Below are 57,671 nucleotides of genomic sequence, written 5' to 3'. Positions count from 1 at the left end.
CGTAGGCATCGCCGTCCTTGCCCATCGACTGTGGGCGATAACATGCCGTTCGTCAAGACGTAATGTTCCGGCATCACGAGGCATGGACGTTCCGGAATTATCCGACACTTGACCTTCGGCAACCTGGACACGTCTTCCATCGACCACCTGTCGGCAGCCTGCGCCGACCCGCCGGGCCGAACTCGCGCGAGCATGCACGACAGGAGCCATGGTGGCGCTAACATAGAAGCTCACCCATTGTTGCCCCGCCGTATCACGACGAGCCGTTTCCCGGTCGGATCGCGACTCGAGAGTGCTCCGCCCGGCACGGCCCTACGAAGCCGGCCCCAACATCTTCCTCAACAGACCGTAGAGCTGGCGCTGCTCCTGGTCGGTGAGGAGCCCCAGCCGCTCGGACGGGAACCCGAACGCCCCTCGGACGGCGCGGCGCACGTCGGCTCCCGCCGGAGTGATCAACACACGCTTGATCCGCCGGTCGTCCGGATCGGCCACCCGGGCCACCAGACCACGGGTCTCCAGTCGAGAGACGAGCTGGGTGACGTTCGAGGCGTCGCACCGCAGCTCCAGAGCGAGCTCTCCCATCGGACGGCTGTCTGGTGAAAGGTGTTCGAGCAGACACGCCTGTGCGGCGCTGAGCCCCACGACCTGCGCCGCACGGTCATAGGCCGCGTCGTAGGCGAAGACGAGGTCCCACACCTGCCGGGCAAGGGCGTCCGCCACCTCGGTCATGCGCTCAGATTAGTTGACTCGCTCAGGTAACGCTGCTTTAGTGGGTCAAGGAACTTTAGTGACTCAACCAAAGGAACGGTCCGACGTGAAGAGTCCGAGCTCAGTGGGGGCCGGCACGCCCCGGGTGCTGATCACCGGAGTCCGTGGCAAGACCGGATCACCGCTGGCCAGGCTGCTTGTCGAACGCAATGACGTCGACGTGCTCGGCGGCAGCAGCAACCCGGACTCGGTTGCCATGGACAGCGTTCAACCGACCGCCTTCTCCTGGGACGCCCCCTCCGGGTGGAAAGCGGCGACCGAGGGCGTGGACGCCGTGTACATCGTCCGGCCCGATCGCGCGGACGCGCCGGACCTCATCGGCGCACTGCTCGACGAGACGCCCGTCCGCACCCGGATCGTCCTGCTGTCCGAGCAGGACGCCGACTACATGGGCGTCGACGGATGGGCACCGCGCGCCGAGCGGGCGGTGCGCGACAGCGGGCACGCCTGGACGATCCTGCGGCCCAGCTGGTTCATGCAGGTCTTCACCGACCCGCGCTTCTACCGCGATCAGGTCGCCGACGGCAAGCTGCCGTTCTCCAGCGGCGGTGCCAGCCTGGCCTGGATCGACGCCTGGGACATCGCCGCCGTGGCCGAGCGTGCGCTGCTGGACGAGGGGCATGCCGGCCAGGTGTACGAACTCACCGGCCCAGAGTCGCTCGCACTGCCGCGCACCGCGGAGCTGCTCTCCGCCGCAGCAGGACGTACCGTTGCCCTCCACGAGATCACGATTGACGAGGCCGTGGCCGGGACCACCGGATTCGAGCGGGAACTCTTCGCCCTGACCTTCGAGCGCGTACGGGCGGGCAGCTTCGCGGAGGTCACCGACTCGGTCGAGCGGGTGACCGGACGGCCCGCACGGAGCCTGCGGGCATTCCTGGCAGATGCCGGGCCGCCCTTCGTCCGAGCGGCCTGACCATGGCCGGTGCGACGAGCAGCAGACCTGCGGAAACCTCGGGCCCGTTTCCTCAACTCGTCGGCAACCGCCGCCGGGTCGCTGGCCGGTGGGCAGGAAGCGCGACGGAGTCCAGGTCGGTGACGACCGCGTCGAGCAGCCGGCTGATCCGTGGTTGCCCATCCGCGGTACTGCGCAGCTCGTCGATGATCATCGCCAGGTAGGTGTCGTAGGTGGGGCGGTTCGCCAGGACCCGCACCGTGCCGTCGTCGTCGCGTACGATCCCGACCGGGTCGGGCCGGGTCGCGAGCCGGCGGAGCAGGTCGTGCGCCTCCTGGACAGCACGTACGGCGGTGGTGACGTCGTTGGAGGCGGGGGACAGCGCGCGCGTGGCGATGTCCGCCAGTTGGCGGAGACCGAACCCCACGTCCTGGCCCGGTGTGCGCTCGACGTCGATGGTGACCGAGTTGGCGACGCGTTCGACGGGCAGTGGGCGCGGTTCACCGCTGGGCAGCCGGTGGCAGTGCAGCAACTGTGCCCCGGCGACCACGAAGTCTCCCGGTGCCGGTACGACGGTGATCGCGCAGTCATGTTCCCGCCCCAGCCGGGCGAGCAGGGCGAGGTCGACGCTGGTGACCAGGCCCGCCGCCGCGGCCGGCACGACCTGCACCACCTCGCCCAGCACCTCGGCCGGCTCCCCGTGATCTGGCACATGCTGATCGATCGTCCGGCGAGTCTGCGCACCGATGGCGACGATGATGTGCGAAACCCGCATCACCGTGGTGATGTGGTGCAGGTAGTAGATGAACATCGCGGTGCTGGCCAGGACGAGCGACATCGACACGGCGAGGGAGAGTTCGGGCAGCCGCTCGCTGTCCCGGGACGGCAGCGCGGCGAGCACCACCATCGCGAAGAGGAATGTCGCCACGAACGTCCCGAGCGTGGACTGGATGACCCGGTCCTGCAGGAACGTCCGCAGCACGCGCGGGGAGTACTGGCTACTGGCCAGTTGCAGCGCGACGACCGTGATGGAGAAGACCAGCGCCGTGAACGAGATCATCGCCGTGATGATCGACGAGAGCAGGGACCGGGCACCGGCGGGACCGCTGGGCAGGATGCTCTCGACCGGCAGCCGCAGCCGCAGTTCCAGCACGGACAGGCCGATGGCCAGCACGACCGCACTCGCCGCGAAGAGTGCCGGGATGAGCCAGAAACTCTGCCGTATCTCGGCGAGCCGGGCGGCGGCCGTACGGGGCCGGCTCACGTCGCGGTGGCCTTCCGCTCCCGCTCGGCGCTGAGGAAGAAGGCGCCGAACGCACCGGCCAGGGTGCCGAACACGACCACCGAGTAGATCGCGAGCACCAGTTCGACGACCTGGGCGAGCGGATCGTCCGCGCCGAGTGGTTCACCCGTGATGGTGGTCAGGGCGACGTCGTGCAGTGCTGGTCCGTACGACCGGTAGGAGCCGGTGACGACGAGCAGTTGGCCGACGCTGAGGACGACCGTCGTCGTGATGATCGCCAGCCACGCGATCCGGTCGGTCAGCAACCGGCCGGCGGAGCGCGAGCCGCGCACGGCCGCGGTGATGACACCACCGGCCCGGGCGGCGCGCAGGGCGGAGGCGGCCCGGGCGAAGCGGAGAAACGGTACGGCGAGGAAGATGATCTGCCACCAGTTGCGTCGCCAGAACCGGCGGGCGTGATGGCGGGCCAGCCAGGCGCGCAGGACGAATTCGGCCACGAACACCGCCCACAGCACCCAGCCCAGCACGGTCAGGGCGGTGGACAGCGTGGGATGTCCGGCGAGGGCCTGCCCGAGAACGACCAGGACGAAGAGCACGCCAAGGGCGCCCATCGGCTTGTCGAGCCGCCGGGCGACGCCGTGCAGTACCGCGTCGTCCGGCGTCTGCTCACCGTCGGTCGGCCGGCTCATCGCCGCGCCGGGTGCTTCACCGGCACCTCGTCCACCCGCGCTCGCTCGTGGTGCCGTCCCGAAGCGATCGGCGGCTCACGATGATGTCCTCCCGGCGGTCGTGCGGCAGAGCCGTGGTCGGCCGCCCTGGCTGACCCGCTACCCGAAACCGCCGACCGCAAACGTCGAGCCGCCGACCGTCACAGTCGTGGGCAGAGACCGTCATCGGTTCGTCGTGTTGTCCGCCGTGGCCGCCGGGTAGGGCATTCGTAGCGGACCCGTCCCCTGAAGGAGTCAGCCATGACCCACCCTTGGTTCTTCCCCCACGACATGCCCCCGCTGTTCTACGCCGAGCCCACCACCGCGGACACCCGGCTGGCGTGCCGGTTGCTCACGAGCATGCAGCAGGATTCGCGACTGCGTCACGAGCGCATCTGCATCGAGGTGCAGAACCGGGTGGTGGTGCTCGAGGGAACGGTGAGCACGGCCGAGCTCAGCGCCGAGGCGCACGCCCTCGCCTGGCGTACCCCGGGAGTGCACGACGTCAGCAACCGTCTCCGCCACCTGGAAGGGTGACCTGATCGACACGGCCTTTTGCGGATCCCGGCTACGGGTACGTCAAAACGATGGTGCTGAACAACCCTGCCGACCTGGTACGCCTGCTCGTGATCGCGGCGATCATCTACCCGGCACTTGTGGTGATCCTGCGGGTCTCCGGCAAGCGGACGTTGTCCAAGCTGAACGCCTTCGACTTCGTGATCACGGTCGCGCTGGGCTCGACGCTGGCCACGATCCTGCTGTCACGGGACGTGTCGCTGGTGGAGGGAACCCTCGCGCTGATCCTGCTGGTGGCGTTGCAGTACGCGGTCGCGCTGCTCGCCGTCCGCTGGCCACCGTCGCAGAAGGTGCTCAAGGCCCGTCCCACAATGCTGCTGCGGGACGGACGGCTACGAACCGAGACGTTGCGGTCCACCCGGGTGGCGGAGAGTGAGATCCGGCAGGCCGCCCGCAGCCAGGGCGCGGGCGACCTGCACGACCTTGCCGCCGTGGTGCTGGAGACGGACGGCAGCCTGAGCATCATCACTCGCGAGCAACTCGGCGACGGCAGCACCCTCATCGATGTGCGGGACGAGGGACGGTAGCCGGCCGGCCGACGAGCACCGCTTCCGCCGCGTCGCCCACCGTCAGCCCTCGATCGGCGGGCGGTCGATGTTGAGGTGGAATGCGCGTTCCTCAGCCTCCTGACGGGCCGAGACGAAGTCGCGCTGCCAGTCCGGAGCATCGTCCGGGATTCGCGCGACCACGTGTTCACCGTGCACCCGCCCGTCCGCGTCGGTCAGGGTGACCCCGACGACGGTGTGCCCACGCCCGGGTATGGCGTAGTGACGCACCGCCCAGCGGGCGGACGCCTGCGCGGCGTGGCGTCGGCGTCGGGCACCGCCGGTCAGGACCGCGGAAACCAGCAGGACGGCGGTCAGCACGACGACGGAGATGGCCAGGAACGCGACGATCCGCACCCGCCCGAGGCTACCCGCCGTTTGCCGATGGCGCGGCGTACGAGCAGGCCACCGGAGAACCGGACGGACGCACCCGACCACCGCTGCCGAGACGTCTCGGCTCCAACCCGGGTCGTTCCGGGCCGGAGCCGAGTTGCGCCTGGCGGTCGTGCGGATCAGACGATGTTGATGTCGCTGCACCACATGTAGGTCTGGTCCATGTGTGACGCCTTCCAGATCACGAAGAGGACGTGCTGGCCGCTACGCCCGGACGGGATCGAGACGTTGAACGAGATGTTCTGCGTCGGCGAATAGCGCCCGGTCTGCAGGATCTGGTCGATGTTTCCCCAACCGACGCGCTGCGAGTTCGGATTGAAGCCCTGCCGGGTGACGTAGACCCGGAAGAAGTCAGCGCCGTGGCTGGCCTGGTCGTAGAACCGCAGTGTGAAGTTGCGGCTGACGTTCGTCGCCTTCCAGGCCCCCGGCTGGTTCACCGTGTCGTTCCGGGAGAGGGCGTTGCTGCAGAGCTGCCCGTCGGGCGTACGGGCCTGGTACTGCCCGCCCAGGCCGTCCCGCAGCTGGCTCATCCAGTTCCACATGGTGTCGGGGTTGGCCTGGAACGCCCGGTAGCACATCGGGTCCTGCGTCTGCATCGCCGGATCCATGTGCCGGTGGCCCCAGTTCTGCCAACACTGGTAGGCGCGGGTCGCCGGGTTGATCACGGTGCCGTGGGCCTGGGCGGCACCCGTCCAGGGCAGCATGGCGGCCACCACGGCGAGGGCCAGGACCAGCACCCGGACGGCGGGCCGGGATCGCCGGCCGGATCGGTGGGGATGGTGTGAACTCACGGTGCATCCTCCAATTCTGAGGCGCTCGCCGGGACGGGTTGGGAGCGCTTCCACCGAGTATCACACCAATCGGACAAGATATCAATGATCGTCTATTGATATCGGTTGTGCGGATTTCGTCGCTCGCACCTTGATCGACCCATGACCCCCTGCGCCTCGAATATCCAGGAGAAAGTGCATTCGATGATCGACAAATGGGTACGCCTGCGCACCGTGGCGACGGAGTAGCCGGCCGGCCTGCCGACACCATTCCACTGGGCGACGGTGGCGGTCGTCGCCGTTCGATTCATGGCTGGTAGCGGTAACCCATGCCGGGTTCGGTGATGAGGTGACGAGGCCGGGCGGGGTCAGCTTCGAGTCTTCGGCGTAGCTGGGCCAGGTACTGGCGCAGGTAGCCGGTTTCGGTCTCGTACCCCGGTCCCCACACGTCATGCAGCAGCTGGCGTTGGCTGATCAGCTTGCCCGGGTTGCGGAGCAGTGTTTCGAGCACCGCCCACTGCGTTGGGGTCAGTTTGATCTCGATGCCGTCATCGCGGACGACAGTGTGAGTGGCGAGGTCGACGGTGTGCCGGCCGAGTTGGGCGATGCGGCTGGCCGGGTCCGCGCCGGTGGTGTGCCGACGGGTGACGGCGCGGATGCGAGCCAGGAGTTCGTCGACGCCGAAGGGCTTGGTGACGTAGTCGTCGGCACCCGCGTCGAGGGCGGTGACCATGTCGTCGCTGCCGGCGCGGCCGGACAGCACGATGATGGGGACGGCGGTCCAGCCACGGAGCCCACGGATGACGTCGACGCCGTCGAGGTCGGGTAGGCCGAGATCGAGCACGACGAGATCGGGTGGGTGGCTTCCGGCGGCCTTCAGCGCGGCGGTTCCGGTGCCGGCGACATCGACGTCGTAGCCGCGGGCCCGCAGGTTGATGCGCAGGGCGCGTAGGATCTGGGGTTCGTCGTCGACGACGAGGATCCGGGTCATTCCGGCGCACCCTCCATCGCTGCGGTCGCGGCGGGTAGTCGCAACACCATGGTGAGTCCTCCGCCGGGGGTGGTCTCGGGATTGATGCTGCCGCCCATCGCCTCGGCGAGCCCGCGGGAGAGGGCCAGGCCGAGACCGACGCCCGTGGTGGTGTCCCGGTCGCCGAGGCGCTGGAACGGCAGGAACACGTGGTCCCACTGGTCTTCGGGGATGCCGGGGCCGGTGTCGATGACCCGGAGTTCGACCCGGCCGGAGTGGGCGCTGGCGGTAATGGTGGGTGGCTGTCCGGGTGGGCTGTGCCGCAGGGCGTTCGCGACGAGGTTGACCAACACCCGCTCCAGCAGACCCGGGTCGGCGGTGACCGCGGGCAGATCGGTCGGAATGTCGGTGCCGACATCGGCGGCGGGTGGGCCGAGCTCGTCCAGGGCGCGGGGCACGACGTCCTCCAGACCGATCGATGCGACGGTGATGCCGAGTGCCCCGGCCTGTAGGCGGCTCATGTCGAGCAGGTTGGCCACCAGCCGGTCGAGCCGGTCGAGGGACTCGTCTGCGGTCACCAGCAGTTCGTCCCGGTCTTCGGGGTCGAACTCCACGTCCGGGCTGCGCAGGCTGGACACGGCGGCCTTCGCCGAGGCCAGCGGGGTACGCAGGTCGTGGCTGACGGCGGCGAGCAGTGCGGTGCGCATCCGGTCGGCCTCGGCCAGCGGCCGGGCGGCGGCAGCCTCCTCGGCGAGGCGCTCCTGCCGGAGCGCGACGGCAGCCTGCGCGGCGAACGCCTCGACGACGCGCCGGTCGGCGGCCGCCAACCGCCGGCCGCAGAGCACGACGGTCAGCCGGTCATCGACGGGTACGGCCGTCTCGCCGGCGCTCGGAGTGCCGGCCGGCGCCTCACCGACGCTGGCCACGACCCGCCAGGCGTGCACCTCCCGGTCCCGATCGGGGCGGCCGGTCGCCTCGCCGGTCTGTTCCAACACGCTTACCGCGCGCAGCGCGAAGGTCTCCCGAAGCCGTTCCAGCAGCGCCGGCAGGGGCCGCTGCCCGCGCAGGACGCTGCCGGCGACGGTGGCCAGGGTCTGCGCGTCGGCGGAGGCCCGGGCCGCCTCGCGGGTACGCCGAGCCGCCACGTCGACCACCCAGCTCACCGCCACGGCGACGCCGACGAAGACACCCAGGGCGAGGAGGTTGTCCGCCTCGGCGATGGTCAGCGTGTAGAAGGGCGGGGTGAAGAACCAGTTCAGCAGGAGAGATCCGACCAGGGCCGCGAGCAGGGCTGGCCAGAGCCCGCCGACGAGCGCGACGCCGACGACCGCGGCGAGGAAGATCAGGATGTCGTTGGTAAGGGTGAGGTCGGGCAACGCCTTGAGCAACGCGGTCAGGGCAGGCACGCCCACGACGGTGAGCGCGAACCCGTACAACCGGCGCCGCCGGGACAGCGCGGCGGGCACCGCCGGACCGCGCCGACCGCGAGCGGCCTCGGCATGGGTGACCAGGTGTACGTCGATGGGACCGGACAGCGCCGTGGTGGTGACCCCGACGCCCCGGGAGAACAGTTGAGCGAGGCGGCCCCGGCGGCTGGCACCGAGCACCAGTTGGGTGGCGTTGACGCCCCGGGCGAAGTCCAGCAGCGCGGCGGGAATGTCGGTGCCGAGCACCTCGTGGTACGTGCCGCCGAGGCGCTCCGTCAGCACCCGTTGCCGGGCCAGTTGCGCGGGGTCGGCACCGGCGAGCCCATCGCTTCGGGCGACGTGCACGGCGAGCAGGTCGGCGCCCTTGCTGCGGGCGGCGACGCGGGCCGCGCGACGAATCAGCGTCTCTCCCTCCGGCCCGCCGGTCAGGGCGACGACAACCCGTTCGCGGGCCTCCCAGGTGGCGGATATGCCCTGCTGGGCGCGGTACGCATCGAGTTGCTCGTCGACCCTGTCGGCGAGCCAGAGCAGCGCGAGTTCGCGCAGGGCGGTGAGATTGCCGACGCGGAAGTAGTTGCCGAGCGCGGCGTCGATCTTGTCGGGCCGGTAGATGTTGCCGTGTGCCATCCGACGGCGCAGCGCCTCGGGAGTCATGTCGACGAGTTCGACCTGCTCGGCGGCGCGGACAACGGCGTCGGGGACCGTTTCCCGTTGAATGGCCCCGGTGATCTGGGCGACGACGTCGTTGAGCGACTCCAGGTGTTGGATGTTGACCGTGGTGAGCACGGTGATTCCCGCGTCCAGCAGCTCCTGGATGTCCTGCCATCGCTTGTCGTTGCGAGATCCGGGCACGTTTGTGTGCGCCAGCTCGTCGACGACGGCCACCTCGGGCCGCCGGGCGAGCACCGCGTCCAGGTCCATCTCCGTGAACTCGGTGCCCCGGTAGGTGATGGTGCGCCGGGCCACCTGGTCGAGGTGGCCGATCATCGCGGCGGTGTGCGTACGACCGTGGGTCTCGACGAGCCCGATCACCACGTCGGTGCCGCGCTCGGCGCGTCGGTGCGCCTCCTCCAGCATCGCGTACGTCTTCCCGACGCCGGGTGCGGCGCCGAGATAGATGCGCAGTTCCCCTCGCGCCACCGCACCCCTCCCTTCTCGACGGAAAGGGCCCCCTGTCCTCGCCATGTGTACCGCAAGAGGCCCTTTGCGAATGTCTCAGCCGACGGGAAACTCCCGGTCGAGCGCCAGGTTGAGTTCCAGCACGTTGACTCCGGGTGCGCCGATGAAGCCGAGCGACCGGCCGCTGGTGTGCTCCTCGACCAGACGGCGGACCACCATCGGGTCCGCATCACGCTCCCGTGCGACCCGGTTCACCTGTAGCTCGGCGTACGCCGGGGAGATGTGCGGGTCGAGTCCACTGCCGCTGGCGGTGACGGCGTCGGCGGGTACCGCGGGGTCGGCCGGTGCGTCTCCCCGGATCGGAGTGACCAGGCCACCGGCGGCGACGTAGTCCTCGCCGGGCCGGGCCAGTTCCACCGGCACGCCCTCGTAGCTGGTGAGGAACGGTGTGGCCGGTACGACCTGGTTGACACTCACCACCCGGGTCACCGCCCCGGTCAGCCCGTCGGCGCGGAACACCGCGAGCACCGCGCCGACTCCGTCGGTGGTGCAGTACGGTCGACGGCCGTCCACACCGTCGAGTTCGCCGACGGCCTTGCTGCGCGCGCAGACCTGGGTGAGCAGGCTCGGCGTGGAGTCCTCCGGGTCAGCGGCGAGGATGTCGACGACACTTTCCGGGCCCAGGTTGCTGGCGGCGGTGGCGGTCGGATCGTAGCCGTCCCCGGCGGCGGAGGGGCGGGACTGGAAGTAGCGCGGGACGGGGTTGCCGTCCCCGTCGGTGAAGGACTGGCCGATCAGCGAGCTGCCGACGGTCCGTCCGTCGACGGCCAGCAGTGATCCGTCCGTCCGGCCCGCTAGGCCGGGGGCCTGTCCCATGGCGACCAGCGCGAGCGGGTACGCGAGGCCGAGCAGCACGGTGAAGACGAGCAGCGCGCGCAGTGCGGCGAGGTGTTGGGCGAGCCAGGTGGGTAGGCGCATCACGAGATCCCTGGGATGAGCTGGACGAGCAGGTCGATGATCTTGATGCCGGCGAACGGCGCCACGATGCCGCCGAGGCCGTAGACCAGCAGGTTGCGGCTGAGCAGCTTCGAGGCGGACGCTGGCCGGTACCGGACGCCGCGCAGGGCGAGCGGGATCAGCGCGACAATGATGATCGCGTTGAAGATGACCGCGGACAGGATCGCCGACTCCGGGCTGGCCAGCCGCATGATGTTGAGGGCGTCCAGACTGGGGTAGATGCCGGCGAACATGGCCGGGATGATCGCGAAGTACTTCGCGATGTCGTTGGAGATGCTGAACGTGGTCAGCGCTCCTCGGGTGATCAGCAACTGTTTGCCGATCTCCACGATCTCGATCAGCTTGGTCGGGTCGGAGTCGAGGTCGACCATGTTGCCGGCCTCCTTTGCGGCCGACGTACCGGTGTTCATCGCCACGCCGACGTCGGCCTGGGCGAGCGCCGGGGCGTCGTTGGTGCCGTCGCCGGTCATCGCGACCAGGCGGCCGCCCTCCTGCTCCTTGCGGATCAGGGCGAGCTTGTCCTCCGGGGTGGCCTCGGCGAGGAAGTCGTCCACTCCCGCCTCGTCGGCGATGGCCTTGGCAGTACGCGGGTTGTCGCCGGTGATCATCACCGTCCGGATGCCCATCGTGCGCATCTCGTCGAACCGCTCCCGCATGCCGGCCTTCACCACGTCCTTGAGGTGAATGACGCCCAGCGCGCGGGCCGGCTCGCCGTCGACGTGCTCGGCGACGACCAGCGGGGTGCCGCCGAGGCCGCTGATCTCGTCGACGATCTGGCCGACCTGCTCGGTGGGGTGGCCGCCGTTCTCGCGTACCCACTTCATCACGGCGGCGGCGGCACCCTTGCGGATGCGACGCGTCTCGCCACCGACACTCTCGGCCCCGAGGTCTACGCCGCTCATCCGGGTCTGCGCGGTGAACGGCACGAACGTGGCGTGTGGGATCAGGCCCGGCTCCCGCTCGCGCAGCCCGAACTCGTTCTTGGCCAGCACGACGACGGAGCGGCCCTCGGGGGTCTCGTCGGCGAGGCTGGACAGTTGCGCGGCGTCGGCGACGCTCGCGACGTCCACGCCCTCGACCCGGAGGAACTCGGCGGCCTGCCGGTTGCCCAGGGTGATGGTGCCGGTCTTGTCCAGCAGCAGGGTGTTGACGTCGCCTGCGGCTTCGACGGCCCGCCCGCTCATGGCGAGGACGTTGCGCTGCACGAGGCGGTCCATGCCGGCGATGCCGATCGCCGACAGCAGCGCCCCGATGGTGGTCGGGATGAGGCAGACCAGCAGTGACACCAGCACGATCCCGCTGACGCCGGCGTCGGTGATCGCCTGGGTGTCTGGGGCCGCGCCCTGGTAGTTCTTCGAGAAGATCGCGAGCGGCTGGAGAGTGACCACGGCCAGCAAGAAGATGATCGTCAGCGCGGCCAGCAGGATGTTCAGCGCGATCTCGTTCGGCGTCTTCTGCCGGTTGGCGCCCTCGACCAGGTTGATCATCCGGTCGATGAAGCTCTCCCCCGGCTTCTGCGTGATCGTCACGACGATCCGGTCGGAGAGGACCTTGGTACCGCCGGTGACCGCACTACGGTCACCACCGGACTCCCGGATCACCGGAGCCGACTCCCCGGTGATCGCCGACTCGTCGACGCTGGCGATGCCCTCCACCACGTCCCCGTCGCCGGGGATGATCTCCCCGGCCTCGACGACGACCACGTCACCCTGCTTCAACTGTGGAGCGGGCACCGACTCGGTGCGAAAGGTGCCGGGTGCGGCGCCTGCGGTCCAGCCCACGGCGCGGGTGGCGACGGTGTCCGCCTTCGCCTGGCGCAGGGCGGCGGCCTGTGCCTTGCCCCGGCCCTCGGCCACGGCTTCGGCCAGGTTGGCGAAGATGACGGTCAGCCACAGCCAGGCGGTGATCGCGACCGCGAACACCGACGGGTCCGCCACCGCGAGTGCGGTGGTGAAGATCGCCCCGATCTCGACGATCAGCATGACCGGGTTGCGCCAGAGGGTGCGCGGGTCGAGCTTGCGCAGCGCGTCCGGCAACGCCTTGAGCATCTGCTTCGGGTCGAGCAGGCCGCCGCCCCGGTCGCCCTGAGTGGCCGGGGTGCCGGCGGTCGCCGCGTCGGCGGTGCCGTGCGGCGCCGGCGTGGAGGTGGTCATGTCCTTCTCTCTCATGATGGTCACAGCCCTTCGGCCAGCGGGCCGAGCGCGAGGGCGGGCAGGAAGGTCAGCGCGACCAGGATCACCGTGACGCCGACGACCATCCCGACGAACAGCGGCCGGTGCGTGGGCAGGGTGCCCTCGGAAGTGGGGGTGGGTTGCTGGCGCGCGAGAGAGCCGGCCAGAGCGAGCACGAAGATGATCGGCAGGAACCGGCCGAGCAGCATGCACAGGCCCAGCGCGGTGTTCCACCAGGGCGTGCTCACGGTGATGCCGGCGAACGCGGAGCCGTTGTTGTTGCTCGCCGAGGTGAACGCGTAGAGCACCTCGGACAGGCCGTGCGGCCCGACGTTGAGCGCCGTCGAGTTGTTGCCGGTGGCGAACGCCGCCGCGGAGCCGATCAGCACCAGAGCCGGGGTGATCAGGAAGTACAGCGAGGCGAGCTTGATCTCCCGTGAACCGATCTTCTTCCCGACGTACTCGGGCGTCCGGCCGACCATCAGACCGGCGACGAACACGGTGATCACCGCCAGGATCAGCAGGCCGTAGAGGCCGGCACCGACACCACCGGGGGCCACCTCACCGAGCATCATGTTGACCAGCGGCATCATGCCACCCAGCGCGGTGTAGGAGTCGTGGAACGAGTTCACCGCACCGGTGGAGGTGAGCGTGGTGGCGGCAGCAAAGGTGGCCGAGTTCGACACGTCGAACCGGACCTCCTTGCCTTCCAGCGCCGCGCCCACCGCCTGCGGCACCGTGCCGTCGCCGGTCAGCTCGAACACGTTCGTCAGGGCGATGCTCGCGACCGCCAGGACCGCCATCGCCGCGACGATCGCGTAGCCCTGCCGTACCTGGCCGACCATCCGGCCGAAGACCCGGGGCAGGCTGAACGGGATCACCAGGAGCAGGAAGATCTCCAGCCAGTTCGTCCAGGTGGTCGGGTTCTCGAACGGGTGCGCGCTGTTCACGTTGTAGAAGCCGCCACCGTTGGTGCCCAGCTCCTTGATGACCTCCTGGCTGGCCACCGGGCCGCCGGTGATGGTCTGAGTGCCGCCGGTCAGGGTGGTCACCTCTGTGCCACCCGACAGGTTCTGCACCGCGCCGCCGATCATCAGCATGATCGCGCCGAGCACCGAGATCGGCAGCAGGACCCGCAGTGTGATCCGGGTCAGGTCCACCCAGAAGTTGCCCAGTTCCCCGGTGCGGCTGCGGGCGAAGCCCCGGACCAGAGCCACCGCCACCGCGATGCCGACGGCGGCGGAGACGAAGTTCTGCACCGCCAGCCCGGACATCTGCACCAGGTGACCCATGGTCGATTCACCCGAGTACCACTGCCAGTTCGTGTTCGTCACGAACGACACCGCGGTGTTCCACGCGCCGTGGCTGGCCACCGGGTCGAAGCCGAGTGAAAGCCACAGGTGATTCTGCAGTCGCATGAACCCGTACAGGAACAGGATCGAGATGGTGGAGAAGGCGAGCACGGCACGGGCGTACACGCCCCAGCTCTGCTCGGCGGCCGGGTTGACCCCGACGATCCGGTAGACGATCTGCTCGACACGAGAGTGCCGGGTGCCGGACACCACCCGAAACAGGTAATCGCCGAACGGCCGGTGGACGACGGCCAGCGCCACCACCAGCGTGAGGATGAACAGCACTCCGGCTGTCGTCGCGGTCATCAGAAGCGCTCCGGGAACAGCAGGGCAACCACCAGAAACACGGCCAGGCCGATCGCCAGTACCAGGCCGACGGCGTTGACGGCGCTCACAGCTTCTCCACGCCCCTCACCATCAGAGCCAGCGCCGCGAACAGCACCACCGTCAGCACCACGTACACCACGTCAGACACGTCTGACTCCTCATTCCGGAACAGGTCCCGCGCGACCCCATCCGGCCGCGCCCCGCAATCACAACGCCGCTCGCCCCCAACGACAGGGGCCATAACGCGACCATCACGAGGAATCGCCGATTCTTAACGCGCTTTTCACGTCGCCGCCCGATCGGGTGATCCCGGACACTGCGGACACCGCTGGCCACCTTCGAGGCCGCGCCGACCCCCAGCTGCCACGGATGTCGATCCGCGATTCGGAACGGTCGACGGTCGGCCGGATCGATCGCCGCGATCGCCCACACCGTCGGGCCGTGCGCAGGAGCGACAGATCAGGTAACACCGCCGCAACACCCTTGACACCCGAAGGTGACCCCGGCCACACTGTCGAAGCTAATTCGATTTAGCAGATCACCGAGCTGACGTGGAGACATGCACAGGTTGTCCTGTGGGGCGAGCCGCGCCCAACAGGACCTCGGCTGGAGGTGAGGCGGGAACGTCCCTCGGTGGTCGATGGACCGGAGGAACCGTAGATCCCAATGAGGCCGCGCGAGACCATAGAGGAGTAGTCCCAGATGAGGAGACCGATCGGACGCCGGCTCAGCCGGGCGATCTCGTTACTCACGATCATCACGCTCGGTGTTGGTGCCAGCGCCATCATCTCCGCACCAGCCGCCGCCGGGAAGCACAAGGTGGTGGAGGGTGCGACCGTCAAGCCGGATCGCGGCTCACCGACCGGGTACACCGTCACGTTCGTATACCACAACCCCACCGCGACGCAGGTCCGCCTTGCCGGAGATCTCACGCTGCTCGACGTCGGCACCGGCAACACCCGGTACCAGCCGGAGGAGTGGCAGCCGGGGCGGTACCACTCCGGAGGCACCGAGTTCCTCAGGGACATGACCAGGGATCCGAAGGGCTACTGGTCGGTATCGCTGCCACTGCACGCTGGCGGGATCAGCTACTGGTACCGGGTCTGGGACCCGGCCCAGGGCTGGGAGAACAAGCGCATCTGGGATCCCGCCTCGACGAACCCTCGCCCGCCGGGCGAGTCCTCGTTCCGGGTGCGCAACAACGACGTCCTCGATGCGGTGTACGTGCCGTACGCCAGGAAGCAGAACGACCCGGTGCTGAAGGGGCGTGCGGAGTACGAACTCCCGATCGCGGACCGCAAGAAGCGGGGCACCGTCAACTACATCCCCTACACCACGATCCTGGGCGACAGCGGCCACTACCTCGGTGTCTACCTGCCGGCCAACTACAACCCCAAACGGGCGGAGCCGTACAAGGTGGCGTACCTCGCCCACGGCATCTTCGGTGACGAGACCGACTTCATGGTCCCGGCGAACGTCCCCAACATCCTGGACAACATGACGGCCAAGGGCGAGATCGAGCCAACGGTCGTGGTCACCATGGGGAACCACTTCACCGGGACCAGCCTCGGCTTCGGTTCCTACAACCAGACGAACGCCGCCAACAACCTGGTCCAGACGATCCTTCCGCTCATCGAGGAGAGGTACAACGTCTCGACCGAGCGGGAAGGCCGGGCCTACGCCGGGTTCTCCTACGGCGGCATGACCGGCGCCCACGTCATCAGGGGCTACCCGACCACGTTCGCCTACTACGGGCACTTCTCCGGTAACCCGTCCCTGTCCGCCCAGGACTACGACAACGTCGCGGCCGCAGTCGGCGACGACGACCTCTTCGTGTTCCTCGGCAACGGTGTCTTCGAAGGCAACCTCAACGCCCAGAACGCCATCGCGGACAACTTCCGGGCTCGGGGATACGCCGCCAGGACGACCCAGGTCCCCGGCGCGCACGACGGCATGACGGCGAGCCAACTGTTCACGATCTTCGCTCGCGACCACCTGTGGTCGGAGGTCGACACCGTGGGCACGGCACGGACCGTGATCAAGGCAAAGGCCACGCCAGCGTCGATCGTCCGTGGCGGCACCTTCAAGCTGCACGTAGACGTGCGGGCCGAGGCCGGCCACAAGAAGGCACCGAAGGTGACAGGTGAGATCACCGTAACCTTCGGTGGCGCCACCCAGGTGGTGCCGTTGGCCGGCGGCAAGGCCGTGGTGAAGCTGCCAACCGCCGAATTGGCGGCCGGGGTGTACCCGGTCCACGTCGCCTACTCCGGTGACCGGAACTACGCGCCCGCTGCCGGGTTCCACCAGCGGCTTCGGGTCCGGTAACCAACAGGCACATGGTGGGCCGACGACGTGCCGTCGTCGGCCCACCATGGCGATCCGGTCCCGTGCCGGCTACCTCGACGACCTGCTGGTGCCGCGCCAACCCGTGCCGGACGACACGGTCACACTCAGGGGCGTAGCCACCACGGGCTGGTGTACGCGACGCCGAAGTCGTTGCACGGGTGACCGGCCGGGCCGGGCGTGCCGTTGGGCAGCGACGGATCGGAGATCCGGAGCACCACCCAGTCGCCGTCGGCGACGTTCAGCGGCACCGTGAAGTCGGTGACCCGACCGTTCACCGTGTCGACGACGTCGACGACGGTCGGTGCCGACGCGCCAGGGCGCAGCACCTGGATCCGCAGCGGCTTACCGTCCCAGGCCGGCCCACGGTCGAGGTCCAGCAGGAACCGCACGTCGCCGGAGGCCACGTTCAGCACACCACCCATGCGTACGCCGTTGGCCGTGGCGTCCACCCGCAGGCCGGAGACGCGGGTGGCGAAGGACCGGCGGGCCGCCATCGCCTCGAACACCGCGGCGCGGGTGTTCTCGGTGACCCACAGGCCGCTGCGACCCTTTCCCTCGTGGAAGCCCCAGGTGGTGCCGTGTTCGTCGGTGACGCCGGTGAGGCCCGGCCGCCAGCCCGCGTTGAGGCAGGCCACCAGCGGCGAGGTCATCCCGGACGACCAGCCCTCGAACAGGTAGTCGTCGGTGCGGTTGAACATCTCCAACCCCACCAGCTGATCCCGGGCCGAGGCGTTGAACGAGAAGTTGTCGAACCGGCCCACCTCCCGCCCGGGGTGGTTGAAGCTGGCCAGACCGCCCGGCCGGCCGATCAGCCAGCGGTACAGGCTGCCGGTGCTGCCGGCCCGCCACAGGTCGGCGAAGTCGGAGGTGTTCCACACGTTGATGTGCCCCTGCAGCGGGTGTGACCACTCGAATCCGCGGATCGCGGTGAACTTGCCCGGGTCGTTCGCGGCGTTGGCGAGATCACCGGTGGTCCGCCACTCCGACGAGCTGATCCCCTCGATGGCGAAGAGCGTGGCGTGGTCGGTCAGCGCGGCGACATCCAGACCGGCCTCGCGCATCGAGGCGAACGCGGCCTCGGGACTACCGTCGCCGTCCGAGACGACGGTGTGGTTGTGCATGTCGGCGTGCACCAGCATCGTGCCCTGGGTGATCAGCGAGGTCCGCGCGGCACCGGCCGCCGCCGTCGGGGCGCTGGCCATCGTCGTGTTGGCCGCTCGGGCGGAGGTCGGCAGCGCGGCCAGCATCAGCGCGCCGCCGGTGCCGGCCAGCAGCGCTCGGCGGCCGAACGCCGGGGCGACGTTGACCTGGCCGTACGGCACCTCGTCGTCGGACCCGTTGTGGTGGTGGTGGTGACAGTGGTCGGGGTGATGTCCGCTCATAGGCAAACATGAACATGTTTCTACTCGACCATGCCACAAAGCTGGGTCATCGGTCAGGCGAACACCTGCGGTACAGATGTTTCCCGCCGGTCTGAACGGCAACGGCCGGGTTGGCCATCGGCAGGCGACCCAGCACTGCGTCGATGTCGCGCAGTGCGGTGACGCTGCCCAGACGTTCCCGTTCCTCGCCGAGCGGTGCGTGCTCGCCGCAGAACCACACCGCGCCGGGCGGAGCCTGATCCGGTTCGTGGTGGCAGACGTGGCAGCGCGGAGGCACCATGCGAGCAGTCTGGCGGCCGGTCGCCAGCGGAGCCCGGCACCGGGTGGTGCCGGGCTCCGTCTTGTCGAGCGGTGGGGTCCGATCAGGTCGCGGTGCAGCTCAGGGTCGGAGCGGTGTTGTTGCCGTTCCAGCTGCCGAGGAACCCGAAGGTGGCGCTGGCGCCGGCGCCGAGTGAGCCGTTGAAGGAGACGTTCGTCGCCGTCACCGCCGAGCCACTGGCGCTGATGGTCGCGTTCCACACCTGGCTGATCGCCTGGCCGTTGGCGAAGGTCCAGGTCACCCGCCAACCATTTATCGCGGACGAGCCCGCGGTGACCCGCACCTCACCCTGGAAGCCACCCTGCCACTGGCCGACGACGCTGTAGGCCGCCGTACATCCGCCAGCGCTCGGCGGCGGGGTCGTCGGGTTCGGCGGCGGCGTGGTCGGGTTGGGGGGCGGGGTGGTGGGCGGCGGAGTGGTGGGCGGCGGCCAGCCCGGGCCGCCGGGCGGCCAGCCGACCAGGCCGCCGCGGTACTGCCCGGCGGTGGCGGTCATCAGTCGGGTGGCTCCCGCGATGCTGCCACCGGTGGTGGCCATGCCGCCAATCGTCGTGCCGGAGAGGCTGCCGCCCAGGTAGACCTCATAGGTCTGCCCGTGCTGGATCCGGCTGGAGGAGAAGACCACCTCGCGGAAGTTCTTGGGGGCGCGATAGGAGGCGAGCACCTGGCCGCCGGAGACCAGGTGGAGCAGGGTGCCGGCCGGCTGGCTGCTGGACAGTTGGGGAGCAACCCAACCCTGGCCGGAGGTCGGCGGCAGGCTCAGCACCGCCATCGATGTCGACCCCGCCCCGAGCATCGTGCCGCCGGTGAAGTAGACGGGGCCGTTCGAGTCGATCGCGCCCTCACCGGGGCTGCCGGTGCTCGGCCCGCTGACCACGACCGTGCCCGCCGCGAAGGTCACCGAGCCGTTGGAGTCGATGCCGTCGATGCTGGAGTTGACCAGGGTGGTGCCGCCGGTGAACCGGACGAACGCGTTCGGCGCCACGTCGAAGTCGCCGTACCCGTCCTCGACCGCGTTTATCGCGTCGTCGCGCGCGGTCACGTTCACGGTGCCGCCACTGATGGTCACCTGCCTACTCTCGATCGCCTCGTAGGAGTTGGTGACGGTGACGGTGCCGCCGGAGATGGCGACGGTGTTCTCGCCCTTGATGGCGTCGTCGCCGGCGTTCACCCGCACGGTGCCGTTCGTGATGGCGAGTCGGCCACGGTCCGCCTCGGTGTCGTCGGACTTGATGCCGTCGCCGCCGGCGGTCACGTCGAGGCTTCCCCCGGTGATGTCGAGGAAGTCCTTGCCCCGGACACCATCGTCGACCGCGTTCACCGTGATCGTGCCCGACTCGATGACGAGGCCGTCCTTGCTGGTGATGCCGTCGTACGCGTTGCCCCGTACGGCCAGCGCGCCGGTTCCGTTGATCCGCAGGTCCGCCTTGCTGAACAGGGCGGCGTTCGGCTCGTCGGTGCTCGGGTCCGGATAGACGTAGCGGGTCGCGTCGGAGAGCCGGCTGGTGGTGCCGGCGGCGAGTGTGATCACGACCTCGTCGGCGTCGGCCACCTGCAGCGGTGCGTTGCTGGAGTTGGTGATGGTGGCGCCGTTGAGAATCAGATTCACGGCACCCGAGGCGGCGGTGTCGACGCTCAGATAGCCGTCGTTGAGGGTGCCGCTGATCTCGTAGGTGCCCGGCGCGGTGATCGTCACGGCCCGCCCGGCGATGGTGACGTCAGTGCTGGGACTGGTGGCGCTGGCGCCGGTTAGGGTGATGGGTACGGTCGCCTGCGCGGTGGCCGGTGTCCCCAGCGGGCCGGCGATCAAGGCGATCGCGAGCCCGACGGGCACAGTGGCTCTCAGCGGGATGCGTTTCATGGCTCTGTCCTGACTCGGATGGATGGGACGGGATCCACGCTTCGACAATTATAGATGAACGTCGATGAATTTCCGGTGAATCGCCCACCATGTGGCCACCACATCCGATGTCGGCCGCGAACGCCGACGGACCGATGGCCACGAGAACGGCCATCGGTTCGGTGACGTCGTGCAGGCCAGGTGCCGGGTCGGCCGGCACAGGTGCCGGCCGACGACCGTCCCGGTCAGCGGCTCTTCTTCGCCGCTCGCTTGCGCGGTGGCGTCAACAGGTCGGCGATCGCGGCGATCGCGGACGGCACCAGGCGGTAGTACGCCCAGACGCCACGCTTGTCCCGCTCGAGCAGACCGGCCTCGGTGAGGATCCGAAGGTGATGACTCACCGTCGGCTGGGAGAGTCCGAGCGGCGCGGTGAGGTCACTCACGGACGCCTCCCCGGTCGGCGACGACTGGATCAGACTGAGCAGTCGCAGCCGGGCCGGGTCGGCGAATGCCTTCAGCACTCCCGCTAGCCGCTCGGCATCGGCAGGTTTGATCGGCTCGCCGGTGAGGGGCGAGATGGCGGGCGTCGTAGTCTTCGCAGTTCCCACGTCTTGCATCGTTGCAGCAACGACACCGATAGGTGGTGAAACGAGGGCTGTATCACCGTCAGTGGTTGGGCAGCACGCGCACGACGACCTTGGCGCGGGCGTGCTCGGTCTCGACGTACCGGATCGCGTCCGGCACCTCGTCCAGCCGGTAGGTCCGGTCGACGACCGGAGTCAACCTGCCGGACTCGGCCAGTTCCCGCAGCGTCGCGAGGTGCCCCCGACCAGCGGCCGCGAACGGCGCGACGATGCGCTGCCGGACGAGACGCCCTACCAGCGGCCCCCGGATCAGCAGGCTCATCGGCCCGAGGAGGCTGCCGCCGGTGAACACGCCTCCTCCGGACAGCACGAGCGATCCGTCCGGAGTGAGGATCCGCCGGAGACCGGTCAACGAGCGGTTGCCCACCAGGTCGAGCAGCACGTCGTAACGGCGTCCGGCACGGACCGCGTCGGTACGGGTGAAGTCCTCCCGGGTGTAGTCGACGACATGATCCGCGCCGAGCGAGCGGACCAGTTCGACGTTGCGGGTCCGGCACACCGCGGTCACCTGCGCGCCGTACGCCTTGGCCAACTGCACCGCGAAGGTGCCCACCCCGCCGGACGCCCCGTTGATCAGGACGTGCTGTCCGGCCTGGAGTTCAGCGCCGTCGCGTAGGCAGACCAGTGCGGTGGTGGCGGCCAGCGGGATCGCCGCCGCCTGTTCGAAGCTCAGATTCGCCGGTTTCGCCTCGACCAGCTTCTCGGGCACGCACACGTACTCGGCGAACGCACCCCCGGCGGGACCGGCCTCGCCGTACACCTCGTCGCCGGGCCGGAAGCGGGTCACCGCGCGGCCGACCGCCTCGACCCGGCCGGCGAAGTCCTGACCCCGGACCGTCGCGGCGGGCCGGCGTAGCCCGAACGTCAGTCGGGCCAGGTATGGGTCGCCCCGCATGGCGTGCCAGTCGTACGCGTTCACCGAGCTTGCCCGTACCCGGACCAGCACCTCGTCGTCGCCGGGTGCCGGGACGTCGACCTCACGCAGCCGCAGCACCTCGGGGGAGCCGTACCGGTCCTGCACGATCGCCTTCATCAGGGAACTCCTCGTCGTGAGATGTCGCTTGCTCTGCGACAGAGCCTGCCGGTCGTGCCCGGGCGGCGCGTCGGCGCGACGGCGGCACCGCGGCTACTCCCCGGGCGGCAGCGGCAGGAGCTGGCTACTCCGCCGGAGGTACGCCGGGTTGCTCCCGTCCGGGCTGCCGCAGGCGACCCCGGTCGGCCTACAGTGCGGGCATGAGCGGGTCGAGCTCCGGTGCCGAACTGGCGTCGCCCGGCGGGCGGCCGGCACCTCGGCCCGGGCCGGGGCTGGCGGTGCTGACCGCGATCGCGCAGCCCGTCGGCACCGCGGTGCTCGCCGGTTGGCAGCACGCCAGCGTCGGAATCATCGGGTACGTGCTACTGGCGTTCAGCGGGCTGGCCCTTGCCGACCGGCACCGGTTCCCGAGGCGGAATTTCCTGATCGTGATCGCCGCGACCCTGACGTACCACCTGCTGGACCGGCCGGTCGGGGTCACCTGGCTGGCGCCGATGATCGGCGCGGCGGTCGCGATGGCCGCCGGCCACCGGTGGCTGGTGGCGACGGCGATCGCCGGGTCGTTCGCCACCTGGGTGCTGGTCAGCGGCGCCGCCCTGAGCCAGGCCCTGGCGGCGTTGGCGCTGATCGCCGGTGCCGGACTGGTCACCGAGATCGGCATCCTGGTCGCCGCCAGGGTCCGCGACGGCATCGCGGAGCAGCGGCGGCTCTCCGAGGAACGGCAACGCCGCCGGGCCAGCGAGCAACGGCTGCTGATCGCCGCCGAACTGCACGACGTACTCGGCCACCACCTGTCGCTGATCAACATGCGGGCCGGGGTCGGTCTGCACCTGATGGACCGCGACCCGGAACAGGCGCGGGCGGCGCTCGACGCGATCGCGCAGTCCAGCGCGGAGGCGCTGCGCGAGGTCCAGGCGGTGCTGAACACGCTCTACCCGGCCGGCGAGACCGCGCCGCGCGCCCCCGCGCCGGGGCTGGACCGGCTGACCGAGCTGACCGAGGACGCCGCACTTCCGACCCGGACCGTGATCGACGGGACGACCCGGCCGTTGCCCGCTGCGGTGGATCGAGCCGCGTACCGGATCGTGCAGGAGGCGCTCACCAACATCCGCCGGCATGCCGGGCCCGGTGCCGCCGCCACCGTCACCATCGGGTATCGGCAGGAGGCGTTGGTCGTCGAGGTCGACGACGATGGTGGCGGCACGCGGCCGCCGGATCCGGGTCCTGCTCCACGGGCGGGGAACGGCATCACGGGGATGCGGGAGCGAGCCGCCGCGTTGGGCGGCGAACTGACCGCCGGCCCGGCGCCGGACGGCGGCGGCTGGCGGGTACGCGCCACCCTGCCGCTGGGCAGCGACGAGACACGGGAGGCGACAGCGTGATCCGGGTACTGCTCGTCGATGACCAGGTGCTGGTCCGGGCGGGCTTTCGCGCGCTGTTGGACAGCGAGCCGGACATCACCGTCGTCGGCGAGGCGGGCGACGGTGCACAGGCGGTCCGGCTGGCCCGGCAGACCGTTCCCGACGTGGTCCTGATGGACATCCGGATGCCCGGTGTGGACGGGTTGGCCGCCACCCGGCAGATCACCGCCGACCCCGAGCTGTCCGGGGTGCGGATCGTCGTGCTCACCACGTTCGAGTTGGACGAGTACGTCGGTGAGGCGTTGCGCGCGGGTGCCGCCGGGTTCCTGGTGAAGAACACCCGACCGGCCGAGCTGATCCAGGGGGTGCGGGTGGTGGCGGCCGGCGACGGGCTGCTGTCGCCTAGTGTGACGCGGCGGGTGATCGAACGGTTCGCCGCCGGTACCGCCACGCCGGCCGCGCCCCGGCGGTTGGCCGAGCTGACCGAGCGGGAGCGGGAGGTGGTGGCGCTGGTCGGCACCGGGTTGTCCAACGACGAGATCGCCGCGCGGCTGGTGGTCAGTCCAGCCACCGCCAAGACGCACGTGTCCCGGGCGATGGTCAAGCTCGGCGCCCGGGACCGCGCCCAGTTGGTGGTGTTCGCGTACGAGGCCGGCCTGGTCCGTCCCGGCTGGCTGCCCTGACTTCAAACCCCGGTGCGCTGCGCGCACGCCGGGGTCGAGCCCCTGGACGGGCCGACCCGGCGTCGGCCCGTCCAGGGGTCTGTCCCGTCGGATCTGGGCTCAGATGCCCGTGCAGGTGACGGTGGCTCCGCCACCGTTGCCGGCGCCCTGGAACCCGAAACTGGTGGTCTGACCGGCGGCCAGCCGTCCGTTGTAGCTCTGGTTCGTCACGGTGACGGTGCCGCTGGTACCGCTGTTCACACCGTTCCACATCGAGCTGACCGAGGCTCCGTTCGGCAGGTTGAGGGTGACCCGCCAGCCGGTGAGTGCGGTGCTTCCCGCCGTGACGCTGACGTTGGCGACGAATCCACTGTTCCACTGGTCCTGCACCGCGTAGGCGGCCGTGCAGGCGGGGGTCCCGCTGGGCGGGGTGGTCGGTGGAGTGGTGGGCGGGGTGGTCGGAGAGGTGGTGGGCGGCGGCGTGGTGGGCGGCGGGTCGCCGTCGAGGGTCAGGTTCTTCTGCTGGACACTCCACTGGCTGCGGCACAGGCCACAGTCGGTGCCGACGAAGTTGGTGCCGGCGGTGGTGTCGCCCTTCAGCCGCCATTTGAGGTAGAGCACCGCCACCCGGCCGAACTCGCCCCCGTTGGGTTGGTCGTAGGTGCCGCCGTGCCCGACGTTCAGGTTGCCCATGAAGGCGGGCAGCCCGGCCGGCAGCTTGCCCCAGTCGTCGATGGCGTTCGGATAGGCGATGTCGCTGGGCCCGCCGATGAAGTACGCGATCGGCTTGGTCAGTCTCCGGAGTTGGTAGTCGTCGGCGTCATTCAACAAGCCGCTGCTGAAGATGCCGGTCGTGGTGACGCGCGGGTCGTTCGAGACGGCGTATGCCTCCAGGCCGCCGCAGGAGAAGCCCGCCACGGCGACCTTGGACGTGTCGAGTTTGCCGTAGTACTTGCTGCCCTGCCGGGAGTTCTCCGCGACGGCCCAGTCGATCGACTGGGTGAGCATCTGGGCGCTGGTGGAGCCGGACCCGTTCGGGGCGCCGTTGGCGATGGCGAGGAACCCGTGGGAGGCGATCTCGCGGAGGAAGTTGCCCTGCGACAGGCCATTGGCCGAGCAGCCACCATTGCCCCAGACGAGGATGGGCAGGCGCTCGGCCGGGAGCGTCTGGGGCCGGAAGATGGTGTGATTGGCCAGGCTGGCCGAGGTCTCGTAGTCGGCGGGATAAGGGCCGGAACCACCGATCGCGGCACCGGCCGGTGACGCACCGAGCGTCACGATCACGGCAGTGGCCGGGACGATCGCGGCCACCAGGGCCGCGTAGATCTTCGATCTCCTGCTCATGGACCCTCCAGGATTCGGGACGGCGCTCCCTGCGGTGGCGGTGGCGGTGGTTCATTCGCACCCCGACCACGGCGGCCGACACTGGCCACGGGTCAGGTCGATGCGGCGGACCGCCCGGCCGCGGTCCCCACAGGCGATCCGATGGGAGCTGTGTGCAGTTACTATCACTCTCGCAACGATAAGTGTCAATGCGGGGCCGGGCCGCTCGGACCCCGACCGCGGTCAGCCGACCCGGGGGTGGTTGCCGCAATTCCGCCGGTCGGCTCCGGCCGTGCGGGATCGTTCGAAGCCTGGAAGTGTGTGATCCACGAGGCGGCGCCCGGCCAGTACGGTGTCGCCACCTGGACCAGACGCGTCTGGGCCAGCGCACCGAGCGCGGAGTGGATGTCCAGGAAGGTCTCTCTGGCCCGCTGACGAGGCCAGTTTCCTGGCAGCAGATGGTGCGGCAGATCAGGGTCGATGTCGGGGAACCTGCGCCAGGAGTCCATCGCGGAGGTGCGGGCGACCAGCGCCCTGGCCGCGTCGACCTCGCCATTGCGGGCGGCCACCCGCAACTCCGCGTACCGCTCGATGAAGGCCGAGTAGGCGGACGCGAGGGCGGTCAGGTCGTACGCGGAGGCCGGGCCGTGCGGCCCGGACTCCTCGTCGAAGCGCACGTGCATGACCGACCACCGGGCACCCTCGACCCGGCCCAACAGCTCGCCCAGCATCTCCCTGGCCGGCGCGGCGTCGGATCCCGGCCGGATCCACACGCTGTCGTAGAGACCGACGAATCGCAATGCACTCAACGACTTGCGCACCGCATGACGGGACGCCTGGCCAGAGCTCGGGATCGAGAAGGACACCATCACCCATGCACCGGTCCACTGCGGCGGACGGGCACCGAAGTTCAGGAAATGTTGCATCCGGGAGCGGTGCTTGGCGATCGCCTGGGACGTGAGGTGGTAGACCGGCGGCCGTCCGTTCCCGCGCGTCGCGATGAGACCACGCTTGACCAGCCGGGACAACGCCGCACGAGCACTGGATTCACTCACGCCGAACTCACCCAGCATCGCGATGACCGCCATCGACGGCAGATCGGCATCCGAAGAATCGAGATACTCGCCGAGCAGGGTCGTCAGCAGGTGCTGCGGGCTGGACCCGGCCTGGGCCCGGGGAATTCGGATGTCCTCGGCGGGCGGTTGGGCGTTCACCTCATCAGATTGCCTCACCCGTCTGGGTCACGAGGCCCTCGGGCGATGCGCGCCGTCCGGAGGGACGGGCCACGACCGCTACGCGCCCTGGCCCTGATTCTGCATCAGTCCGCCGTCCATGAAGTACGTCGATCCGGTGACGTAGTCGGCGTCGTCGCTGGCCAGGAAGACCGCGAGCTTGGCGATCTCCTCCGGCTGCGCGGCCCGCTTCCACGGGATCGACTGCACCTGCTCCGCCAGGAACTTCGGGTCGTCGATCGCCTGCTGGTTGAATGGGGTGAGCACCATCCCCGGCCCGATGTTGTTGACGTTCATGTGCATCGGTGCGACCTCCAGGGCGATGCTCTTGGCGAGTTCGAGCATGCCGCCCTTGCTGGCGTCGTAGTCGGACCCTCCGGCCCGGGCAACCTCCTGGTGGACGGAGGTGATGTTGATTATCTTGCCGTGTCCGCCCTGGTCGCGGCGGTGCCGGATGAAGCGCCGACAGCAGAAGAACATCCCGTACAGGTTGGTCCGGATCGCCCGGTCCCAGGTCTCGGTGTCCAGGTCAGCCACTGGAATGCCGGAAGCGTCCACACCCGCGTCGTTCATCAGGATGTCCAGCCGGTCGAACTCCGCCAGGGCCTCGTCGAACATCGCCTCGACCTGGTGCTCGACGCTGATGTCGCCCTGCACCACAACGGCCCGCCGCCCGGCCTTCTCGATCTCGGCCTTCGTGTGATTCGCGCCCGCATGATCGTGCAGGTAGTGCACCACCACGTCGGCTCCCTCCCGGCCGAACTCGATCGCGGTGGCTTGCCCGATGCCCGAGTCCGATCCGGTGATCAGCGCAGTTCTGCCTACCAGTCGTCCGGCCATGATGGGACGCTCCCTTCGTCGATGTCGGATCGCGGCCTACCCGCTCGCCGCAGCCGTAACCTGGTCGATGACCCAGGCGGCGTTGATGAGGCCGATGTGGGAGAGCGCCTGGGGGAAGTTCCCGATCTGGCTGCCGTCGCGGCAGTCGATCTCCTCCGCCAGCAGGCCGAGATCGTTTGCCCGCGCGGTGACGCCTTCGAAGATGTGTCTGGCCTCGTCGATCCGCCCGGCCAGGGCCAGCGCCTCGACCAGCCAGTACGAGCAGGTGATGAAGGCGCCCTCGTCGCCCGCGCCCGTCCAGCGCTGCATCAGACCATCGCGGGTCAGGTCGCGTTCGATGACCCGGATAGTGGAGACGACCCGGTCGTCGTCCCCGGGCAGGAACCCGAGGATCGGCATTCCGAGCACCGCGGCGTCGAGGTGGTCGGAGCCGAACGCGCCGGTGAACGCCCCGCTCGACGCATTCCAACCCTCGTCGAGGATCGCCGCTCGGACCTCCTCCCTGGCCTTCGACCATCGGGGGACCTGTTCCTCGGCGTTGAGTGCCGGCGCCAGCTTGGCGGCCCGGTCCAGGGCCACCCAGCACGCCAGCTTCGAGGTCAGGTAGTGCCGCTGGCCCTCCCGTCCCTCCCAGATGCCGGCATCGGGCTCCCGCCACGAGTCGGCGGCCCGGTCGGCAAGCGATCGCAGCAGGTACGCCGTATCCGGCGGCAGGTCCACCAGCTGGTCCCGCAGGACCCACGCGCTCTCCAGCACCTCGCCGAAGACATCGAGTTGCTTCTGCTGCCACGCGTCGTTGCCGCTGCGTACCGGGCGGCTGCCCCGATAGCCCTCAAGGTGCGAAAGCGTGTGCTCGGTCAGGTCGCGCTCACCGGCCGCACCCAACATGATCGGCACGTGGTCCTCGGCGGTCACCGAGCCCACCGAGGCGGCCATCCAGTCGAAGAACCTGCGCGCCTCGTCCGGGCAGGCGGCAACCCAGAGTGCCTTGAGGGTGAAACTGCCGTCGCGGAGCCAGGCGAACCGGTAGTCCCAGTTCGCTGTGCCACCGACCTTCTCCGGCAGCGAGGTGGTGGCCGCCGCGACCACCGCGCCGGTCGGCTGATAGGTCAGTGCCTGCAGGACCAGGGCGCTGCGCCGGACCTCTTCCCGGTAAGGCCCCTGGTAGCCCTGGTGGATGCGATCCCAGGACTCCCAACCGGCGATGGTGTCGCGCACTGCGGCGCGTCCGTCCAGCAGCACGGTCTGCGGGTCAGCGGCCCGGCGGTGGTGCAGCGCGAAAACCGCGCTGTCGCCCTCGGCAAGGGTGAATCGTCCGGTGACAAGTCCGCCGTCGCAGGCAAGATGCCGATCGCTGGTCAGGACCAGCCGGTCGGCGCCTCCGGACATTTCGACCCCCAGTGGCGTTTCGGCGACCGTGGGGCTGATCAGCCCGTACTCCGGCCGGGCCACCACCTCGACGGCCACGTCCACAACGCCGGAAACGACCTCCACCTGGCGGATCAGGACGTGCGGGGAGGTGAAACCGATCCCGTGACCGCGTTCTCCGACCCCGAGGCTGAGCGCGTCCGTCAGACGCAGTACGCCGTCCTGGGTGTGAAACTCCGTGCGGAGCACCATCGTCCCGTCGAGGTAGTGACGGGTGGTCGTGTACGGCGCGAGTGGCCGGATCGACCAGTAGCCGCCCGTGGTGCCGAGCAGCCGCGCGAAAACGCTCGGTGCGTCGAATCTGGGCGCACACCACCAGTCAACGGACCCGTCCGAGGAGACCAACGCGGCCCCCTGACAGTCGCCGAGGAGTGCGTAGTCGCTGATCGCAGCCACGCCCGGGCGTACCCGCGCCAGCGCGCCCTACTCCCCCTCCGACCGGCTTCAGCGAGGGCGCCGAGGACGCTCACCCAGGTCCGTCGTGCGCCGCTGCGCCGACGTGGGGCCGGTCGCGAAGGGATCGCGGAGCCGCCGCATCGCCTCCTCGCTCCCGTCGACACTCGGGCCCGAACCGTCGGGTTCGTCGAGGGTGGGTACGGCGAGAAACAACGCCGAACCGTCAATGCCGTTCGATGCCATGCAAATCCTTCGAAAGAAGCGGAGCGCATTGAGGCGCAAGATGAACCGCCAGGCAACACCGTGCAGTCCGGGGCTCGTCGAAGCCAGACTGCGGCATCCCGGTCACGGGCAAGTGCCTGACCCGACAGTACCCGCCGTTGGCGTCCGAGGTGAGCCTGGCCGGGTCCGGAGCGCTGTCCGCCCACCTCCGGGCCCGGTCAGCGCCGGCCGAGTGCCGACTCCAGGCGCTGGATGAGTGTTTTGCGACCCTTCCCTGCGCGTTCTTCGCGTAGTGCCGCCCTGAGCTGGCCGGTGTCGAGGTCCCGGACGTGTCGGGCCGCCTCGGCGACCGGCAGATCGGTGAGCGACCCGGGCGACACGGCGTTCCGACGGGCGCGCTTGGCCGCAGGGGTGTTGGCGACGTACTGCTTGCCGGACCTGGATGCGTTCCGCTTCTTGGCGTCGGTCGCCTGCCGCTGCTCGGCGGAAAGCTGGTTCCACGCCTGATCGGGCAGGTAGCGCTCGGTTTCGCCGGCGTGTCGCGCCCGGGTGCCGCCCTGCCTGGTCCGCCATTTCTGGTCGCCCCACTGCTGCAGCGACTTCTGGCGGTCGTCCTTCGGCCCCTGGTAGCCGCCGCCGCGCTTCTGGTACTCCTTGGTGAGCAGCTGTGACTTGCGCGCCGACCACTGCCCCGGTCTGCCGCCCCGGTCGGACGCCTTGATCTCTTCCTTGAGCTGTTCCCGCAGTTCGGGCTTCGTGTACCGCGCCATGGGCGCTGGGTACCCGCGGGCATGCCCGGTAGTCGCCGGAGTCAGGATGATCGGCACCAGGCTCCGGACGAGTCCGCCCGAGCGCAGCCGCGCCTCGGGCGGACTCCCGGAAGTGCTACCCCGTTACTGGCCGTAGGCCTTTTCGGTCCAGCCCAGCGAACCGATCGGACCGCCCTTGATGTCCGAGCCGTCGCTGTCGGTCTTTTTGGCGTCGAAGTGTACCGAGACCGACCCGTTGCCCTTGATCCCGAGCAGCGGCCGACCGTTGGGGTGCTCCGAGCAGTAGCCCGTGCTGAGGCTGGTGAAGGGCGCCCAACCAACCGACCGCAGGACCTTCGAGCTGATCGTCGTCGGGGTGGCCCGGTTGATGCGCCACTCCTTCAGCTGTCCGTTGTTCTTGGTGCCGATCAGGACGTCCACGGCGGCGTTGCCCGTGCCGCCGCTGCGCTCGTAGACAAGGGTGTTTACGGTGTCCCAGCCGGTGGTGGTGAGCTGCACCGGCGCCGAGAGGGTGAACTCACCATCCACGTAGCTCTCGGTGTAGCGGTAGAGCGACGTGCCCGCCACCCGGTAGAGGTACGGCGACGCCGACGCCAGGATGCGGGTATTGGCGAACCCGCTCTTGAAGCGGGTGGCGCTCTTCTCCGTGATCCGCCACTCGCCGTCGATCAGCTCACCCTGGCGTCGCACCAGGTAGAGCCAGCCGTCGGTCGGGTGGACGGCGTACTCGCTGCTGCGGAAGATGGTGTCGTCACCAGCCGCGCCGAGCTGCTGGTGCGCCAACGGCACCCAGCCGAGGACGTCGTCGGTGTAGGCCCTGGTGCTGGTCTCGCCGCCCGAGTAGCCGTAGCTGAGACGCTGCCCGTCGGAGCGGTACGCCGCAGTGAAGGCACTACAGTCCGCCGGGACGTCGCTGGACGCCGCGTTCGCCGGCCGGGCTGACCCGACGACTCCGGCCACGGCGAGGCCGGTCGCGAGCACGGTCAACGCCGTCGCGGCAGCCGCGATGGATTTAGGCATGTGGGACAGATCCTCCAGATGGTGCGCCGCATCGCGGGCACTCGGATAGGAAATCCGGACCGCCGAACCATACGGCGACACCCGCACAATCCCCGCACATCTGGAGTACACGGCCCCTGCACCGCCCGTTGCTACGGTGACCCGCCGGCAGGAACACAGCCGCAACGGCGACTCACGACGCTCGGACGGCCTCGATAATCGTCTCGGCGACCTCGCTCGGTTGGGCAACCGCCATCGCGTGCGAGCCGCCGACGAGTTCTCGCTGACCCCGCGGATCCGCGCGCTCGGCCATGAACCGATGCGCCGCGACCGGAATGTTCCGGTCCGCGTCCCCGAATATGAACCAGCTGGGCAACGACCGCCAGGCCGGGGCGCCGGAGAGCTCGTCACCCAGGGCCCGTTCGGTGATCGGCCGCTGGGTCCGCGCCATCAGCGCGGCAAGGTCGGACGGCACGTCGGCGGCGAACTGCGCGTGGTAGGCGTCCTGGCCGATCGCCACCTCGTTGCCGCCGGTGGACAGCGGGTACTGCACCAGCGTGTCAGCGAGCGTGCTGCCAGGGAATTTTCCGGACAGCGACAACGCCGACTCCCCGGTTTCCGGGGCGAAGGCGTTCACGTACACCAGTGCTCGCACCGATGACTCGTCGGCCGCAGCCTGCGTGATCACCATGCCACCGTACGAGTGGCCGACGAGCACGACCGGCCCGCCGATCCCGCGTATCACGTCTCGCACGTACGCCGCGTCGCCCGCGACGTCCCGCAGCGGATTGGCGGCGGCAACCACGTCGTACGCGGGGGCCAACCGCTCGATCACACCGTTCCAGCTCGCCGACTCGGCGAACGCGCCATGTACGAGGACGATGGTGGCCTGCGAATCGGGCATGACGGGCACTCCCTTGCTCCGTGACGTTTCGCACCGCCGTTCTCGGCGGTCCGGCTGCATACCCGCCACGCGAGGGTGAAACCGGCCGGGAGTGGGTGGTTCAGAGTGCGCGCGAGCCGGACCTCTGCCGTAATGCGGCACGGATTGAACTGCCGGTGATCACGACCGTACTATGTGGCGTGTCCTCGCCAGACATTCACTCCACCGCCGTGGTTTTGCCGGGCGCGGTACTCGCCGGGACGGTGGTGATCGGGCCGTACGCCATCGTCGAGGACGGCGCGGTTCTCGGCGACGGCGCAGTGGTGGGCGCACACGCCGTGGTACATGGTTCCGCCACCCTCCGGCCCGGCGTACGGATCGGCGTACACGCGGTCATCGGCGGCGATCCACAGGACCTGAAGTTCAGCCCGCAGATGCCGACCAGGGTGGAGATCGGCGAGCGGACGGTGATCCGCGAGTTCGCCACCGTGCATCGGTCCACCTGCGAGACGCCGACCCGGGTGGGACGCAACTGCCTGCTCATGGGCGGCATCCACGTCGGGCACGACTGCCGCATCGGTGACCGGGTCGTACTGGCCCAAACCTCGACACTCGGTGGGCATGTCACGGTCGACGACGACGCCATCATCGGCGGCATGACCGGGGTGCATCAACACGTCCGGATCGGCCGGCTGGCCATGGTCGGCGCCATGGCCAAGGTCACCCGAGATGTCCTGCCGTACATGCTGGTAGACGGCGCACCGGCGGTTCACTGGTGGGTGAACGAGGTGGGATTGAACCGGCACGGAGTGCCGCCAGCGGAGCGGGTGGCACTCCGGGAGGCGCTTCGCGCGTTACGGCGCGGCGGCGATCTCGACGGCAGCGCCGGTGGTGCCGTGCGTGATCTGCTGGCCTTTGTCGCCGGCCCCTCGCCACGGGGACTCGCTGGCTTCGGTAGACGGGGTGCAACGACATGACGGGGGTCGGGATGGACTGGTCGCTGGGCGAGTTGGGCCGGATGTTCGGTGGCGAGATCGCCGGCGATCCGGATCGAAGGTTCCGGCTGGTTTCGATCGACACCGTTGATCCGGACGGCATCGCCCTCTGTGAGAACCAGGGCTATCTCGCCCGTTCGGGCGGCGTCGGCGCCCTGCTGCTTCCGATGCATCTCAGCGGCGACGACCGGCCACACATCCGGGTTCCGGACCCGCGCCGGGCTTTCCGCAGGTTGCTCGCCGAGTCGGAACGACCGCTGCCGCTGCGTGCCGGCATCCACCCGACCGCGGTCGTCGACGATGCTGCCGACGTTCATCCCAGCGCCTCGATCGGGGCGTACGCAGTGGTGGAGGCCGGTGCGGTCATCGGACCGGAGGTCCGGGTGTTCCCGTTCTGCTACGTTGGCGACGGTTGCCGGATCGGCGAACAGAGTGTCGTCTACCCACACGCCGTGCTGCTACGGAACGTGCTGGTCGGCGTCCGGTGCCGGATCCATCCGGGTGCCGTGCTGGGCGCCGAGGGGTTCGGGTTCGAACGCGACGACGCCGGCTGGCATCGAGTGCCACACGTCGGCTTCGTCCGCCTCGGTGACGACGTCGAGGTTCGTGCCCTGGCTTCGGTCGAGCGCGCCACCTGCGGGACCACCGAGATCGGCGACGGGAGCAAGATCGGCAACTTGGTACAGGTCGGCCACAACGCTCAGGTCGGCAGTCACACGGTTCTTGCGCCGATGTCCGGCGTCGGCGGTAGCTCCACCCTCGCGCCGGGCACGGTACTCGGCGGGCAGGCAGGGGTCGGCGACCACGTCGAGGTGTCCTCCGGCGTCCAACTCGCGGCCGCTTCGTGCACCACTCGTGACATCCGCCGGGCCGGCGTCTACGCCGGCAGTCCTGCCCGGCCGCTCGCTCAGCAACACCGCCTCGACGCGACCGCACCCTACCTGCCCGCCATCCTGGACCGCCTGCGCCGGCTGGAGAACGACCGGGAAGCGGAGTGACGGTACGCCGGACGGTCGCGCGGACGGTGGCCATCGAGGGTCGCGGCCTGCACTCGGGCCAACCCGTATGCGCTCGGATCACGCCGGGTGCCGACGGCATTGCCTTCACTTTTCGTGGTCGGCGGGTCACGGCCCACCCGGACAACGTCACCGGCACCGATCGCCGTACCCGGCTCGGCGAGGTGTCCACGATCGAGCATCTGATGGCGGCATTCGCCGGCTGCGGGGTCACCGATGCGGAGGTGAGCCTCTCGGCCCCCGAACTGCCCGGCCGCGACGGCAGCGCCCGGGATTTCGTGTACGCGCTCGACGAAGTCGGCTACCAGGTCATCCACGGTCTCGAGGCCCGGACGCTGACCGCGCCGTTGTCCCTCCACACTGGCCCGTCCACGATCTCGGTGCGGCCCGGCACCGGCATCTGGACCTGCACGTTCGACCTCGGCTCGCGCTGGCCCGGGTGCCAGACGGTCACCGTCGACCTCGCCGGGGCGTTCCGCACCGAGGTGGCCCCGGCGCGGACCGTCGTGCTGGGCGAAGAGGTCGATGCGGCGTGGTCCCGCGGTCTGGGTCGCGGGCTCGGCCCGGGTGACGTGCTCGTGATCGGGTTGGCCGGATATCTCGGCAAACCGCGATTCCCGGACGAGCCCGCTCGGCACAAGCTGCTCGACCTCATCGGTGACCTGTGGCTGGCCGGCGTGCCGATCACCGGAATGGATGTGACCGCTCGGCGCAGCGGGCACACGGCGAACGTCGAGGTGGCCCGCCGGATCACCGACACCTTCCGGTGACCGACTGCCGCGAATCGTCGTCTTTGCACCGCCTACATCACATCACATCGCCTCGCTCTGCTCATCGATCGTTGCCTCGGATTCGTTGCCCGACTTGCTTGACCACCTCTCCTCCACTCAGTAAGTTAGCTAACTAACTGAAGAGGGAGAAACAGTGCACCACCAACCCGACAAACGCAGCCGGCTGATCGAAGCCGCCGTCCGGCTCGTGCACGAGCAGGGATTCGCCCGGACCACGCTCGCGGATATCGCCGGCGCGGCCGGGGTGCCCCTGGGCAACGTCTACTACTACTTCAAGACCAAGGAGGCCATCGGCGAAGCCCTCGTCGCTGAACACGCCGGGCACTACGCCGTCCTGCTTCAGCAGTGGAATCAGGCCGGTGACGCACGGTCACGGCTTGTGTCATTCGTGCAGATGACCGCCGACAACCGCGCGGTGCTGGCCCGCAGCGGCTGCCCGGTCGGCACCCTCTGTGCCGAGTTGCACAAGGCCGGCGGTCCCCTCGCCGAGCGGACCGGGGCCATCTTCACCGAGCTGCTGAGTTGGCTGGAGGAGCAGTTCCGTGCCCTCGGTCGCGGTGCCGACGCCGCCGGCCTGGCCCTGCACCTGCTGTCCGCGTTGCAGGGCGTGTCACTGATCGCCCACAGCCTCGGCAACCCCGATCACGTAGACCGGGAGACCTCCAGGCTCACCGACTGGCTCCAAACCCTGTAGTCAGCCACCCCGCCACAGCAAGGAGCAGCCGTGACCGTCTTCCTGCCCGACCCGACCGGGGCGGCAGCATGAGCCGCCAGGCGCGTGTGACGCGAGTTCTGGTCACCGGTGCCACCGGGTTCCTCGGCCGCAACATTCTCGCCGCGTTGGCCGCGCGACCCGACGTCACCCTCATCGCCGCCTGTCGTACGCCCGAGCGGCTTCCCGCAGACTTCAGCGGCGAGACCCGGGTCGGCGACCTGCGCGATCCCGAATATCGCAAGACGGTCGTCGACGCCGTCGACGTCGTCTGCCACGCCGGTACCTGGGGCGCCTTCTGGGGCCACGGCGACCTGGAGCGCCGCCAGTTCTTCGAGCCCAATCGAGACCTTGTCGATCATGCGATCGACCGGGGCGTCCGCCGCTTCATCCAGACCAGCACGATCGCGATCGCCGCGCGCCCCGCCAACGGCGGACCCATCGGAGACTTCTCCCCGACCCGCCACACCCGCTTCTGGCCCCACCTCGACCGGCTCATCGACATCGACGACCACATGCGCCGACGCAGCGACGGCCGCACTCAGATGGTCACCATGCGCCTCGGGCACTTCGTCGGCGCCGGCAACACCCTCGGCATGGTGCCGGCCCTCGTACCCCGGCTACGTACCCGTCTCGTGCCCTGGCTCGCCGGCGGACGCGCCCGTCTCCCACTCGTCGGCGGCAGCGACCTGGGCGAGGCGTTCGCGCTCGCCGCGACGGCCCACGGGCTCGACGACTACGAGTCGTTCAACATCTGTGGCCCTTCCTCGCCCACCGCCCGCGAAGTCATCGAGTTCATCGCCGACCAGACCGGCTCGCCGCGCCCCTGGTTCAGCGTCCCGTACACCGCCGGCTACGCCTTCGCCTGGCTGATGGAGAAGCTGCACCCCGTCCTACCCGGCTCCGAACCCTTCCTGACCCGCTCACTGGTACACGTCTCCGAAGACTGGGACTGCCGCACCGACCACGCCGCCCGCAAACTCGGCTACGCCCCGCGCGAGGACTGGCGGGACGCCGTCCGCGAGTCCCTCGCCGAAGCCGGGGCCGCCGGTTACCCCTGGCCCCGCCTCGCCCAACCCGTGTAAGCGACGAAGGAGACGACACACCGCCATGCCGAAGATCGACAATGGACAGGTCGTCGACCTACTCGATCTCGCCACCATCATCGGACAGCGGGTGCGGATTCCCGACCCGGAGCGGCTGGTCCATCTGCAGTTCCGTCGCTTCGCCGGCTGTCCAATCTGCAACCTGCACCTGCGCTCCATCACCCGGCGACATGACGACATCGTCGCCGCTGGCATCCGCGAGGTCGCCGTGTTCCACTCCACCGCCGTCGACATGCATCAGTACCAGAGCGACCTGCCCTTCGACGCCGTCGCCGATCCAGATCGCCGCCTCTACGCCCGCTTCGGCGTCGACGCCTCACCATGGGCTGTGCTGCACCCACGCACCTGGCTCGCTGCCCTGCGCGGTGTGGCCGCTGGCAGTGCCGCACGCCCCGCGCACGGCGAGACCGCTCTCGGCTTGCCCGCCGACTTCCTCATCGACACCGATGGCCGCGTTCTCGCCCACAAGTACGGCCACCACGCCGATGATCAATGGAGCGTCGACGACCTTCTCCGCCTCGCCCACCACGGCTGGTAACGGATGTCGTAGAACCCAGCCGGAGGGGCACCCGCAAGCTACTGCGGGTGCCCCTCCAACGCGTGGTTTCACCTGAACCCGCGTGATCCGACGAGCTGGCCGGGACGGGCGGGCATGCCCTGATTCGCCCAGGTGCGCCGACCGTCGAGACCGAGCGCCAGCCGAAAAACTATCGGACGACGTCCGAAACTACCGGTTGAAAACCATGGATTTATCTGCCAGCCTGAAACCCATCGATCGTTGTGATCGTTAACATCACTTCCAGTCTCTGGAGGCGCCGCACCCCGAGCACCAGCCCCCACCACGCTCCCGGGTCACCCCGTCCACCACCACCTCAACGCCGCAACCACCTTCCGGCGGGCGACCTGGCCACTCATCGCAACCCTCCACCTGCTGGTCAGTGGCCGGAGCCGCCTTCCCACCGGGAGTGCCAGATGTGAGTTCCGCACCGGTCGGCGGGCTCAGCATCGTCGCGCTCCGCCCGACCCCGAGCGGAACCTCCCATCGCACAGCTACAGCGTTTGTCCTATCCCATCATTGGAGGACCAGCATGATCCCCCGGACCCGTCCCTCCGGGCGTCGACTTCGAACGCTCTCCGTCTCCGGAACCGCCGCGATAGTTGCGGCCCTCGTCGTGTCGTTACTGCCCAGTCTCGCGCAAGCCGCCGAGACCACTCTCGCGGCGGCTGCCGGTCAGTCCGGCCGGTACTTCGGTGCCGCGGTGGCGGCGAACAAGCTCAACGACTCGACATACGTCGGCATCCTCAACCGTGAGTTCAACTCGGTCACGGCCGAGAACGAGATGAAGATCGACGCGCTCGAGCCGCAGCAGAACAACTTCACGTTCGGCAACGCGGACCGGATCGTCAACCACGCCCTGTCCCGGGGCTGGAAGGTGCGCGGTCACACCCTGGCCTGGCACTCCCAGCAGCCCGGCTGGATGCAGCAGATGGAAGGCACGGCGCTGCGCAACGCCATGCTCAACCACGTCACCCGGGTCGCGACCTACTACCGCGGCAAGATCGACTCGTGGGACGTGGTGAACGAGGCGTTCGACGACGGCAACAGCGGCGCGCGCCGCAACTCGAACCTGCAGCGCACCGGTAACGACTGGATCGAGGCCGCGTTCCGGGCCGCCCGCGCCGCCGACCCGGGCGCCAAGCTCTGCTACAACGACTACAACACCGACAACTGGACCTGGGCCAAGACCCAGGCCGTCTACCGGATGGTGCAGGACTTCAAGCAGCGCGGCGTGCCGATCGACTGCGTCGGGTTCCAGTCGCACTTCAACGCCCAGTCGGCGTACAACAGCAACTACCGCACCACGCTGTCCAGCTTCGCCGCGCTCGGCGTGGACGTGCAGATCACCGAGCTGGACATCGAAGGCTCCGGCAGCCAACAGGCCAACACCTACCGCAACGTGGTCCAGGACTGCCTCGCGGTGCCCCGCTGCAACGGCATCACCGTCTGGGGCATCCGGGACAGCGACTCGTGGCGCTCCTACGGCACCCCGCTGCTGTTCGACAACAACGGCAACAAGAAGCAGGCGTACACGGCCACCCTGGACGCGCTGAACAGCGCCGACCCCGGGCCCACCCCCACGCCCACCACGCCGGGTCCCACGCCCACCACGCCGGGTCCCACCCCCACCACGCCGCCGCCCTCCGGCTCCGCCAACGAGATCGTCGGCACTCAGTCCGGCCGCTGCATCGACGTACCCAACGCCTCCCGCGACAACGGCACCCGGGTCCAGCTCTACGACTGCAACAAGCAGACCAACCAGTCCTGGACCTACGACACCTCGAACAAGCAACTCCGGGTGTACGGCGACATGTGCCTGGACGCCGGTGGCTCCGGCAACGGCGCCGCCATCCAGATCTACACCTGCCACAGCGGCACCAACCAGCAGTGGAACGTCAACTCCAACGGCACCATCAGCGGCGTGCAGTCCGGCCGATGCCTGGACGTCTGGAGCACCTCCAACGGTGCCCAGGTTCAGCTGTACGACTGCCATGGACAGACCAACCAGCAATTCCGGCTGGTTTCCCTCGGCGGTCCCACCACCCCGCCGACCACGACCCCGCCGACCACCACGCCACCGACCACGCCGCCGCCGACCGGTAACTGCAATCTGCCGTCGTCGTACCGGTGGTCGTCGACGGGTGCGCTGGCGCAGCCGCGGTCGGGTTGGGTGTCGTTGAAGGACTTCACGCACGCGCCGTACAACGGCCAGCACCTGGTCTACGGCACCACCCACGACACCGGCACCACCTGGGGTTCGATGAACTTCGGGCTGTTCTCGAACTGGAACCAGATGGGTTCGGCCAGCCAGAACCAGATGCCGTTCGCAGCGGTCGCGCCGTCGTTGTTCTACTTCGCGCCGCGTAACGTCTGGGTGTTGGCCTACCAGTGGGGTGGGCCGGCCTTCTCCTACCGCACCTCGACCGACCCGACGAACGTCAACAGCTGGTCGGCGCACCAGACCCTGTTCACCGGGTCGATCTCCAACTCGAACACCGGCCCGATCGACCAGGCGCTCATCGGTGACGACCAGAACATGTACCTGTTCTTCGCCGGCGACAACGGCCGCATCTACCGGGCCAGCATGCCGATCGGGAACTTCCCCGGCAGCTTCGGCTCGAACTACACCACGATCATGACCGACTCCACGAACAACCTGTTCGAAGGCGTCCAGGTCTACAAGCTCCAGGGCCAGCAGCGGTACCTGATGATCGTCGAGGCGATCGGCTCACAGGGCCGCTACTTCCGCTCCTTCACCGCCACCAGCCTGGGCGGCAGCTGGACCCCGCAGGCCACCAGTGAGAGCAACCCGTTCGCCGGCAAGGCCAACAGCGGCGCCACCTGGACCAACGACATCAGCCACGGCGAGTTGATCCGGACCAACGCCGACCAGACCATGACCATCGACCCCTGCAACCTGCAAATGCTCTACCAGGGCCGTTCACCCAACTCCGGCGGCGACTACGGCCTCCTGCCGTACCGCCCGGGAGTACTGACCCTGCAACGCTGACGGCGTGCAGATCCGGCTCGGGCACAGCCGGAGCGGGCGGGCTCGGCGCAACCCGAGCCCGCCCATCTCTCACACACCCCACCACCAGGAGGTATCGACAGTGCGAGGACACGCACCTCACCCCCCGCCCTCGGGGGAAGCCCATGCCGGCCGAGTGTCCCCCGGCATTCGGCGTCGGCTGTTCAAACTCGCCACGGCGGGACTCGCCGCCGCCGTCGGGATGTTCACCGTGACGGTGGCGACCGGGTCCGCATCGGCCGCCGACAACCCGTACCAGCGGGGCCCGGATCCGACCCGGACCAGCGTCGCGGCCGTGAACGGCCCATTCGCCAACACCTCGGTAAGCGTCCCCACCGGGTACGGCTTCAATGGCGGCAGGATCTACTACCCGACCGACACCAGCCAGGGCACCTTCGGTGCCGTCGCGATCTCGCCGGGATACACCGCGTTGTTCTCCGCCGAGCTGGCCTGGATGGGGCCGTGGCTGGCATCGCACGGCTTCGTCGTGATCGGTATCGAGACCAACAGCCGTAACGACTTCGACACCGCCCGAGGCACCCAGTTGCTCGCCGCGTTGGACTACCTGACGCAGCAGAGCCCGGTACGCGATCGGATCGACCCGAACCGGTTGGCCGTCTCCGGTCACTCCATGGGTGGCGGTGGAGCGCTGAGCGCAGCCACCCGGCGCTCGTCGTTGAAGGCGGCGGTCGGCATCACGCCGTACTCGCCGTCGCAGAACCTGGCCAATGACCGGGTGCCCACGATGGTCATCTCCGGGCAGGCCGACACGGTGGTCACCCCGTCGTACGCCCTCGGTCTGTACAACAGCCTCCCGGCCTCGACGGAGAGCGTCTACCTCGAGGTCGCCGGAGGGGATCACGGGTTCATGGTCGGCCGGTCCAACCCGGTGTTGATCCGCACCATGCTGCCGTTCCTGAAGATGTTCGTCGACAACGACTCTCGGTACAGCCAGTTCCTCTGTCCGCTGCTGGACAACAGCGGCGTGGTCACCTACCGCAGCACCTGCCCGCTGCTGCCGACGGACCCGACCACGCCTCCGACCGGCACGCCGACGCCGACGCCCACCACACCCCCGACCCCCACGCCGACGCCGACCACCCCGCCGCCCTCCGGCTCCGCCAACGAGATCGTCGGCACTCAGTCCGGTCGCTGCATCGACGTACCCAACGCCTCCCGCAACAACGGCACCCGGGTCCAGCTCTACGACTGCAACAAGCAGACCAACCAGTCCTGGACCTACAACACCTCGAACAAGCAACTCCGTGTCTACGGCGACATGTGCCTGGACGCCGGAGGCTCCGGCAACGGCGCAGCCATCCAGATCTACACCTGCCACAGCGGCGCCAACCAACAGTGGAACATCAACTCCAACGGCACCATCACCGGCGTCCAGTCCGGACGATGCCTCGACGTCTGGAGCAGCAACAACGGCGCCCAGATCCAGCTCTACGACTGCCACGGACAAACCAACCAGCAATTCCGCCTCGCACCCCTCGCATAACCGATCCACCCACCAGGAGGCGCAGGTAACAGGTCCGAGCAGTGATCGGGCGGGTTCGGCAGCACGTCGAGCCCGCCCGATCCATGCAGAGACCCCTCCGTCGATCTTCCTGCTTGCAGGACATTAGGTGCTTCATTGACGGTCGTCAGGAAATTGCCTAATGTTAGAGATCCACCACCATCGATGGAGGAATCATGAGACGAACCAGGGCGGCGCTGGCCGGGTTGGCCAGCTTCCTGCTCCTCAGCTTGGGTCTTGTCCTACTGTCCTCGCCGGCTTCCGCCGCCTCGCTGGTCGAGGTGACCAACTTCGGCAACAACCCCGGCGGCATGCGGATGCACCTCTACGTGCCGGACAACCGGCCCGCCAACCCGGCGATCGTGGTCGCCATGCACGGCTGCGGCGGGTCCGGACCGGGCTTCTACTCGAGCAGCGAGTTCGCCTCGCTGTCGAACCAGTACGGGTTTATCGTCATCTATCCGAGCGCCATGCAGGAGGCCGGATTCGGCAGGTGCTTCGACACCTGGTCCGAGGCGTCCAAGCGCCGAGGTGGTGGCAGCGACCCGGTCTCCATCGAGTCGATGGTGAACTACGTCCGGACGCAGCACGGTGGTGACATCAACCGGGTCTACGCCACCGGCAGCTCATCCGGCGGCATGATGACCCAGCACCTGCTCGCGGTATACCCCGACCTGTACAAGGCGGGTGCGTCCTTCATGGGCGTGCCGTTCAACTGCTTCGCCAACGCGGCGGCCTACCCGCCCGGTGGTCCGTGCACCAACGGCTCGATGGACCGGACCCCGCAGCAGTGGGGCGACGCCGTACGGGCGGCGTACCCCGGCTACACCGGCCCGCGCCCGCCGATCCAGTTGTGGCACGGCACCAACGACACCCTGGTGCCGTACTCGCTGCTCCAGGAGTCGATCGAGCAGTGGACCAACGTGCACGGGCTGAGCCAGACGCCGACGTCCACGGACACCCCGCAGGCCAACTGGAACCGCCGCCGCTTCGGCACCCAGGTCGAGGCCTACGCCATCCAGGGCGCCGGGCACAGCCTGCCGTCGAGCGGTATGGCGCGGGTCGCCATCCAGTTCTTCGGCCTGGACCGGTCGACCCCGCCCAGCACCACTCCGCCGCCGACCGGCGGGCCCACCCCGACCCCGACGCCCACCCCCACTCCGACACCGACGCCGACCACCCCGCCGCCCTCCGGCTCCGCCAACGAAATCGTCGGCACTCAGTCCGGTCGCTGCATCGACGTACCCAACGCCTCCCGCAACAACGGCACCCGGGTCCAGCTCTACGACTGCAACAAGCAGACCAACCAGTCCTGGACCTACAACACCTCGAACAAGCAACTCCGCGTCTACGGCGACATGTGCCTGGACGCCGGAGGCTCCGGCAACGGCGCAGCCATCCAGATCTACACCTGCCACAGCGGCGCCAACCAACAGTGGAACATCAACTCCAACGGCACCATCACCGGCGTCCAGTCCGGACGATGCCTCGACGTCTGGAGCAGCAACAACGGCGCCCAGATCCAGCTCTACGACTGCCACGGACAAACCAACCAGCAATTCCGCCTCGCACCCCTCGCATAACCGATCCACCCACCAGGAGGCAGCACCGGAGGCTCTTGAAGATCCGGATTAGGACTGGCGGGCTCGGCGCATGCCGAGCCCGCCGGCCACGGGGGTGAGAACCAGACCGAACAGTCCGAAGACTGCGACGAAGCCGCCGGTCATCGCGCGGTGGCAGCCAGGGCCCGAACAAGCGCCGTACCCCGGTTTGTCGCTGCTTCGCCGGCCACCAGCAGCGACAGGTACGCGGGCAGCAGCGCGAACCCACACGGGTTGACCGCGGCGAGCATCCCGGCGGCCACCGCCAGGCCCAGCGGCGCGTCGACCATCTCAGCCGACCAGCAACTGATCGAGCGTGTCGGGCAGCTCGTCGACATCGGCGTGGCCGCGTGTCACCACCGTTCCCTCACTGTCGAGCACCACGAAGGTGCTCTGCTGGGTCATCTCGAAATGCTTCCACACCACGCCCTGCTCGTCGGCCAGCTGTGGAAAGCCGGACAGCTCGGCCATCCGCACGAAGTCGTGCATCGCCGGGACCGTGTCCAGGCCAGCCACCCCGACCACGGCGACGCTGCCCTGGTACTCGGCCGTGCCTTCATCGGTGCTCCTTCGTCGATAGGTCGGACGGCGTACCGCAGCCGACCAGGGCATCCGCCGTCGGACGCAGGTGATGGCGCGGTGGACATGCCGTTCGCGACGACCAGTGCCAGTGGGGTGGCCCCGGGGGTTGGGTGCCGCTGAGCCAGTATCGCGCGCTGCGGCGCGCCGGTCCTCGACGCGCCCCACGGTGACCGTGCGCGGAGTGAGCCGTGCCGTCGTCGGGCACGGGTGACCGGGTCTCCCGGCCCGCAGCGAGCGGTGCGACGAACTGATGACCACCGCTGCCCAACACCATGACGTTCCGCCATTTCCGGTGTTTCCGGGGTTTGCCGCCGGGAGGTTCGGGTAGCGGGCCAGCCAGGGCACCCGACCGCTGAACTACCACCCCGGGGAGGATTTCAACCGTGACGGCCCGATCGCGCTGGGTGGCTCTGCTGGGTGGCGGAGCGATGCTGATTGCCACCGCCGGCTGCACGGCCGACGACGGAGGAGCGGCTGCGACACCGACAGCCGCGTCGACGGCCGCGCCGGCACCGGCCGCAGCCGACCTGCCACAGATCGTCGCCCGACTGCAGCCCTCGGTCGTCACCGTTCGAGTCGGGCAGGGCCTCGGCTCCGGGGTCGTGTTCCGCGACGGCGGGCTCATCCTCACCAACGAGCACGTCGTGGGTGACCAGGAGAACGTGGAGGTCGCCCTCGCCGACGGCACCCGCGTTCCGGCCCGGGTGGTCGCCGCCGACGCCGTCACCGATCTCGCGGTGCTCCGCGCCGAGCGCACCGACCTACCGCCCGCGCCGTTCCACACCGAGCTTCCGCCACCGGGTGAGCCGGTCCTCGCCCTCGGCAGCCCGCTGGGCTTCCTCAACAGCGTCACCGCCGGCATCGTCTCCGGCGTCGGCCGGGAGATCCCCGGTTCGGCAGGTCAGGGCAACGCCCTGGTTGACCTGATCCAGACCGACGCGGCGATCTCACCCGGCAACTCGGGCGGCGCGCTCGCCGACTACTCGGGCCGAGTGATCGGCATCAACGATGCCTACCTGCCGCCGCAGACGGGCGCGGTGTCAATCGGCTTCGCGATCCCCGCCGCCACCGCCCTGGACATCGCCGACGACCTCCTCGACGACGGCCGGGTCACCCAGCCGTACCTCGGGCTCGCGGTGGCCCGCCTGACCCCGCAGATCGCCCAGTCCCTGAATGCCGGCACCGACCGTGGAGTCCTGGTCCGCGACGTCGACGGAAATGGCCCGGCGGCCGAGGCCGGCCTGCGCCCGGGGGACATCGTCACGCAGGTGGCCGGCGAGCGCATCGACACTCTGGAGGCGTTCATCGGCGCGTTGCGGTCGGTCGAGCCCGGCCAGCCCGTGTCGATGACCTACCTGCGCGGCGGCGACACCCGGCAGGCCAGGGTCGTGCCGACCGCCGCCACCCGCTGAGGTCAGCTGACTTCGGCGGTCCTCGGGCCGGAGTCGACGACTTCGGCTGCACCTTGACACAGAGAGGTGCCGTTAGATCAACACTCCCGCTGCTGAGGGTCTAGCGCCGTTTCCCACCCCCGGGAGAGGCGGTGCAGGCCCGGGGGTGGGAAGCGGTGGCGATGTGACACCGAGGTGTGGCCTACGGTGCAGCGTTCCGAACGAAAGAGGCACCCCCGTTGGTAGCCCCGCCCTATCGCCCGGGACCAGCTCGCTGCTCCAGTTTGCGATCAACGAACAGTTGGGATGTTGACCGCTGGTGCCGGCAGGTTGCACTTCTGTGCTGTCTTGTACGGAGCGCGGCGCGGGTAGCCGAGGTCGGCACGCGAACTAACGGTGCAGGTTGCGGTACTCCTGCGGCGACATGCCGAAAGTATTCTTGAAGAGCCGACTGAAATGCGCTTTGGCCGGGAATCCCCAACGAGCCGCGATTCTGTGGACCGGTCGATCGGCGAGCAACGGATTGATCAAATCCCGCCGACACCGAACCAGTCGCCGGTGCCGAATATGTTCCGCCACGGTGTGCTGCTCGGACGCGAAGAGCCGGTGGAGCATACGCAGCGAAATGTGGTGAGCAGCGGCGACGGAACGAGGGGTCAGCTCAGTGTCGCCAAGGTTTTTTTCGATGAAGGCTTCGATCTCCGTACGCAGCGTACGCTCCCGCACCTCGACCGGCAGTAGCTCTTGAACAGCCAAGCGCTGTGCCAGGGTGCTGGCCGCGAGGTCAAGCGCTATCGCGCCTAGCGTCACCGCCTGACTCGGGACGAATTCTTCGGGGCGCGCTGCCACGCGGTGGACGAATTGAGCAAGCAGGGCCGCCATGCCTGTGTCAGAACTGATTGAGCTTGCGAGGAGCGCGCGCACCTTGTCTGGATGCAGAGGCAACGCCTGATGGGGGATGACAAGAGAGATGGAGCTCGCAAGCGTCGGCCCCGACGCGTAGTGGGTGCCAGTGAACGGCTTGCTGTTGTCCAGCAGGGTGAACGACGCCTGCGGCACGGAGGACTGGGTGCGCTCCTGGTGCGCAACGCTCTCCCCCGTGGTCATCAGCACCAGTTGGTAGGTGTCGGGCTGCGACCGCCTGACCAGCCGTGGCGAACGGATGGTGTCCAGGGTTGGGTAGCGCAACTCAGCCAGCAGGACAGTTCCCAGGGGTACTCGCTTGGCCAATGCCTTGAAGTCGGCAAGGTGCGGGCTCTTGACGTAGGTCGGAGCGGCTTCGCGAGCAATGACCTCGTACCAGCGCTCGAAACGGTCACCCGGTGGAAGGACGGACGTGTCGAGCACCTCGCACGGCAGCAGCGGATTCACCTCCATCCATCCTCTGAGCTGAGTCCTGGATGTTACCGATGATTATCTCGTCATGCAGGGCCACATCCGCAGGCGGCGCGTCAGCGGGCGTTCCGTCTGCACCGCCGCCTCGTGCGCGAGTACGAGAGCCGACCCGCCTCGGCCGTGTCACGCAGCCGAACTCGCCATCGCCCGAAAGACCTTGCTCAGCCTCACCGAACAGACCGTCCCAGAGACAGCCGCTGACGTCACCGCCACCAGTCCCGCCTACCAGCAGATCCTCGCCGTGCTCCGCACAGCCACCACACCGATGCGCGCCAAGGACATCTGCCGCACCCGAGGCAGGGGCACCACCGCCAAGGACACCGAAGGGCTCCGCGGCAAGCCCGAACGCCTCGTCGCCCGCCAGATCTTGACCGAGCCCGAACCCGGACTGTTCGTCCTCGCACTGCCAACATCACCCGCATAGCCGCCGAGACCAGCACCGCCGATCCACCGTCCACCCACAACGGACATACGCTGCCGAACCAACCTCTCAGACAAATGTGGAGTTATGGATGGGACCCAAAGGTTGATCATGCAGGGCCCCTGCTGCGGGGGGCTGCCTGGCCATACGCTCGGAGGACAACATTTCGTGGAGGTGCACATGTCTCAGGCGCAACCCGCCGGCCGCGCCATTACCATTCCCCTGCGCGAAACATTGCCGCGTATGCTCCGAGACCCCCTCGCGGCGCTTGTCCACTTCGGACACGAGTCCGGCGGCGAGGTCGTGCGTCTCAACCTTGGCACCATGCGCCCCTACCTGGTGACCCACCCCGAACACCTACAGCAGATCCTGCGGGACACGACCAACTACATCCGCGACGGTGAGAGCATGCTCTGGCGTTCGATCCGTCGGGTGGTCGGGGAGGCGATCCTCGTCACCGAGGGGGAGGTGTGGGAGTCGAGCCGGGACACCCTGCAACCGCTGTTCACCAAACAGCGTGTCGAGCAGATGGTCGACCGGATGGCGGTCGCCATCGCCGAGGCGATCGATGCGCTGGGAGAACCGGCTCGGCAGGGTGTGGCAGTTGACGCCATGACCCTGATGTCGCGGATCGTGTGCCAGGCCACAACGCGGGTCCTCTTCGGTCGAAAGATCCCCGTAGACGACGCGGTGGAGATTTTCGGCCACCTGGGCACGATCACCCGAACGATGGTGTTTCGTCTACTCGCGCCCGGCGCGCCCTACTGGGTTCCGCTGCCCGGTGACCGGGCATTCCGCAAGGCGGTCGCAGCCATCGACGCGCTGGTCCTACCGATCATCCGCACGGAGCGCGCGAACCCGGGCGAGGGCGACGACATCATCGCTGCGCTCTGCCGCCCAAGGGCCAACGGACTTCAGGTCAGCGAGGAGCAGGTCCGCAGCGACCTTGTCGCGATGTTCAGTACGGCCACCGAGACAACAGTCGGCGTCCTGTCCTGGCTGTGGCCGGTTCTTGAGAAGCACCCCGAGGTTGCCGACCGGCTGTACGCCGAAGTCGACGAGGTTGTCGGGCGTGGGCCGGTACAGCGGGCCCACATCCCGCGGATGCGTTACACCCGAATGGTCTTGGACGAGATGCTGCGCCTCTGGCCAGCCGGCTGGAACATCCCACGAACAGCGGTCGAGCAGCAGGTCCTTGGTCGCGTCCGGATTGAAGCCGGAGCAACCATCCTGGTCAGCCCGTACGCGACCCAGCGGATGGAACAGTTCTGGGATCGCCCGGACGCATTCGACCCGGAGAGGTTCGCCCCTGACCGCCCGCGGCGGGAGCACCGCTACAGCTATTTCCCCTTCGGCGGAGGCCCGCACCAGTGCATCGGCCAGCACCTCTTCCTCCTTGAGGCCCCGATCATCATCGCCACGCTGCTGAGCCGGTACCGCTTCCAGCTCGGTGGGCCGGCTGATCTCAAAGCGCGGATCGGTGCCTCACTGCGGCCCCGGCCGAACACGCTCACGCTGCTGCCGCGGCACGACCACTCCTCAATCTCGTGACACCCAGTCCGCATGTCCCGGTCGCCATCGGCGATGCACTCACTGTTGAAGAGCAGGCCCGAGTTTGCGCGCTGGCCGTCACTCTCGATCGCGACCTGCACGAGGTCGTGACGCGCCATCAGAACCTGTTCGCAGCGCGACCCTTCGACGCGGCGCTCATCAGCGGCATCGCGATGTCAGTAGCGTTCACCGCCCCCGAGTACGCGGGCAACCAGTTGAGGCTGACCGCTCGGACCGTGCTGTGGGTGTTTGCGGCGGACTGGCAGTTCGACCACCTCGCGCAGACGGACGACGATGTCCAGGCGCTCGTCGCCAGCTGCATCACAGCCGCCAACGGCGATCCGTGCGCCGACGGAAACCCCTTGGCGCTGCTGCTGGCCGAGATCCGGGACGAGTTGGTGTCGGCTCCGGCGTTCGCGGCCATCGGCCCGATGTGGCGAGACGAACTCGGGCGCATGGTTGCGGCGATGGCGCAGGAGTGGCGATGGAAGACCGCGTACAGGACACCGCAGGACCCGCGGCGTGCAGTTCCTACTCTCGACCAGTACCTCGCCAACGCGGACAACGCCGCTGTCGTGCTGGTCAGCGTGACGCACTGGGCCCAGCTCGGTGACCAGGACTGCTTGGACCACGTGGACGAACTGAAGACCGCCAGCCGCGAGGTCCAGCGCGCCATCCGGTTGATCAACGACCTGGGAACAAGTAGTCGTGACCTCCAGTGGGGAGATCTCAACGCGCTCATGCTCGTGAGCCGTACCGAAGTGACCGCCAGGCTCAACGCAGTCATCCAGAGCTGCCACGAGCTGATCGAGCCACTGGAGACCACCTGTCCCCGACAGGCCGCGTTTCTGCGACGTCAACTCTCGTTCACCGCTGGCTTCTACCAGGTGTCGGACTTCTGGGGCAGCCTGTGAGCCGCCCGACCATCCCCGTCCATACATCGAGCGTCGACATTGCCGGGGCCGTGGCCGATCTGATCGCCGGGCTGGAGGCCGAACCGCACGGTCAGGTCGCCCCATCGGTCTACGAGACCGCTCGGCTTGTGTCACTGTCGCCGTGGCTAGGTGGGCATGCCGAGCGAATTGCGTACTTGCTGCAGACGCAGCGGGCGGACGGGGGGTGGGGTCCACCGCAGGGGTATGCGCTGGTTCCCACACTCAGTGCCACCGATGCGCTGCTCGCGACGCTCCGCTCCACGGGACCGGGGGCGCATCGGGATCACGTGGCGGCCAGTCTGGCCACTGCCGTCGCCCGCAGCCTGCAGGCGCTTACTACCTGGCTACGGGCTGATTTGCTGGTGCCGGACACCCCGGGTGCGGACCTCATCGTGCCTTCGCTCGTGGCGGACATCAACCAGCACCTCGCGCTGCTTGAGCCCATGGCAGTGCCGTGCCTCGATCCCTGGTACGGCGGGCGTTTAGCCCTGCCAACGGGGATGGACGACGGCCGTCTCGTCAAGGTCCGACAGGCGGTCGCTGCCGGGGTTGATCTGCCGGGCAAGCTGGTGCATTTCCTGGAGGTCCTGGGTCCCGCAGCCCGCGCCACAGGCTTTCGACCGGCGGGGCCCGGGACGGTCGGCGCCTCACCGGCGGCAACCGCTGCCTGGATTGGCGAACCCGACTCGGGATCCTCCACCGTCCTTGCCTTGACTCATTTGGCGACTGTCGCTGGCGGCGGCCCGGTGCCGTGTCCGTTGCCTATCACTGTCTTTGAAGCGGCGTGGGTGGTGAGCGGACTGGCCCGGGCTGGCATTCCGGTCGAGGTGCCGCCACGCATCGTGGAGAGCATGCTCGCCGCGATGAGTCCGCTGGGCACCCCGACCGGGCCAGGGCTGCCCGTCGACGCAGACACCACGGCGGTAGCGCTGTGTGCGCTCGGCCATCTCGGCCAACCGGTAGATCCCGGGCCGCTATGGGCATACGAAACAGCGGATGGATTCTGCACCTGGCCCGGTGAGGACGGGTGGTCGGTCACCACCAACGCTCACGTCCTGGACGCTTTCGGTCAGCACGTGGCCAGCAGAGTCAATCCGGAGCCGCGGTACAAGGCCGCCATCGATCGGTTGACGGTGGCGCTGCGAGAGCGCCAGCAGCCGGACGGGCATTGGCGCGACCGATGGCATGCCTCGCCGTACTACGCCACGATGTGCTGCGCCCTCGCTCTTCATGACTTTGGTCGCGGGCCTACCGCGGCCGAGGCGGTGGCGAGGGCCGTCGACTGGGTCCTGTCCACTCAAAGGGCCGACGGGTCGTGGGGACGGTGGGACGGCACCGCTGAGGAGACCGCGTACGCGCTGCAGGTGGTCCTGGCTACGCGCCCGAGGGCCGATGGAGTCCAAGCGGCCGCGAGGCGTGGCTACGCGTACCTCTGCGGGACCGCGGGCCGGGATCCTGCCCCTCCCCTGTGGTACGGCAAGGAGCTCTACAGCCCGCTGGCGATCGTCCGCGCCGCGGTGCTCGCCGCATTGCACCTTGTGCGGCAACGGCGCGACATAACGGCAGCGACCGTGACGACAACTGGGCCCAAACCGCAGCAGGCAGCCAGCAAGCCGGTGATCAGGGACGCTTGAGGACCTTCTTGGACACTGCTAGCGTGCCCCCGTCATCGCACGCCGTTGATGTAGGACACGCAGGCGTCAGAAGATCGCGTAGGATTTTTGCTAGGTGTAACAGCCGACTGGGACGGTGTGATGCGCTTTCGCAGTACCAATATCCGCACCAAAGTGGTCGCGATGTTGCTGTCGCTCACTGCCCTGTGGGCGTTCGCGGCGTGGGTGACCCTCCAGGACGGTCTGAATCTGCTCTGGGTCAATACGCTGAACAGCAAGGTGTACGAGCCGAGCGCACCCCTGCTGACGGCACTGCAGAACGAACGCCGACTCACGCTGGCCTACCTGGGTGGCTCCGACGACAGTCAGGTGCGAGCTTCCCTGGACACACAGCGCCGGGAGACTGAGCAGTTCGCCGCGACGTTCACAGAGTCAGCACAAACGTGGCAGACGGATCTTGCTGGCAGCGCCACGTTGGCCCAACGACTTGACGTCGCCTACGTCAGTCTGGAGGCCCTGGGCGACATCAGAAAGCTGGTCGATGCGCGCTCCATCGACCGCGCGAGCGCAGCGAAGGCATTTGGCGACTCGATCGACTCGATCTTCGGCATTTACCACGCCACAGCGAGCCTGGACGACAAGGAGATCGCGGGTTACGCCGCTGCGCTCATCCAGCTGAACCGCATGGGGGAGCTGATCTCGCAGGAGGACGCGCTCTTGAGCGGCATCCTCGCCAACGGTCGAATCACCGCCGCTGAGCAGGCGCAGTTCGCACATCTCGTGGGCGCCCAACGGTTCGCCGGTTCAGAAACCTCGATCCAGCTGTCACCCGCCGACCGCGTCCGATACGAACAGTTGCTTGCTGGCGACACCTTCAGCCGTCTTCGGGCGATCGAAGACAGGGTCACCCAGACCAGCCGCACCCGGTCGAGCCTGCCCGTCGAGGCCGCCGAGTGGCGCACTGTGGTTGACGACGCTCAGTCCGAGCTGCAAGAAGTCGTCACAGCCGGCGGTAACGGAATTGTGTCTGCCGCCGTGGGCGTCGCCGTTTGGGTCATCATCCGGCTGTTCCTCGCGGCGGGTCTTGGAACGCTCGCCGTTGCCGCGTCGATCGTGCTGTCAATCACGACGGCGCGTGCGTTGGTGGCGCAGTTGCAGCGGCTGCGTGACGCGGCCCACCAACTCGCCGACGAGCGGCTCCCCGCGGTGGTCGAGCGCCTTCAGCGCGGCGAGAAGGTTGACGTGGCCGCCGAGGCGCCGCCGCTCGACTTCGGCTCGGACGAGATCGGGCAGGTGGGCCAGGCGTTCAACGCCGTCCAGGAGACCGCTGTGCGTACGGCCGTCGAGCAGGCGGAGCTACGCCGCAACGTACGCGATGTGTTCCTGAACCTGGCCCGCCGCACCCAGGCCCTCGTCCACCGCCAGGTGACCCTCCTCGACGAGATGGAGCGTCGACAGGAGGATGCCGACGAACTCGAGGACCTGTTCCGCGTCGACCACCTCGCCACCCGGATGCGGCGCAACGCCGAGAACCTCATCGTCCTGTCGGGTGCGACGCCCGGCCGTGGCTGGCGACGCAACGTGCCGATGGTCGACGTGGCCCGCGCCGCCGTGCAGGAGGTGGAGGACTACACCCGGGTGAAGGTGATGCCATTCGGGTCGGTCGCGCTCGCCGGCCGGGCCGCCGGCGACATCATCCACCTGCTCGCCGAACTGATCGAGAACGCCCTGACCTTCTCGCCGAAGAGCACGCCGGTCGAGGTACGCGGCCAACTCGTGGCCAACGGCTTCGCCATCGAGATCGAGGACCGAGGTCTCGGCATGGCCGAGGACGATCTGGCCGCCGCGAACGCAGACCTCGCCATCGCCGCCGAGTTCAACCTCGCCGACGCCAAGAAGCTGGGACTGTTCGTCGTCAGTCGGCTGGCCGCCAAGCACCACCTCGCGGTGCGGTTGAAGCCGTCACCGTACGGCGGCACGACGGCGGTTGTCCTCATCCCCAAGGATCTGGTGGCGACGGCCGACCCGATCGGCACCGGACCCGCACCGGCCGCGGGCGTGTCCAGGGAGGCAGTTGCCGCCGGTGACGCCCAGCGCGTCACCACCGCGCGGCAGACCTCGCTCGCCGTCGCCGAGCCCGCACCTGTGCACGGCGAGACGATGGAACTGCCCGCAGTGCGTCCACTGCGCGCCGCCGCTGACGCCGCCGCCACGGTCACCGAAGAGCCGGCCAAGAGCGCGCCCAGCGTCAGGCAGCAGCCCGGACCTTCAGCCGGGCACACCGAGCACACCGAGCATGGGCTGCCGATGCGAGTCCGCCAGGCCAACATCGCGCGGCAACTTCGCGACTCGACCCCAGGCGAAACACAGCCACCGGACGACGAGGCGGGGCGATCCCCCGACGACATCCGCAGGATGATGACCTCCTACCAATCCGGCACCCGGCGCGGCCGCGATGACGCCGCACGTCTCGTCGACGCCGACGACGACGAGCAATCGAACGCCGCCGACAACACGTCTGCGGCCGAAACCGACCGGTAAGAAAGAGGAACGGGCAAGTGCAGCAGAATTCCACGGGCGATCTGGCCTGGCTGCTCGACGACCTGGTCGGGCGTGTCAAGCAGGCTGAGCATGCCATCGTGCTCTCCGCTGACGGGCTGCTCATGGCTTCCTCCGCCCAGCTCAGCCGGGACGACGCGGAACACCTGGCCGCGATGGCATCGGGGATCCAGAGCCTCGCGAAGGGCGCCAGCAAGCGGTTCGGTGGCGGACCCGTGCAACAGACCATCATCGAGATGAAGTCGTCGTTCCTTTTCGTCACCGCGGCCGGAAGCAACGCCTGCCTGGCCGTCCTCGCGGCTGAAGAAACCGACGTCGGACTTGTCGCGTACGAGATGGCGATGGTCGTTGCGCGGGCCGGCAAGTTCCTCGCCTCCCCGACCAGGCCGAGCCAGCACACCAACAACTAGGGGCCGCCATGACGATGCCCGACGAAGAACCGGTCTGGTTAGATGACGCCGCCGGGCCGGTAGTCCGGCCATACGCCGTTACCGGCGGGCGAGCCAAACCAGCCAACAGCTTCAACGTGGTCGCTCTGATCCTCTCGACCCGATCGGCCCCGCCAACCGAGGTGGGGATAGCACCAGAGCAGGCCAGAATCATTCACCTCTGCCAACGACCGCTTGCACTCGCAGAAGTGGCCGCGCATCTAAGCCTGCCCCTTGGCACCGTCCGAGTGCTGCTAGACGGACTGATCGCTCAGGGATTCGTTCAGGTAAACGACCCTCGCCAAGCCGCCACCCTTCCCGACGACAGCGTATTCGAGGCGCTCATAAATGGACTACGTCAACTCTGAGCGGACGGGCCAAGCGACCCTTCCCACCGCCATCAAAATCCTCATCGCGGGTGGCTTCGGCGTAGGCAAGACCACCCTGGTGGGATCCGTCAGCGAGACCAAGCCCCTCCGGACCGAAGAGGTTCTCTCCGAGCAGGGCGTGGGAGTCGATGACATCTCCGGCGTCGAGGCGAAGTCGACCACGACCGTGGCAATGGACTTCGGCCGGATCACCATCAGCGAGGAGCTCGTTCTCTACCTGTTCGGCACACCGGGCCAGGACCGCTTCTGGTTCGTCTGGGACGAACTCACCATTGGCGCCCTGGGTGCCGTGGTCCTGGCGGACACCAGGCGGCTTGCCGACTGCTTCCCATCCGTCGACTACTTCGAACGCGCGAGGCTGCCGTTCATCGTGGCCGTCAACTGCTTCGAGAACGCCCGCCAGTACAGCCTCGAGGAAGTTCGACTGGCCCTGGACCTCGACCCAGATGTGCCTGTCATGATGTGCGACGCGCGGCAGCGGCAGTCGTCCAAAGAGGTCCTCGTGGCGCTGATCGAGCATGTCAAGAAGCAAGGGTTGTCCCGCCGACCTGAGCCGGTAGGTCATTGACCGCGACCTGACAGGACACGTCGTCAAGAACGCTGCGGAGTACCCCCGCCAGCACGGTGTCCCGGCCCGCCAGGATCGGCACCAGGCGGCACCACGGGTGGCACCACGTGGCGCAGCCTTTCATCGACGGGCGATGCCGAGGCTCGCGCGAGGAATCGCCGAGACGGGGATCGACGGAGTCCCGCAGGCGCCGGGTCCATGTGGCCGCTTCGCACACCGGCGCGTGGCTCGTCACCCGCGGTCCTCGTCCCCGGCGCACGCCGTCTGGGACGGGACCGTGGCAGACGAAAGTGCCACCAGCGGACCGCCAGGCGGTCGTGGGCTGGTGACCGTACGGTGCGGCTCGCCGGGTGAGATGCTGGCGATGCTGCGCTTGGGCCAGACACGGACCCGGAACCGTTCGATGCCGGTGGGTAGTTCGTCGGCGAACCACGCGGGTTTCCCGTACAGCGCCCGGATCTGGCGTCTGCCGGTGGCGTGCACGTCGACGGTGTATGTTCCCGGGGCTCCGATGGGCATGAACGGGGTCAGCATCTTCTCGTCGAAGATGCTGATGCCCAGCGTGCCGCTGGTCGAGTGCAGTTCACCGTGTCCGTGGGCCTCCCACTCGCCGGTGTCCGTCGGTGCGGGACCGTCCCAGGCCTCGACGGTGACGTGTGGGCGGTGACCCTCACTGATTTCGCTGAACAGCTGGATCTGTTCGGTGCCGGCCCAGCAGAGCACGGCGGCGTTGGTGTCTGGGTGGCCGAAGGCGTCGAAGTCGCCGCCGATGATGGTGACCATGCAATGGTCGGGGGTGGGCGTGGCGTCGATGCTGCTTAGCAGGGTCGCCACCGCAACCTCCGAATGTGTTCTCAAGAATTTGCTATGGGCATGCCGCGTGGAGGACGGGCTGGCCCACAGCGAACGCTAGCGGACGGCCGGATGTCAATGGCGGAACTGCACCGTCCAGACGAAGGACGCCTTGATTCTGCCGGTATGCAAGGCCTGTCCCGCCCCACAAGCTAGTGCCTCGTCATGCGGTCCGACGCACGTCGAAGCTGCACCGTGAGGCTGACGGGGGCCTATCGCTCATCGACACCACCGACGCCAAGGGCAACCGGCCATGGTGACCCTACGTAGTGCGCAACCCAGCGGCATAGGGGACCCGGTTCGCCGACGCCGTCTCAGTAGCTCAGGCAGGGGCTGTACCGTCTCGTCCGTGATCGATCACGGTTTCATGTGCCACAGTTGTGGCCAGCGCCATGAGGGCCTGCCGTTCTCGTACGGCACCCCAGCCCCGGCCTACTGGCGAGACGATCTCAACAACGACGAACGCAGTGTCCTTGAGGACGAGATCTGCATCATCCAGGCGCAGCACTACTTCGTCCGTGCGCGCTTGGTCATACCTGTCCTCGACGCTGATGCCGTTTTCGAATGGGGCGTTTGGGTGTCGCTGAGCAGCACAAGCTTCAGCCGGATGCTGGATCACTGGACGACGCCCGGACGAGAGCAGGAGCCGGCGTACTTCGGCTGGCTGTCCACCGAGCTTCCGGCCTACCCGATCGAGACGTTGAACCTCAAGACCAAGGTGCATACCGAGCAGGTCGGCACACGACCACACATCGTCCTCGAACCGACTGACCACCCTCTGTCAGTAGAGCAACGCAACGGCATCAGCGTGAAACGAGTCCAGGAAATCGCGGAGCTTCTGCTCCACCACGAGGGCTGACCTCGCCGACGTCACGAGACATCCACGCATTGCCACGACCGATCAGCGGCACCCGCTGCGCGCCATCTGCGGCAGATCAGCGCATCCGGGCGATGCGGTGTTGGCCGGCCGGCGTTGCGCTCAGAAGCCTCGAAAAATGCCGTCCGGGCCTGCCGACCGCGCGAACTCAACAAAGTCCATGTTCGCGACCGATAGGTTGTTCTCGATCGCCTGGACCTGCCGTGGCAGTGTCCTGAACGGGTCCGTCTCGTCCCTTTCGTTCAGATTAACGACGAGCAAGGGACGCTCCGGCAGCGCGATGGTGACGGCGTCGACGACGAACACCACCGGGTGCCTGTACTGACGTGGGTAGGCGCGAGGAGAGCCGGCGGCGATTGCCGCACCGCTGAGGCCGTTCAGCGCTCGGTCCTCGACGAACTCGACACCGGCCACGAAGCCCTCTTCCGTGGGGCTGACGATCTCGCCCTTGAGTTGCTCCCACACGCCGTCGTCGCGGAAGTCCGCACGCACGACCGGAACACACCACGTCTCTGGCAGATCGACCACAGTTAAAGCGTAGCGAGACGGACGTTCCTCCGGTCGCGCCAGGGGGCGCATTGTTCTCGCCACGACCGGTGCCGGTTTGATCCGGTTGCGGTGACGCCGCGTAGCGCGCGGCCTGCGGCAGATCAGGATGTGTGATCTTGGCGGTTTGGCTGGCAAGTGCGGTGATGTCAGACACCCCAGCTTCTTGGATGTCAAGCTGCGGCGGGTTGGGTGCGGTGTGACCAGGCGGTTGTCTGGTCGTAGTGGGTGGTGTTCTTGAGGCAGCCGTGGAGGATGCCGACGAGGCGGTTGC

The 57,671-nt window shown here is 68.5% G+C and carries 53 protein-coding genes and 1 pseudogene; 25 read left to right on the top strand and 29 right to left on the bottom strand.

Features of this window, described 5'->3' with window-relative positions:
* Positions 1 to 312 precede the first annotated feature (312 nt).
* The gene (locus KBX00_RS24795; RefSeq protein ID WP_210830465.1) at positions 313 to 729 is read right to left on the bottom strand and encodes a MarR family winged helix-turn-helix transcriptional regulator; all 417 of its coding nucleotides are present in this window, start codon (positions 727 to 729) and stop codon (positions 313 to 315) included.
* Between the two features lie 85 nt (positions 730 to 814).
* On the opposite strand from KBX00_RS24795, the gene KBX00_RS24790 reads away from it, so the two are divergent.
* Positions 815 to 1,684, top strand: coding sequence for an NAD(P)H-binding protein (locus KBX00_RS24790; protein ID WP_210830464.1), 870 nt, complete (start codon positions 815 to 817; stop codon positions 1,682 to 1,684).
* A gap of 52 nt (positions 1,685 to 1,736) precedes the next feature.
* Here the strand turns inward: KBX00_RS24790 and KBX00_RS24785 are convergent, their stop codons facing one another.
* Together KBX00_RS24785 and KBX00_RS24780 are read right to left on the bottom strand one after the other, a co-directional pair.
* Entirely contained in the window at positions 1,737 to 2,927 is a 1,191-nt protein-coding gene (locus KBX00_RS24785; protein ID WP_210830463.1) for a DUF2254 domain-containing protein, read from the bottom strand.
* Positions 2,924 to 3,595 carry a hypothetical protein gene (locus KBX00_RS24780; RefSeq protein WP_210830462.1) on the bottom strand — a complete coding sequence of 224 codons (672 nt, stop codon included), beginning with the start codon at positions 3,593 to 3,595 and terminating at the stop codon, positions 2,924 to 2,926. The genes KBX00_RS24785 and KBX00_RS24780 overlap by 4 nt, the downstream gene beginning before the upstream one ends.
* Before the next feature lie 279 nt (positions 3,596 to 3,874).
* On the opposite strand from KBX00_RS24780, the gene KBX00_RS24775 reads away from it, so the two are divergent.
* Together KBX00_RS24775 and KBX00_RS24770 are read left to right on the top strand one after the other, a co-directional pair.
* On the top strand, positions 3,875 to 4,150 hold the full coding sequence (locus KBX00_RS24775) for a BON domain-containing protein (protein WP_210830461.1): 276 nt from the start codon (positions 3,875 to 3,877) through the stop codon (positions 4,148 to 4,150).
* Between the two features lie 50 nt (positions 4,151 to 4,200).
* Positions 4,201 to 4,716 carry a DUF421 domain-containing protein gene (locus KBX00_RS24770; RefSeq protein ID WP_210830460.1) on the top strand — a complete coding sequence of 172 codons (516 nt, stop codon included), beginning with the start codon at positions 4,201 to 4,203 and terminating at the stop codon, positions 4,714 to 4,716.
* 42 nt (positions 4,717 to 4,758) lie between these two features.
* Here KBX00_RS24770 and KBX00_RS24765 read toward each other — a convergent pair whose 3' ends face one another.
* The 8 genes from KBX00_RS24765 to kdpF all read right to left on the bottom strand — a co-directional run bounded on the left by KBX00_RS24765 (position 4,759) and on the right by kdpF (position 14,348).
* A complete protein-coding gene (locus tag KBX00_RS24765; RefSeq protein ID WP_210830459.1) occupies positions 4,759 to 5,091 on the bottom strand; it encodes a hypothetical protein in 333 nt (110 codons plus the stop codon).
* A gap of 155 nt (positions 5,092 to 5,246) precedes the next feature.
* Positions 5,247 to 5,918 carry a lytic polysaccharide monooxygenase gene (locus KBX00_RS24760; protein ID WP_307869070.1) on the bottom strand — a complete coding sequence of 224 codons (672 nt, stop codon included), beginning with the start codon at positions 5,916 to 5,918 and terminating at the stop codon, positions 5,247 to 5,249.
* Between the two features lie 286 nt (positions 5,919 to 6,204).
* A complete protein-coding gene (locus KBX00_RS24755) occupies positions 6,205 to 6,888 on the bottom strand; it encodes a response regulator (RefSeq protein ID WP_210830458.1) in 684 nt (227 codons plus the stop codon).
* Positions 6,885 to 9,434: a DUF4118 domain-containing protein gene (locus tag KBX00_RS24750; protein WP_210830457.1), complete on the bottom strand. Its 2,550-nt coding sequence runs from the start codon at positions 9,432 to 9,434 to the stop codon at positions 6,885 to 6,887. The genes KBX00_RS24755 and KBX00_RS24750 overlap by 4 nt, the downstream gene beginning before the upstream one ends.
* Positions 9,435 to 9,509: 75 nt before the next feature.
* Positions 9,510 to 10,391, bottom strand: coding sequence for a potassium-transporting ATPase subunit C (locus KBX00_RS24745; protein ID WP_210830456.1), 882 nt, complete (start codon positions 10,389 to 10,391; stop codon positions 9,510 to 9,512).
* Positions 10,391 to 12,583 carry a potassium-transporting ATPase subunit KdpB gene (kdpB, locus tag KBX00_RS24740; protein ID WP_210830455.1) on the bottom strand — a complete coding sequence of 731 codons (2,193 nt, stop codon included), beginning with the start codon at positions 12,581 to 12,583 and terminating at the stop codon, positions 10,391 to 10,393. Before kdpB ends, KBX00_RS24745 begins: the two co-directional genes overlap by 1 nt.
* Positions 12,584 to 12,603: 20 nt before the next feature.
* Positions 12,604 to 14,259 (bottom strand): potassium-transporting ATPase subunit KdpA, encoded by a 1,656-nt coding sequence (kdpA, locus tag KBX00_RS24735; RefSeq protein WP_210830454.1) that lies wholly within the window; start codon positions 14,257 to 14,259, stop codon positions 12,604 to 12,606.
* The gene (gene kdpF / locus KBX00_RS24730) at positions 14,259 to 14,348 is read right to left on the bottom strand and encodes a K(+)-transporting ATPase subunit F (RefSeq protein ID WP_074475088.1); all 90 of its coding nucleotides are present in this window, start codon (positions 14,346 to 14,348) and stop codon (positions 14,259 to 14,261) included. Before kdpF ends, kdpA begins: the two co-directional genes overlap by 1 nt.
* A gap of 634 nt (positions 14,349 to 14,982) precedes the next feature.
* On the opposite strand from kdpF, the gene KBX00_RS24725 reads away from it, so the two are divergent.
* Complete coding sequence (locus KBX00_RS24725; RefSeq protein ID WP_210830453.1) at positions 14,983 to 16,605, top strand: Ig-like domain repeat protein; 1,623 nt, start codon at positions 14,983 to 14,985, stop codon at positions 16,603 to 16,605.
* Positions 16,606 to 16,730: 125 nt separating this feature from the next.
* Here KBX00_RS24725 and KBX00_RS24720 read toward each other — a convergent pair whose 3' ends face one another.
* From KBX00_RS24720 to KBX00_RS24700, 5 genes are all read right to left on the bottom strand, one after another.
* Positions 16,731 to 18,008, bottom strand: a complete 1,278-nt coding sequence (locus tag KBX00_RS24720) for a CehA/McbA family metallohydrolase (protein WP_301548555.1) — start codon at positions 18,006 to 18,008, stop codon at positions 16,731 to 16,733.
* A 46-nt stretch (positions 18,009 to 18,054) separates the two neighbouring features.
* Positions 18,055 to 18,288, bottom strand: a complete 234-nt coding sequence (locus tag KBX00_RS24715; RefSeq protein ID WP_210830452.1) for a hypothetical protein — start codon at positions 18,286 to 18,288, stop codon at positions 18,055 to 18,057.
* 82 nt (positions 18,289 to 18,370) lie between these two features.
* Positions 18,371 to 20,188 (bottom strand): carbohydrate-binding domain-containing protein, encoded by a 1,818-nt coding sequence (locus KBX00_RS24710; RefSeq protein WP_210830451.1) that lies wholly within the window; start codon positions 20,186 to 20,188, stop codon positions 18,371 to 18,373.
* A gap of 224 nt (positions 20,189 to 20,412) precedes the next feature.
* Positions 20,413 to 20,784, bottom strand: coding sequence for a helix-turn-helix transcriptional regulator (locus KBX00_RS24705; protein WP_210830450.1), 372 nt, complete (start codon positions 20,782 to 20,784; stop codon positions 20,413 to 20,415).
* Positions 20,785 to 20,833: 49 nt separating this feature from the next.
* A complete protein-coding gene (locus tag KBX00_RS24700; protein WP_210830449.1) occupies positions 20,834 to 21,844 on the bottom strand; it encodes an NAD(P)-dependent alcohol dehydrogenase in 1,011 nt (336 codons plus the stop codon).
* 200 nt (positions 21,845 to 22,044) lie between these two features.
* On the opposite strand from KBX00_RS24700, the gene KBX00_RS24695 reads away from it, so the two are divergent.
* On the top strand, positions 22,045 to 23,226 hold the full coding sequence (locus KBX00_RS24695; protein WP_210830448.1) for a sensor histidine kinase: 1,182 nt from the start codon (positions 22,045 to 22,047) through the stop codon (positions 23,224 to 23,226).
* Positions 23,223 to 23,888 carry a response regulator transcription factor gene (locus KBX00_RS24690; RefSeq protein ID WP_210830447.1) on the top strand — a complete coding sequence of 222 codons (666 nt, stop codon included), beginning with the start codon at positions 23,223 to 23,225 and terminating at the stop codon, positions 23,886 to 23,888. Before KBX00_RS24695 ends, KBX00_RS24690 begins: the two co-directional genes overlap by 4 nt.
* Before the next feature lie 99 nt (positions 23,889 to 23,987).
* On the opposite strand, the gene KBX00_RS24685 is transcribed toward KBX00_RS24690, so the two are convergent.
* The 8 genes from KBX00_RS24685 to KBX00_RS24650 all read right to left on the bottom strand — a co-directional run bounded on the left by KBX00_RS24685 (position 23,988) and on the right by KBX00_RS24650 (position 31,981).
* Positions 23,988 to 25,211: a cellulose binding domain-containing protein gene (locus KBX00_RS24685; RefSeq protein ID WP_210830446.1), complete on the bottom strand. Its 1,224-nt coding sequence runs from the start codon at positions 25,209 to 25,211 to the stop codon at positions 23,988 to 23,990.
* A 185-nt stretch (positions 25,212 to 25,396) separates the two neighbouring features.
* On the bottom strand, positions 25,397 to 26,404 hold the full coding sequence (locus KBX00_RS24680; protein WP_210830445.1) for a PaaX family transcriptional regulator C-terminal domain-containing protein: 1,008 nt from the start codon (positions 26,402 to 26,404) through the stop codon (positions 25,397 to 25,399).
* Between the two features lie 78 nt (positions 26,405 to 26,482).
* Complete coding sequence (locus KBX00_RS24675) at positions 26,483 to 27,262, bottom strand: SDR family oxidoreductase (RefSeq protein WP_210830444.1); 780 nt, start codon at positions 27,260 to 27,262, stop codon at positions 26,483 to 26,485.
* Positions 27,263 to 27,298: 36 nt separating this feature from the next.
* Positions 27,299 to 29,086, bottom strand: coding sequence for a glycoside hydrolase family 15 protein (locus KBX00_RS24670; RefSeq protein ID WP_210830443.1), 1,788 nt, complete (start codon positions 29,084 to 29,086; stop codon positions 27,299 to 27,301).
* A gap of 48 nt (positions 29,087 to 29,134) precedes the next feature.
* Positions 29,135 to 29,329, bottom strand: coding sequence for a hypothetical protein (locus tag KBX00_RS24665; RefSeq protein WP_210830442.1), 195 nt, complete (start codon positions 29,327 to 29,329; stop codon positions 29,135 to 29,137).
* A 197-nt stretch (positions 29,330 to 29,526) separates the two neighbouring features.
* Positions 29,527 to 30,078: a hypothetical protein gene (locus tag KBX00_RS24660; protein WP_210830441.1), complete on the bottom strand. Its 552-nt coding sequence runs from the start codon at positions 30,076 to 30,078 to the stop codon at positions 29,527 to 29,529.
* Positions 30,079 to 30,201: 123 nt separating this feature from the next.
* Positions 30,202 to 31,098, bottom strand: coding sequence for a hypothetical protein (locus KBX00_RS24655; RefSeq protein WP_210830440.1), 897 nt, complete (start codon positions 31,096 to 31,098; stop codon positions 30,202 to 30,204).
* A 172-nt stretch (positions 31,099 to 31,270) separates the two neighbouring features.
* On the bottom strand, positions 31,271 to 31,981 hold the full coding sequence (locus KBX00_RS24650) for an alpha/beta fold hydrolase (protein WP_210830439.1): 711 nt from the start codon (positions 31,979 to 31,981) through the stop codon (positions 31,271 to 31,273).
* Positions 31,982 to 32,160: 179 nt separating this feature from the next.
* Between KBX00_RS24650 and lpxA the strand changes: the two genes are divergently transcribed.
* The 9 genes from lpxA to KBX00_RS24605 all read left to right on the top strand — a co-directional run bounded on the left by lpxA (position 32,161) and on the right by KBX00_RS24605 (position 43,272).
* Positions 32,161 to 32,937: an acyl-ACP--UDP-N-acetylglucosamine O-acyltransferase gene (gene lpxA, locus KBX00_RS24645; protein ID WP_210830438.1), complete on the top strand. Its 777-nt coding sequence runs from the start codon at positions 32,161 to 32,163 to the stop codon at positions 32,935 to 32,937.
* A complete protein-coding gene (locus KBX00_RS24640; protein WP_210830437.1) occupies positions 32,934 to 33,953 on the top strand; it encodes a UDP-3-O-(3-hydroxymyristoyl)glucosamine N-acyltransferase in 1,020 nt (339 codons plus the stop codon). The genes lpxA and KBX00_RS24640 overlap by 4 nt, the downstream gene beginning before the upstream one ends.
* Positions 33,950 to 34,741, top strand: a complete 792-nt coding sequence (locus KBX00_RS24635; protein ID WP_210830436.1) for a UDP-3-O-acyl-N-acetylglucosamine deacetylase — start codon at positions 33,950 to 33,952, stop codon at positions 34,739 to 34,741. The genes KBX00_RS24640 and KBX00_RS24635 overlap by 4 nt, the downstream gene beginning before the upstream one ends.
* A gap of 154 nt (positions 34,742 to 34,895) precedes the next feature.
* Positions 34,896 to 35,456: a TetR/AcrR family transcriptional regulator gene (locus KBX00_RS24630; protein WP_210830435.1), complete on the top strand. Its 561-nt coding sequence runs from the start codon at positions 34,896 to 34,898 to the stop codon at positions 35,454 to 35,456.
* Between the two features lie 68 nt (positions 35,457 to 35,524).
* Positions 35,525 to 36,559, top strand: coding sequence for an NAD(P)-dependent oxidoreductase (locus KBX00_RS24625; protein WP_210830434.1), 1,035 nt, complete (start codon positions 35,525 to 35,527; stop codon positions 36,557 to 36,559).
* Positions 36,560 to 36,584: 25 nt separating this feature from the next.
* A complete protein-coding gene (locus tag KBX00_RS24620; protein WP_210830433.1) occupies positions 36,585 to 37,118 on the top strand; it encodes a peroxiredoxin-like family protein in 534 nt (177 codons plus the stop codon).
* Between the two features lie 550 nt (positions 37,119 to 37,668).
* Positions 37,669 to 40,149 carry a non-reducing end alpha-L-arabinofuranosidase family hydrolase gene (locus tag KBX00_RS24615; RefSeq protein WP_301548554.1) on the top strand — a complete coding sequence of 827 codons (2,481 nt, stop codon included), beginning with the start codon at positions 37,669 to 37,671 and terminating at the stop codon, positions 40,147 to 40,149.
* 100 nt (positions 40,150 to 40,249) lie between these two features.
* On the top strand, positions 40,250 to 41,671 hold the full coding sequence (locus KBX00_RS24610; RefSeq protein ID WP_210830432.1) for a ricin-type beta-trefoil lectin domain protein: 1,422 nt from the start codon (positions 40,250 to 40,252) through the stop codon (positions 41,669 to 41,671).
* Between the two features lie 194 nt (positions 41,672 to 41,865).
* Positions 41,866 to 43,272 (top strand): PHB depolymerase family esterase, encoded by a 1,407-nt coding sequence (locus KBX00_RS24605; RefSeq protein ID WP_210830431.1) that lies wholly within the window; start codon positions 41,866 to 41,868, stop codon positions 43,270 to 43,272.
* A 66-nt stretch (positions 43,273 to 43,338) separates the two neighbouring features.
* Here the strand turns inward: KBX00_RS24605 and KBX00_RS24600 are convergent.
* Positions 43,339 to 43,580: pseudogene (locus KBX00_RS24600) on the bottom strand (cytochrome c biogenesis protein CcdA); the annotation flags it as partial.
* Between the two features lies 1 nt (position 43,581).
* On the bottom strand, positions 43,582 to 43,902 hold the full coding sequence (locus KBX00_RS24595; protein ID WP_210830430.1) for a hypothetical protein: 321 nt from the start codon (positions 43,900 to 43,902) through the stop codon (positions 43,582 to 43,584).
* A 353-nt stretch (positions 43,903 to 44,255) separates the two neighbouring features.
* Here KBX00_RS24595 and KBX00_RS24590 point away from each other — a divergent pair, with 353 nt between their 5' ends.
* Positions 44,256 to 45,284, top strand: a complete 1,029-nt coding sequence (locus KBX00_RS24590; RefSeq protein WP_307869069.1) for a trypsin-like peptidase domain-containing protein — start codon at positions 44,256 to 44,258, stop codon at positions 45,282 to 45,284.
* A gap of 369 nt (positions 45,285 to 45,653) precedes the next feature.
* On the opposite strand, the gene KBX00_RS24585 is transcribed toward KBX00_RS24590, so the two are convergent.
* On the bottom strand, positions 45,654 to 46,634 hold the full coding sequence (locus tag KBX00_RS24585; protein WP_210830429.1) for a helix-turn-helix domain-containing protein: 981 nt from the start codon (positions 46,632 to 46,634) through the stop codon (positions 45,654 to 45,656).
* Between the two features lie 181 nt (positions 46,635 to 46,815).
* Between KBX00_RS24585 and KBX00_RS24580 the strand changes: the two genes are divergently transcribed.
* The 8 genes from KBX00_RS24580 to KBX00_RS24545 all read left to right on the top strand — a co-directional run bounded on the left by KBX00_RS24580 (position 46,816) and on the right by KBX00_RS24545 (position 55,122).
* Positions 46,816 to 47,082, top strand: a complete 267-nt coding sequence (locus KBX00_RS24580) for a hypothetical protein (protein ID WP_210830428.1) — start codon at positions 46,816 to 46,818, stop codon at positions 47,080 to 47,082.
* A 213-nt stretch (positions 47,083 to 47,295) separates the two neighbouring features.
* Complete coding sequence (locus tag KBX00_RS24575; RefSeq protein WP_374225361.1) at positions 47,296 to 48,630, top strand: cytochrome P450; 1,335 nt, start codon at positions 47,296 to 47,298, stop codon at positions 48,628 to 48,630.
* The gene (locus KBX00_RS24570; RefSeq protein WP_210830426.1) at positions 48,627 to 49,544 is read left to right on the top strand and encodes a terpene synthase family protein; all 918 of its coding nucleotides are present in this window, start codon (positions 48,627 to 48,629) and stop codon (positions 49,542 to 49,544) included. Before KBX00_RS24575 ends, KBX00_RS24570 begins: the two co-directional genes overlap by 4 nt.
* Positions 49,545 to 49,594: 50 nt before the next feature.
* The gene (locus tag KBX00_RS24565; protein ID WP_307869068.1) at positions 49,595 to 51,199 is read left to right on the top strand and encodes a prenyltransferase/squalene oxidase repeat-containing protein; all 1,605 of its coding nucleotides are present in this window, start codon (positions 49,595 to 49,597) and stop codon (positions 51,197 to 51,199) included.
* A 120-nt stretch (positions 51,200 to 51,319) separates the two neighbouring features.
* The gene (locus KBX00_RS24560) at positions 51,320 to 53,719 is read left to right on the top strand and encodes a nitrate- and nitrite sensing domain-containing protein (RefSeq protein ID WP_210830425.1); all 2,400 of its coding nucleotides are present in this window, start codon (positions 51,320 to 51,322) and stop codon (positions 53,717 to 53,719) included.
* 17 nt (positions 53,720 to 53,736) lie between these two features.
* Entirely contained in the window at positions 53,737 to 54,147 is a 411-nt protein-coding gene (locus tag KBX00_RS24555; RefSeq protein WP_210830424.1) for a roadblock/LC7 domain-containing protein, read from the top strand.
* An 8-nt stretch (positions 54,148 to 54,155) separates the two neighbouring features.
* Entirely contained in the window at positions 54,156 to 54,533 is a 378-nt protein-coding gene (locus KBX00_RS24550) for a DUF742 domain-containing protein (protein ID WP_210830423.1), read from the top strand.
* Positions 54,514 to 55,122, top strand: a complete 609-nt coding sequence (locus KBX00_RS24545; protein WP_210830422.1) for an ATP/GTP-binding protein — start codon at positions 54,514 to 54,516, stop codon at positions 55,120 to 55,122. Before KBX00_RS24550 ends, KBX00_RS24545 begins: the two co-directional genes overlap by 20 nt.
* Before the next feature lie 231 nt (positions 55,123 to 55,353).
* On the opposite strand, the gene KBX00_RS24540 is transcribed toward KBX00_RS24545, so the two are convergent.
* A complete protein-coding gene (locus tag KBX00_RS24540) occupies positions 55,354 to 55,956 on the bottom strand; it encodes a hypothetical protein (protein ID WP_210830421.1) in 603 nt (200 codons plus the stop codon).
* 367 nt (positions 55,957 to 56,323) lie between these two features.
* Here KBX00_RS24540 and KBX00_RS24535 point away from each other — a divergent pair, with 367 nt between their 5' ends.
* Positions 56,324 to 56,833 (top strand): DUF2199 domain-containing protein, encoded by a 510-nt coding sequence (locus KBX00_RS24535; protein WP_307869067.1) that lies wholly within the window; start codon positions 56,324 to 56,326, stop codon positions 56,831 to 56,833.
* 120 nt (positions 56,834 to 56,953) lie between these two features.
* Here the strand turns inward: KBX00_RS24535 and KBX00_RS24530 are convergent, their stop codons facing one another.
* Entirely contained in the window at positions 56,954 to 57,379 is a 426-nt protein-coding gene (locus KBX00_RS24530) for a hypothetical protein (protein ID WP_210830420.1), read from the bottom strand.
* Positions 57,380 to 57,671 lie beyond the last annotated feature (292 nt).

The sequence above is a fragment of the Micromonospora sp. C95 genome, assembly GCF_018070465.1.
Lineage (GTDB): Bacteria > Actinomycetota > Actinomycetes > Mycobacteriales > Micromonosporaceae > Micromonospora.
This window is presented reverse-complemented; position numbering and strand designations above follow the sequence as displayed.

Coding starts and splice junctions, on each gene's coding strand:
- KBX00_RS24795 (WP_210830465.1), bottom strand. CDS start 729: ATGACCGAGGTGGCGGACGCCCTTGCCCGGCAGGTGTGGGACCTCGTC.
- KBX00_RS24780 (WP_210830462.1), bottom strand. CDS start 3,595: ATGAGCCGGCCGACCGACGGTGAGCAGACGCCGGACGACGCGGTACTG.
- KBX00_RS24775 (WP_210830461.1), top strand. CDS start 3,875: ATGACCCACCCTTGGTTCTTCCCCCACGACATGCCCCCGCTGTTCTAC.
- KBX00_RS24770 (WP_210830460.1), top strand. CDS start 4,201: ATGGTGCTGAACAACCCTGCCGACCTGGTACGCCTGCTCGTGATCGCG.
- KBX00_RS24755 (WP_210830458.1), bottom strand. CDS start 6,888: ATGACCCGGATCCTCGTCGTCGACGACGAACCCCAGATCCTACGCGCC.
- KBX00_RS24745 (WP_210830456.1), bottom strand. CDS start 10,391: ATGCGCCTACCCACCTGGCTCGCCCAACACCTCGCCGCACTGCGCGCG.
- kdpB (WP_210830455.1), bottom strand. CDS start 12,583: ATGACCACCTCCACGCCGGCGCCGCACGGCACCGCCGACGCGGCGACC.
- kdpA (WP_210830454.1), bottom strand. CDS start 14,259: ATGACCGCGACGACAGCCGGAGTGCTGTTCATCCTCACGCTGGTGGTG.
- KBX00_RS24725 (WP_210830453.1), top strand. CDS start 14,983: ATGAGGAGACCGATCGGACGCCGGCTCAGCCGGGCGATCTCGTTACTC.
- KBX00_RS24720 (WP_301548555.1), bottom strand. CDS start 18,008: ATGAGCGGACATCACCCCGACCACTGTCACCACCACCACCACAACGGG.
- KBX00_RS24715 (WP_210830452.1), bottom strand. CDS start 18,288: ATGGTGCCTCCGCGCTGCCACGTCTGCCACCACGAACCGGATCAGGCT.
- KBX00_RS24710 (WP_210830451.1), bottom strand. CDS start 20,188: ATGAAACGCATCCCGCTGAGAGCCACTGTGCCCGTCGGGCTCGCGATC.
- KBX00_RS24705 (WP_210830450.1), bottom strand. CDS start 20,784: ATGCAAGACGTGGGAACTGCGAAGACTACGACGCCCGCCATCTCGCCC.
- KBX00_RS24700 (WP_210830449.1), bottom strand. CDS start 21,844: ATGAAGGCGATCGTGCAGGACCGGTACGGCTCCCCCGAGGTGCTGCGG.
- KBX00_RS24695 (WP_210830448.1), top strand. CDS start 22,045: ATGAGCGGGTCGAGCTCCGGTGCCGAACTGGCGTCGCCCGGCGGGCGG.
- KBX00_RS24685 (WP_210830446.1), bottom strand. CDS start 25,211: ATGAGCAGGAGATCGAAGATCTACGCGGCCCTGGTGGCCGCGATCGTC.
- KBX00_RS24675 (WP_210830444.1), bottom strand. CDS start 27,262: ATGGCCGGACGACTGGTAGGCAGAACTGCGCTGATCACCGGATCGGAC.
- KBX00_RS24665 (WP_210830442.1), bottom strand. CDS start 29,329: ATGGCATCGAACGGCATTGACGGTTCGGCGTTGTTTCTCGCCGTACCC.
- KBX00_RS24660 (WP_210830441.1), bottom strand. CDS start 30,078: ATGGCGCGGTACACGAAGCCCGAACTGCGGGAACAGCTCAAGGAAGAG.
- KBX00_RS24655 (WP_210830440.1), bottom strand. CDS start 31,098: ATGCCTAAATCCATCGCGGCTGCCGCGACGGCGTTGACCGTGCTCGCG.
- KBX00_RS24650 (WP_210830439.1), bottom strand. CDS start 31,981: ATGCCCGATTCGCAGGCCACCATCGTCCTCGTACATGGCGCGTTCGCC.
- KBX00_RS24640 (WP_210830437.1), top strand. CDS start 32,934: ATGACGGGGGTCGGGATGGACTGGTCGCTGGGCGAGTTGGGCCGGATG.
- KBX00_RS24625 (WP_210830434.1), top strand. CDS start 35,525: ATGAGCCGCCAGGCGCGTGTGACGCGAGTTCTGGTCACCGGTGCCACC.
- KBX00_RS24620 (WP_210830433.1), top strand. CDS start 36,585: ATGCCGAAGATCGACAATGGACAGGTCGTCGACCTACTCGATCTCGCC.
- KBX00_RS24615 (WP_301548554.1), top strand. CDS start 37,669: ATGATCCCCCGGACCCGTCCCTCCGGGCGTCGACTTCGAACGCTCTCC.
- KBX00_RS24605 (WP_210830431.1), top strand. CDS start 41,866: ATGAGACGAACCAGGGCGGCGCTGGCCGGGTTGGCCAGCTTCCTGCTC.
- KBX00_RS24595 (WP_210830430.1), bottom strand. CDS start 43,902: ATGCCCTGGTCGGCTGCGGTACGCCGTCCGACCTATCGACGAAGGAGC.
- KBX00_RS24560 (WP_210830425.1), top strand. CDS start 51,320: ATGCGCTTTCGCAGTACCAATATCCGCACCAAAGTGGTCGCGATGTTG.
- KBX00_RS24550 (WP_210830423.1), top strand. CDS start 54,156: ATGACGATGCCCGACGAAGAACCGGTCTGGTTAGATGACGCCGCCGGG.
- KBX00_RS24545 (WP_210830422.1), top strand. CDS start 54,514: ATGGACTACGTCAACTCTGAGCGGACGGGCCAAGCGACCCTTCCCACC.